This window comes from Nocardia brasiliensis IFM 10847 (assembly GCF_000710915.1).
Taxonomy (GTDB): Bacteria; Actinomycetota; Actinomycetes; order Mycobacteriales; family Mycobacteriaceae; genus Nocardia; species Nocardia brasiliensis_A.
The window spans coordinates 1-52,085 of the sequence record NZ_BAUA01000206.1 but is presented as its reverse complement, the minus strand read 5'-3'; the positions used below and the strand labels follow the sequence as shown (position 1 = coordinate 52,085).

Annotated in this window: 39 protein-coding genes and 5 pseudogenes; 17 read left to right on the top strand and 27 right to left on the bottom strand. The window is 68.1% G+C overall.

Annotated features, from left to right (window positions below; translation table 11 throughout):
* The coding region (locus tag NBRGI_RS40720; protein ID WP_148311151.1) for an FHA domain-containing protein at positions 1-345 on the bottom strand (345 nt) is incomplete at its 3' end.
* Between the two features lie 107 nt (positions 346-452).
* On the opposite strand from NBRGI_RS40720, the gene NBRGI_RS40715 reads away from it, so the two are divergent.
* On the top strand, positions 453-1,901 hold the full coding sequence (locus tag NBRGI_RS40715) for a metallopeptidase (protein ID WP_029903303.1): 1,449 nt from the start codon (positions 453-455) through the stop codon (positions 1,899-1,901).
* Between the two features lie 18 nt (positions 1,902-1,919).
* Here the strand turns inward: NBRGI_RS40715 and NBRGI_RS40710 are convergent, their stop codons facing one another.
* A complete protein-coding gene (locus NBRGI_RS40710) occupies positions 1,920-3,461 on the bottom strand; it encodes an FHA domain-containing protein (protein WP_029903301.1) in 1,542 nt (513 codons plus the stop codon).
* A gap of 145 nt (positions 3,462-3,606) precedes the next feature.
* Here NBRGI_RS40710 and NBRGI_RS40705 point away from each other — a divergent pair, with 145 nt between their 5' ends.
* The 6 genes from NBRGI_RS40705 (at position 3,607) to NBRGI_RS40680 (ending at position 10,027) form a co-directional block, all read left to right on the top strand.
* A complete protein-coding gene (locus NBRGI_RS40705) occupies positions 3,607-4,812 on the top strand; it encodes a DUF7373 family lipoprotein (protein WP_029903299.1) in 1,206 nt (401 codons plus the stop codon).
* A gap of 107 nt (positions 4,813-4,919) precedes the next feature.
* On the top strand, positions 4,920-6,104 hold the full coding sequence (locus NBRGI_RS40700) for a DUF7373 family lipoprotein (RefSeq protein WP_235211274.1): 1,185 nt from the start codon (positions 4,920-4,922) through the stop codon (positions 6,102-6,104).
* Positions 6,101-7,330: a DUF7373 family lipoprotein gene (locus NBRGI_RS40695; RefSeq protein ID WP_029903295.1), complete on the top strand. Its 1,230-nt coding sequence runs from the start codon at positions 6,101-6,103 to the stop codon at positions 7,328-7,330. Before NBRGI_RS40700 ends, NBRGI_RS40695 begins: the two co-directional genes overlap by 4 nt.
* A gap of 76 nt (positions 7,331-7,406) precedes the next feature.
* A complete protein-coding gene (locus tag NBRGI_RS40690; RefSeq protein ID WP_029903293.1) occupies positions 7,407-8,951 on the top strand; it encodes a serine/threonine-protein kinase in 1,545 nt (514 codons plus the stop codon).
* 419 nt (positions 8,952-9,370) lie between these two features.
* Positions 9,371-9,688, top strand: coding sequence for a WXG100 family type VII secretion target (locus NBRGI_RS40685; RefSeq protein ID WP_014981793.1), 318 nt, complete (start codon positions 9,371-9,373; stop codon positions 9,686-9,688).
* A 36-nt stretch (positions 9,689-9,724) separates the two neighbouring features.
* Complete coding sequence (locus tag NBRGI_RS40680; RefSeq protein ID WP_029903290.1) at positions 9,725-10,027, top strand: WXG100 family type VII secretion target; 303 nt, start codon at positions 9,725-9,727, stop codon at positions 10,025-10,027.
* 602 nt (positions 10,028-10,629) lie between these two features.
* Here NBRGI_RS40680 and NBRGI_RS40670 read toward each other — a convergent pair.
* Both NBRGI_RS40670 and NBRGI_RS40665 read right to left on the bottom strand, forming a co-directional pair.
* Positions 10,630-12,090: a type VII secretion-associated protein gene (locus NBRGI_RS40670; RefSeq protein ID WP_029903286.1), complete on the bottom strand. Its 1,461-nt coding sequence runs from the start codon at positions 12,088-12,090 to the stop codon at positions 10,630-10,632.
* Positions 12,090-16,121 (bottom strand): type VII secretion protein EccC, encoded by a 4,032-nt coding sequence (locus tag NBRGI_RS40665; protein WP_029903285.1) that lies wholly within the window; start codon positions 16,119-16,121, stop codon positions 12,090-12,092. The genes NBRGI_RS40670 and NBRGI_RS40665 overlap by 1 nt, the downstream gene beginning before the upstream one ends.
* Positions 16,122-16,333: 212 nt before the next feature.
* Here NBRGI_RS40665 and eccD point away from each other — a divergent pair, with 212 nt between their 5' ends.
* Both eccD and mycP (NBRGI_RS40655) read left to right on the top strand, forming a co-directional pair.
* Positions 16,334-17,800: a type VII secretion integral membrane protein EccD gene (eccD, locus tag NBRGI_RS40660; RefSeq protein WP_014981789.1), complete on the top strand. Its 1,467-nt coding sequence runs from the start codon at positions 16,334-16,336 to the stop codon at positions 17,798-17,800.
* Complete coding sequence (gene mycP, locus NBRGI_RS40655; RefSeq protein ID WP_235211273.1) at positions 17,797-19,212, top strand: type VII secretion-associated serine protease mycosin; 1,416 nt, start codon at positions 17,797-17,799, stop codon at positions 19,210-19,212. The genes eccD and mycP (NBRGI_RS40655) overlap by 4 nt, the downstream gene beginning before the upstream one ends.
* Before the next feature lie 121 nt (positions 19,213-19,333).
* On the opposite strand, the gene NBRGI_RS40650 is transcribed toward mycP (NBRGI_RS40655), so the two are convergent.
* A complete protein-coding gene (locus NBRGI_RS40650; protein WP_029903281.1) occupies positions 19,334-19,606 on the bottom strand; it encodes a hypothetical protein in 273 nt (90 codons plus the stop codon).
* Between the two features lie 315 nt (positions 19,607-19,921).
* On the opposite strand from NBRGI_RS40650, the gene NBRGI_RS44735 reads away from it, so the two are divergent.
* Complete coding sequence (locus tag NBRGI_RS44735; RefSeq protein ID WP_029903279.1) at positions 19,922-20,764, top strand: potassium channel family protein; 843 nt, start codon at positions 19,922-19,924, stop codon at positions 20,762-20,764.
* Between the two features lie 3 nt (positions 20,765-20,767).
* Here the strand turns inward: NBRGI_RS44735 and eccB are convergent, their stop codons facing one another.
* Entirely contained in the window at positions 20,768-22,255 is a 1,488-nt protein-coding gene (gene eccB, locus NBRGI_RS40635) for a type VII secretion protein EccB (RefSeq protein ID WP_029903277.1), read from the bottom strand.
* A 112-nt stretch (positions 22,256-22,367) separates the two neighbouring features.
* On the opposite strand from eccB, the gene eccE reads away from it, so the two are divergent.
* Positions 22,368-24,011, top strand: a complete 1,644-nt coding sequence (gene eccE, locus NBRGI_RS40630) for a type VII secretion protein EccE (RefSeq protein ID WP_036562635.1) — start codon at positions 22,368-22,370, stop codon at positions 24,009-24,011.
* A gap of 111 nt (positions 24,012-24,122) precedes the next feature.
* Here eccE and NBRGI_RS40625 read toward each other — a convergent pair whose 3' ends face one another.
* Positions 24,123-24,683 carry an NADPH-dependent FMN reductase gene (locus NBRGI_RS40625; RefSeq protein WP_029903273.1) on the bottom strand — a complete coding sequence of 187 codons (561 nt, stop codon included), beginning with the start codon at positions 24,681-24,683 and terminating at the stop codon, positions 24,123-24,125.
* A 126-nt stretch (positions 24,684-24,809) separates the two neighbouring features.
* A pseudogene (locus NBRGI_RS47045) lies at positions 24,810-25,422 on the bottom strand (transposase); the annotation flags it as partial.
* Between the two features lie 327 nt (positions 25,423-25,749).
* Here NBRGI_RS47045 and NBRGI_RS50050 point away from each other — a divergent pair.
* Positions 25,750-25,844 (top strand): annotated as a pseudogene (locus tag NBRGI_RS50050) (IS3 family transposase); the annotation flags it as partial.
* Between the two features lie 84 nt (positions 25,845-25,928).
* On the opposite strand, the pseudogene NBRGI_RS49470 reads toward NBRGI_RS50050, so the two are convergent.
* Positions 25,929-26,057: pseudogene (locus NBRGI_RS49470) on the bottom strand (IS3 family transposase); the annotation flags it as partial.
* A 235-nt stretch (positions 26,058-26,292) separates the two neighbouring features.
* Between NBRGI_RS49470 and NBRGI_RS40620 the strand changes: the two are divergent.
* On the top strand, positions 26,293-27,264 hold the full coding sequence (locus NBRGI_RS40620) for a GAF domain-containing protein (protein WP_235211272.1): 972 nt from the start codon (positions 26,293-26,295) through the stop codon (positions 27,262-27,264).
* Here NBRGI_RS40620 and NBRGI_RS40615 read toward each other — a convergent pair whose 3' ends face one another.
* Positions 27,265-28,278, bottom strand: a complete 1,014-nt coding sequence (locus NBRGI_RS40615; RefSeq protein WP_029903269.1) for an NAD-dependent epimerase/dehydratase family protein — start codon at positions 28,276-28,278, stop codon at positions 27,265-27,267. It abuts the gene before it with no gap.
* 32 nt (positions 28,279-28,310) lie between these two features.
* The gene (locus NBRGI_RS40610) at positions 28,311-29,120 is read right to left on the bottom strand and encodes an S-methyl-5'-thioadenosine phosphorylase (protein WP_029903267.1); all 810 of its coding nucleotides are present in this window, start codon (positions 29,118-29,120) and stop codon (positions 28,311-28,313) included.
* Between the two features lie 212 nt (positions 29,121-29,332).
* On the opposite strand from NBRGI_RS40610, the gene NBRGI_RS40605 reads away from it, so the two are divergent.
* Positions 29,333-29,656: a metal-sensitive transcriptional regulator gene (locus NBRGI_RS40605; RefSeq protein WP_029903264.1), complete on the top strand. Its 324-nt coding sequence runs from the start codon at positions 29,333-29,335 to the stop codon at positions 29,654-29,656.
* A gap of 227 nt (positions 29,657-29,883) precedes the next feature.
* Here NBRGI_RS40605 and NBRGI_RS44730 read toward each other — a convergent pair.
* The 13 genes and pseudogenes from NBRGI_RS44730 to infA all read right to left on the bottom strand — a co-directional run.
* A pseudogene (locus tag NBRGI_RS44730) lies at positions 29,884-30,654 on the bottom strand (TAXI family TRAP transporter solute-binding subunit); the annotation flags it as partial.
* Between the two features lie 406 nt (positions 30,655-31,060).
* Positions 31,061-32,491 carry a sensor histidine kinase gene (locus tag NBRGI_RS40595; RefSeq protein WP_029903262.1) on the bottom strand — a complete coding sequence of 477 codons (1,431 nt, stop codon included), beginning with the start codon at positions 32,489-32,491 and terminating at the stop codon, positions 31,061-31,063.
* A 13-nt stretch (positions 32,492-32,504) separates the two neighbouring features.
* Complete coding sequence (locus NBRGI_RS40590) at positions 32,505-33,164, bottom strand: response regulator transcription factor (RefSeq protein WP_014981775.1); 660 nt, start codon at positions 33,162-33,164, stop codon at positions 32,505-32,507.
* Positions 33,165-33,210: 46 nt separating this feature from the next.
* Positions 33,211-34,686, bottom strand: coding sequence for an MFS transporter (locus NBRGI_RS40585; RefSeq protein WP_029903259.1), 1,476 nt, complete (start codon positions 34,684-34,686; stop codon positions 33,211-33,213).
* A gap of 112 nt (positions 34,687-34,798) precedes the next feature.
* Complete coding sequence (locus NBRGI_RS40580; RefSeq protein ID WP_029903258.1) at positions 34,799-35,620, bottom strand: LLM class F420-dependent oxidoreductase; 822 nt, start codon at positions 35,618-35,620, stop codon at positions 34,799-34,801.
* 51 nt (positions 35,621-35,671) lie between these two features.
* Complete coding sequence (truA, locus tag NBRGI_RS40575; RefSeq protein ID WP_370627926.1) at positions 35,672-36,541, bottom strand: tRNA pseudouridine(38-40) synthase TruA; 870 nt, start codon at positions 36,539-36,541, stop codon at positions 35,672-35,674.
* 111 nt (positions 36,542-36,652) lie between these two features.
* Positions 36,653-37,180, bottom strand: a complete 528-nt coding sequence (gene rplQ, locus NBRGI_RS40570) for a 50S ribosomal protein L17 (RefSeq protein WP_014981771.1) — start codon at positions 37,178-37,180, stop codon at positions 36,653-36,655.
* 49 nt (positions 37,181-37,229) lie between these two features.
* The gene (locus tag NBRGI_RS40565) at positions 37,230-38,288 is read right to left on the bottom strand and encodes a DNA-directed RNA polymerase subunit alpha (protein ID WP_014981770.1); all 1,059 of its coding nucleotides are present in this window, start codon (positions 38,286-38,288) and stop codon (positions 37,230-37,232) included.
* A 112-nt stretch (positions 38,289-38,400) separates the two neighbouring features.
* A pseudogene (gene rpsD, locus NBRGI_RS40560) lies at positions 38,401-39,007 on the bottom strand (30S ribosomal protein S4).
* 18 nt (positions 39,008-39,025) lie between these two features.
* Complete coding sequence (gene rpsK, locus NBRGI_RS40555; protein ID WP_014981768.1) at positions 39,026-39,439, bottom strand: 30S ribosomal protein S11; 414 nt, start codon at positions 39,437-39,439, stop codon at positions 39,026-39,028.
* 9 nt (positions 39,440-39,448) lie between these two features.
* Positions 39,449-39,823, bottom strand: a complete 375-nt coding sequence (gene rpsM / locus NBRGI_RS40550) for a 30S ribosomal protein S13 (protein ID WP_014981767.1) — start codon at positions 39,821-39,823, stop codon at positions 39,449-39,451.
* 215 nt (positions 39,824-40,038) lie between these two features.
* Positions 40,039-40,152, bottom strand: coding sequence for a 50S ribosomal protein L36 (gene rpmJ / locus NBRGI_RS40545; protein WP_011207363.1), 114 nt, complete (start codon positions 40,150-40,152; stop codon positions 40,039-40,041).
* Positions 40,153-40,577: 425 nt separating this feature from the next.
* The gene (gene infA / locus NBRGI_RS40540) at positions 40,578-40,799 is read right to left on the bottom strand and encodes a translation initiation factor IF-1 (protein ID WP_003418601.1); all 222 of its coding nucleotides are present in this window, start codon (positions 40,797-40,799) and stop codon (positions 40,578-40,580) included.
* 518 nt (positions 40,800-41,317) lie between these two features.
* Here infA and NBRGI_RS50045 point away from each other — a divergent pair.
* Positions 41,318-44,689 carry a MinD/ParA family ATP-binding protein gene (locus tag NBRGI_RS50045; RefSeq protein WP_370627925.1) on the top strand — a complete coding sequence of 1,124 codons (3,372 nt, stop codon included), beginning with the start codon at positions 41,318-41,320 and terminating at the stop codon, positions 44,687-44,689.
* A 157-nt stretch (positions 44,690-44,846) separates the two neighbouring features.
* Here the strand turns inward: NBRGI_RS50045 and NBRGI_RS40520 are convergent, their stop codons facing one another.
* The gene (locus NBRGI_RS40520) at positions 44,847-45,347 is read right to left on the bottom strand and encodes a DUF4254 domain-containing protein (protein ID WP_014981765.1); all 501 of its coding nucleotides are present in this window, start codon (positions 45,345-45,347) and stop codon (positions 44,847-44,849) included.
* Positions 45,348-45,517: 170 nt separating this feature from the next.
* Here NBRGI_RS40520 and NBRGI_RS40515 point away from each other — a divergent pair, with 170 nt between their 5' ends.
* Both NBRGI_RS40515 and NBRGI_RS40510 read left to right on the top strand, forming a co-directional pair.
* Positions 45,518-46,327, top strand: a complete 810-nt coding sequence (locus NBRGI_RS40515) for a GntR family transcriptional regulator (protein WP_029903246.1) — start codon at positions 45,518-45,520, stop codon at positions 46,325-46,327.
* The gene (locus NBRGI_RS40510; RefSeq protein ID WP_029903244.1) at positions 46,324-46,890 is read left to right on the top strand and encodes a GNAT family N-acetyltransferase; all 567 of its coding nucleotides are present in this window, start codon (positions 46,324-46,326) and stop codon (positions 46,888-46,890) included. The genes NBRGI_RS40515 and NBRGI_RS40510 overlap by 4 nt, the downstream gene beginning before the upstream one ends.
* A gap of 69 nt (positions 46,891-46,959) precedes the next feature.
* Here NBRGI_RS40510 and NBRGI_RS40505 read toward each other — a convergent pair whose 3' ends face one another.
* Together NBRGI_RS40505 and mycP (NBRGI_RS40500) are read right to left on the bottom strand one after the other, a co-directional pair.
* Entirely contained in the window at positions 46,960-51,045 is a 4,086-nt protein-coding gene (locus NBRGI_RS40505) for a type VII secretion protein EccC (RefSeq protein WP_029903242.1), read from the bottom strand.
* 48 nt (positions 51,046-51,093) lie between these two features.
* A partial coding sequence (gene mycP, locus NBRGI_RS40500) for a type VII secretion-associated serine protease mycosin (RefSeq protein ID WP_036562630.1) occupies positions 51,094-52,085 on the bottom strand: 992 nt, incomplete at its 5' end.

The window sequence follows — 52,085 nt, the reverse complement described above, 5'->3', positions numbered from 1 at the left end:
CGGGCGCACCGACGGACGCTGCGGGGGTTGTGGATTGGCGGGCAGCAGATGTAGCAGCGGACCGCTGATCGCGTCACCGAGGCGCACCTGCGTCGGCCGATCGATCGACACCGGCTGAGTCAGTCGCCGCGCGTCCACGAAGACACCGTTGGTGCTTCCGTTGTCCGCGAGCACCCAGGCGCTACCCTGCCAGGTGAGCGTCGCGTGGACCCGCGAAACCAGCGGGCTGTCGACGAATAGCGTCACCTCCGGCGCGCGGCCCATGGTGACCGGCTGACTCGAATCGAATACTCGTTCGTTTCCATCATGGCGCACGGTGATGGTCTGCGCCCCCGGTGAAGACATGCAGCGGATACTATTCCATCACCCGGACATCGGCGGTGCCCCCGACGCGCCTCTTGCCCCGATCCGGCGACCGATGTGAACGTGATACCGGCCGACAAGGGGGAGCTTTGCCGAAAGCCCGTGCGACGGCGCTCATTACCGCCGCGCTGATCGTTGTGGTGCTGGTCGCGGGCTGCACCAGACTGGTCGACGGCCGCGCCGTCTCGATCTACGACGACCCGTTCAAGGTCGCCGGGCTGCCCACCACCAGCGGTCCCAACGGCCCGCGCGCCGGTGTCCCGGACAGCACGCTGACCGCCACCAACGGGGACGGCAGCGCCGAGGACAAACTCGCCCTCAACGCCGTCGAGGACATCCAGACCTACTGGCGCACGGAGTTCGGCAACGAGTTCGAGGGCAATGATTTCAAGCCGGTCGACAAGTTGATCTCGTGGAGCGCGAAGGCGCCGCGCGGCGACTCGCTCGAGTTCTGCAAGGAGACCACCTATCGCCTGGTGAACGCCGCCTACTGCAGGCTGGACAACTCGATCGGCTGGGACCGGTCGGTGCTGTTGCCCGCCATGGAGGAGACCTTCGGCAAGATGGCGGTGGTCATGGTGCTCGCGCACGAATACGGGCACGCGGTGCAGACCATGGCCAAGCTGGTCGGCGCCAAGGACCCGGTGATCGTCAAGGAGCAGCAGGCCGACTGCTTCGCGGGCGCGTTCATGCGCTCGGTCGCCGAGGGCAAGTCGAAGCACTTCACCATCAACACCTCCGACGGGCTCAACTCCGTGCTCGCCGCCACCGTGGCCATCCGCGATTCCGACCCCGACGACCCGGAGAGCGTGCACGGCTCGGCGTTCGAGCGGGTCACCGCCGTGCAGGTCGGTTTCACCGACGGGCCCAAGGGCTGCAAGCGCATCGACATCGACGAGATCAACGAGCGGCGGGGCAACCTGCCCAAGGATTTCAAGGGCGATACCGGCCGCGGCGAATACGCGATCACCAAGGAAAACCTGATCGAGCTCAGCAAGGCCCTCGGCGCACTGCTGCCGACCAAGCCGAGCCCGACCTACGACTACCACGGCGCCAAACTCGACTGCCGCAACGGCGGCACCACCGAACCGGTCAGCTACTGCCCGGAGAAGAACACCATCGGCACCGATATCCCCGCGCTCGCCCAGCGCGGCACCTCCAACTGGGACGTGGACGATCCGCTGCCGCTGAAGGTCACCGGCGACTACAACGGCTACATCGTCTTCATCTCCCGCTACACCCTTGCGGTGCAGCAGAACCACGGCCAGCAGCTGGTCGGCGCGAAGACCGGCCTGCGGGCCGCCTGCCTGTCCGGCGTGGTCACCGGCAAGCTCGCGATGCCGAACCGGCCCAGCTCGCAGGGCGATATCGGCCTTGCCGCAGGCGATCTCGACGAAGCGGTGTCCGGCCTGCTCACCGACGGTCTGGCGGCCAGCGATGTCCAAGGCCAAACGGTGCCCAGCGGCTTCGCGCGGGTGGACGCCTTCCGCGCCGGGGTGCTGAACGGCGAGAACACCTGCATGTCGCGGTACTCCTGAGCGCCTGCGCGCGCGGAGTCAGCGGCCGAACGGCGGTGGCGCCAGATGTTCGAAGCGCAGCACCCGGTTCCCGAGCATGACCTCGGCCCCGGCCACCAGCACCATGGATTGGTTGGGCGCCAAGCGGATCCAGTCGCGGTAGCCGGGCAGCCGGGTGCGAGTGCCGTTGGTCGAGCCCCGATCCACCACCGTCACATCCCAATTCAGCAGGTGGATCTCCGCGTGTGCCCGGGACATGCCGCCGGAGGAATCGTCGACCCGCAGCGGGACCAGGCCCCGCTGAGCGGCATCGGAATGCTCCGGATCGCGGCCGAGCACCGCGTCGGCGGCCAGGGTGTAGGTCATGCCGTCATCGAGGACGAGCATGCCGAGCGGCGGCCGGACCACCTCGATCAGCGCCTGGGTCTGGTCCACCGGCATCCCGCACACCGTGCAGAACGCCGAGCGCGGATCGCTGGGATGCGCGCGGGCGCACTTGAACCCCATCACCTTGACCGTGAGCGCGGTGGCCTTCGCCGTCGCCTCGAGTCTGCGCTGTAGATCCGGATCCGGGGGCGGCGTGGGCGTCGTGCCGCGCATCTGGGTCACCGCGTGCTGCAGGTCGGTATCGGCGGCGGGCGACTGCGCCGCGGTGCGCGACTCGGTCGCCCGCTGCGGCGATGGCACATCGCGCTGCGCCGCCGAGACGTCGGATTGCGGGGCCGAGCCATCGCGCTGCAATGACGAGGCATCGGATTGCGGCACGGCGACATCGGGTTGCGGCGTGGAGACACTGTGCTGCGGCGTGGCGAGGCCGGGTTGCGGCGACGCGGCAGCCTGCTGTGGCCGCTCGGCATCGCGCTGTGACGGGGAACCGGCACGCTGTCGCGGCGACGCGTCGTCGGGCGGTGCCGAGCCGAGTCGCTGCGGCGTGGCAGGACGTTGCGGCGGCTCGTGGTCGATCCGTGCGGTCGGCAGCGGCGCTTCGTCTTCGCGCCTGCGCCTGGCCGCGCGGGCCGCCGCACCCGGTCGGCTCGCGGCGCGCGCGCCGTCGGTCCAGACGATCGCCCCGCCCGCCTGCGCGAGACCCTCTACCAGCCAACCGATTCCGCGTTCCGCGGGTACCTCGGGAATCCGCCCCTTGGCATCGTCTACGAACAGGGCGGCGGCCCGCGCCGGGGCACTCGCCACCCGGTCCACGGTGAACGCCGCGTCGCTGCCGCGGTGCCGCTCGACCGTGCCGTCACCCACCAGTACCGCGGTGACGGCACCGTGCAGGAATATCGCCACCCCGCCGGCCTCGGCGGGCGAGAGGATGCCGAAGTCGATCGGCTCCCCCGGGCTGATCTGCTCGGCGGACTTCATCAGCCAGCGGGTGGCCTGCCTGGCGATCAACGCACCGGGTGCGATCCGGTCCTGTTCGGTCGCCTCCCGAACCAGTTCGGCCAGCGATTCCGCGGCCAGCGCGGCGGGCGAATCCGGCGTCGGCCGACCGGGTCCGCGGTGCCCGACAACCACCAGCGCACCCGCGACCCGCGCCACCGCATGACTGCCGACAACGACCTCGACCTGCCGATCCATCAAAGGAATCGGCCTCTGTCGAGGGTGCGCTGCACGGTCGTCGCCACGAGAACCAGGGTATTGCAATCCCACAACTATCGACCCCCCTCCCAGGCGTCCGTCCGGTAACTTCGGTGTGAGCAAGTGAACGAAACGAGGACCCGTCATGGTTCGGACATCACGTATCGCACTCGCCGCGTCGTGTATCGCTTTGACTGGTCTGCTGACCGGCTGCGGCGGCGTGCGGGGCACTGCCACGGCGGGCGAGCTCGACGTGCGCCAGCTGGAAGTCGGCACCTATGCCGTCGATCGGCACCGGTACAACCAGGATCCCGGCGACAAGGCCGCACTACTCGAGGGCATGCGGATGTCCGACGCCGTGGTGCCGACCGTGCAGATCGATTCCTCGCTGAAGGTGGGCCGGGGCAGCACCGTGATCGCCGACGCCGAGCAGGCGCTCGATTTCGTCGCCAAGGTCTCCAAACCGGTCTTCGACAACCGCAAGCTGATCGTCGGCTACGCGGCCAGCGGGGCCGACAGGCCGGATCCGGACGGGCAGACCAACCCCGCGCCCGAAGCCACCGCGGTGACCAACGCGCTGTTCCGTTTCCCCGATCCGGCGATCGCGAAACTCGCCGCCCGCGAGCTCGAAGATGTCGATATCTCGGTCTCACCGGAGAACCAGAAGCTCCCGTCGACGAAATATCCGGACGCCTACATCCATTGGCGCCCAGGCGTTCCCACCATCGGCACCTTCGTCGCCTACAAGGAGTTCGTCATCTCGCTGTTCATCCAGCGCCCGCGCGCCGACAGCGCGGACCTGGTGAGCTGGGTCGACAAAACGCTCGCCGCCCAGCTCGCGCAGCTCGACAAATTCCAGGCCACCCCGCAGGAGAAGATCAAAGACCTGAAGGTCGATCCGGAGGGCCTGCTCGCCCGGGTGGCGGTGAGCGACCGCAAGGGCCGCACCCCCGATACCGCCACCTTCGCCGTGTTCGGCGCCGATCACATGGTGCACCGCTCCGACGACGAGGCCGCGCATCTGCGCCTGGTCCAGGACGCGGGCGTGGACCGCACCGCCGTGGCCGACGACAGTTATGTCGCCCGCGCCCGGGATGCGGCGGGCGCGCAGAAACTCGCCGCCGGATTGATGGAAAGCGAAGGCGCGCACTACGACACCCTCGGTGCGCCGAAGGACGTGCCGGGCGCCAAATGCCTGCAGCTGAACAGCAAAGGCAATCCCGACCGGGAATACAAGTTCCGCTGCTACGTCACCTACAAACGTTATGTGGGCGTCGTGACCAGCGACAAAGAACCCGACGTCCGGCAGAAGGTGGCGGCCGAATACGCGTTGCTCGCGAACAGCCTCTGAGCGAGGCCCCGAACCTTGTGGTCCTGTGCCCGCCGACGCGGTGAGTTAGTATCCCGCGAGACGACCACAGTACGGGGAGGGCCGGTTTGCAGTTCGGCGTGACATCGATGCCTGCGCGCACCGCGGGTGCCTTGGTCATTGCGGGCACGCTGGCGCTCGGCAGCGCGTGCGGCACATCGCCGCAGGTGACTGCGGATCCCGTGATCGATATCGCGCGTCTGGACGTCGGCAGCTATCCCACGACGCCGCGCGAATTGGGGCCGGTGAAGAACGCCGATCAGGCCCGCTTCATCGAGGCCGAACGGCTCGGGAACTTCGTGCCCGTCGCGTCGGATATCGATCCCGCGTTCCGCGAGGGCAATCCGTCGGTCTCCACGGTTTTCATCGATCCGCGCAATTCCCTCGGCAAGATCATGAGCATCGATCGTTTCGCCGAGGCGGCGCCGGATTTCGTCGCCGGATTTCTCAGCAATGGCAGCACCGACGTGCGCAACCAGGGCCGGGACCTGTTCAACGCGGTCATGATCTTCCCGGATGAACAGCGCGCGGCGGCCGCCGCCGAGGCCCTGGAGCGGGTCGATTTCGAGGCCGCACCGCAGAACGAACGGGTGCAGATTCCGAAATACCCTGCCGCGCGGGCACATTGGCAACCGACGCAGCAATCGATCGGCTCCTGGTTCGCCACCGGAAAATTCGTCGTCTACACCTGGATCTATGACTATCTGAAGATCTTCCTGGAGAAGGTGGACCTGCCCGCGCTGGTCGCGCTGGTCGAAAAGAGTCTCGACACAGTCGTCCCGGCGATCAGCAAATTCACGCCGACACCGGCCGACCAGCTGTTGAACCAGCCGATCGACTACGACGGCATGCTGAGCCGCACCCTCCCGCGGCCCCGCGAGGATTCCTGGATCGATCCTCCTGGTGCGTACAACGGCCATGCCGCACTGCATTTCACCACCGATCCGGCCGAGGATCGCAGGCTGATCGAGGAGGCCGGAGTGGATCGGTTCGCCGTCGACGCCACCAACGTCTACCGGGCTCGCGACGCCGCCGCGGCCGCGAAGTTCCGGGCCGACCGCGGCGGGCTCACCAAACGCTTCAAGAGTGCCGAGTCGCCGCAGCAGCTGCCGGTGGCCAAATGCAAGGAATACATCGGCACCCAGGCGATGGCGGTCCGCTTCTACTGTTCGGTGTCCCAGGGCCGGTATGCCGCATTCTCTTGGTCACATCAACTGCTGGACGCGCAGCAGCGGATATCCGCGCAATACGCAATTCTGGTGAATGCCCGATGAACTATTTGCGCGCCGGCCGCATCGCCGCCCTCGCCTGCTGCGCGATGACGCTGCTCGCCGCGTGCGGGTCGACGGTGTCCGGCACGGCCGAACCCGGCGAAATCGATATCCGCAAACTCGATGTCGGCAATTACCCGACCGTACCGTTGAACGCGCACGACGACGACTACCGGCCGACCTTCTACGAAATGCGCGAGGTCGCCGCGATGCGGATGGCCGACTACGTCGCCTCCGCCTATGACATCGATCCCAGGATGAAATACGGCTCACTGTCCTGGAGCATCTCCAGTGGCGTGATGCCCGACGAGCTCGGCCGCCCCACCGATCTGGAGCCGATCGCCAAGCGGCACAAGATGATCTACGGGTTCAAGTCCAACGGATCGGACAACAACAGCAGCAACTTCACCTCGTCGTGGCCGACCAAGCGGCAGCCGAACTCGACGACGGTCAGCACCATCGTCATGCAGTTCCCGGACGCCGAGCGCGCGAAGATCGCGGCAACGGAGTTCTACGATGCCGACTTCGGCGCCTACCGGGAGCAGAACCAGTCGGTGCCGCTACCGAAATACGCTGACGCGCATGCGCATTGGCGGCCCGACTCGCCGTTCCTGCGCACCACCATGGCACACGGCCCCTACGTGATCGGCTTTCTCGTCTCGACCCCGGCACCCGTGCTCAACGACCTGGTCGGCTTGGCGGAGAAGGCCTACAGCACCCAACTCGCGCTGCTGGACCAGCTTCCGGCGCTGTCGGAGGAGCAGTTGCTCCAGTTGCCTTGGGATCCGGACCATCTGCTCAGCCGCGCGCTGAACCCGGACAAGGCCAAGCGGCCGAGCTTCGACGACAGCTACGCCCTGTTGGGCGGGCGTGGCGTGCTGCACTACACCCGCGATCGCGACTACGCGAAACAGCGCTTCGCCGAAATGCGGGCAGACCGGTTCGCGCTGTCCGCGGGCACGCTGGTGGTGCACACCGCGGGACCCGACGCGGCTCGAAAGGTGGTCGTGGACCGGATCACTCCGACCCAGGCCGGCGCCAATGCGGACGCACCGCCCAATCTGCCCGACTCGGCGTGTGTGGAAAACAAAACCGGCTTCAGTGGCAGCAAACGATTCACCTGCATTGTCGCGTATCGGGAATATGTGGGATTCGTATCGGCCAATCAGCTCGCCGACGCCCAGCAACGCGCGGCCGCGCAATACTCGCTTTTCGCGAATAGCCGGTAATGCGCGGCGCCGCGGCGGGTTCGGGCAGTCCAGTATGCTGCTGCGTGGGAAAGACCGAGTCAGGAGATTGTGGACTATGGCGATGAGCCCCGGCACCATCGTGGGCGGGTACCGCATCGATCGAGTACTCGGAGCCGGCGGTATGGGCACGGTCTACCTCGCCAAACACCCCAGCCTCCCGCGCATGGACGCGCTCAAGGTGCTCAGTCCCGAACTCAGCAGCGACCATGAGTTCCGCGCCCGCTTCGAGCGCGAGGCCAATCTCGCGGCCGGCCTCGACCATCCGAATATCGTCTCGGTGTACAACCGCGGCGAAGAGCACGGCCAGCTGTGGATCGCCATGCAGTACGTCGACGGTATCGACGCCTCCGCCGAGATCGCCCGCGATCCGCACGCGATGAATCCGCTACGGGCGCTGCGGATCATCACCGAAGTCGGCAAGGGCCTGGACTACGCGCACCGTAAAGGCCTGCTGCACCGCGACATCAAACCCGCCAACTTCCTGCTCTCCGCCACCGACGGCGACGAAGAGCGGGTGCTGCTCACCGACTTCGGCGTGGCCAAGTCCAACGACGACACCACCGAGCTCACCCAGACCGGCAGTTTCGTCGCCACCATCGCCTACGCCCCGCCCGAGCAGCTCACCGGCGAGCGGCTCGACCACCACGCCGACATCTACAGCCTGGCCTGCTCCTTCTTCAAACTGCTCACCGGCCGCAACCCTTATCCCGCAACGCAACCCGCGCTGGTCATGATGGGCCACCTGCACGAGCCGCCGCCCGCGGCGACCGCCGTGCACCCCGGTTTGCCGCCGGCCATCGACCAGGTCTTCGCCAGGGCCATGGCGAAAAACCCCGCCGACCGGTTCAATTCCTGCCGAGAGCTCACCGACGCGGCGGCCGATGCCCTGATCCCCGGCTACAACCCCGGCGCGACCAACACCTCCCCGACCTATCCCGTCCAGGTCGTCGACCCGCGACCGCCCACCGATCCGCGGGCCGCGCACTCCGGCCCGCACAGCCAGGCACCCGCGTCGCCGAAGCGGCGCAAGCGCAGGCTCATCGCTGTGGAGATCGGCGCGGTCGTCGTCACGCTGGCCGCGGGATTCGGTATCTGGGCGGTCAGCGGCGGCAGCAGCAGTACACCCGATGCGCCGGCCACGCCCTCGACGGTCATCGCGAGCGGGGCGAGCTCGATCGAGCAGGCGCGAGCCGACAATCCGGTGTTTCGCGGCAAGGTCATCACCATGGTGGATGTACCGCGAACCAAGCAGATCGCGGCCTTCCTCGGCGGTACCGCGCCGGCCAAGTTCCTCGAGGATCTGGGCTTCGTCTACAACTTCAATTACGCGAAACAGGGCGAGGAGACCTCGCCGCGCGCGTTGGCCACCAGCGGCGCGCTCGAGGTGGCGCCGGACAGTTATGTCCTCGCGGTGCGCAGCGACGAGGAGGCCGGCAACGGTGGCCTGCGCGGACTGCCGTATCAGGTGGCGGGCACCCGGGCCACGGTCATCGTGCTGGACGATCCCGCCGCCGTCGCCGCGCTGCGAAGCTGGACGGCTGGTTCGGAGCGAACCCTGCTCGACAAGCTGGTGCCCTTACTCCGGAATCGGGTGAAGTAAACAACCGTCGCGTAATTCCGCGACACCGCGCCGCGGGCGAATTTTGCGATCCGTGGATAACCGCAGTATATGGTGCCGATTTTGCTTTCGAAGCGGTTCACTCTGCTGGTAGCGGTACTCATAGGCGTTCGGTAAGGTGTACCGCAGCCAGCCCACTCGCCGATCAACACACAGCGAGCAGGGGGAAGGAGGGGAGCCGAGCGCTGGCGGCATGTGATCGGCCGTGTCTGTAGAGCGACCCCTATGGGGCTTGAACACACGAAAGTACTGGTCGACGACGCAGGAACTGATCATGTGAGCCATCTCGAAACTTTCTCGGGTCGAGATGGAACCGATCAGGACCGAACAGCGTCCAATCAGATGTACAGGCCAACCAGGGCGTCCGCCGTTGGCCGAGACGGGAACCGAAAGGAGCCGAAATGGCAGGACAGCTCGAAGCGAGCGAGGAAGCGATCCGGAAGTTCACGGAGAACTGCCGTCAGCGGCACAGCGATCTGCAGGCCTCGATCACGGCGCTGAATGCAAAGTCGGATGCCACCACGGCTACGTGGAGTGGCGCGGCGCGCGGCGCGTTCGACACGCTGATGGACAATTACTTCGCGCAGGCGAAGAAGCTGAACGATCAGCTGGACCAGACCTCCGACAAGCTGGCCCACGCGGGCACCAAGTTTGCCGATCAGGACCAGCAGTTCGCCCAGCAGGTTGCGGCGCAGGCTTCCAGCCTGGACCTTCCCTGATCGACAACCAGACCATCAGACGATAAGGAGCTCCAGATGGCTGTAAACAACCCAGGAACCATTGCCTCCAATTTCGGTGAGGTCTCGGCCGGCGCACAGTCGATCGTCACCGAAGCACGGAACGTCATGTCCATGCTCGAGGACTTCCACAAGCAGGTCACCGACTTCGTGACCAACTACTGGAAGGGTGACGCGAACGACGCGTTCGCCTCCCTCCAGGCGCAGTGGAACACCAACGTCACCCAGCTGAACACCACGCTGGAGACCGCGGGCAAGCTCGTCGACCAGGGCAACACGGACCTGCAGTCCACCGACACCACCCTCGCGGGACTCTTCTGAGTAACCCGTCTCGGCGATTCGGGCCCCCGGCATGCTGCATGCCGGGGGCCCGAATTTGTTCGGGATCCCCGAATTTGTTGGAGATCAAGGCAATCCGCTGCACTCCGCGATGACGCTTTGTCAGGCCGCCTCGTCACTGTGGAATAAGTGGTAGACGTACGACTTTTCTCCTTTGCGACTCACCCACGCTCCGGTCGGCGGTTGCGCGCCTCGGCCCGCGTCATCGAAGGGCCGACTCAGCACCACGCCGGACTCGGCCGAAACCGCCCAGCCGTAATCGGGAAGTCGCCGGCACCAAATGTCACTGTCCCCTCGCCGGTACGCCGGATATCCGTAAGCCGCACCGGCGCGGACGAACTCGTAAGCCAACCCGTCCCCGCAGCGAACAAACCGAAACTGCTGCATGTTGTGCTCCTTGCTCGTGCACAGATTCTGGTGCCGCATACAAGCTTTCGATAGCGCGTCAAACGATCGATTCCGCGAGTAGTGCTCGCGAACCGCACTCCGAAAAGGTTGCACCGGACAGCCAAACGTACGCAGGACAGCCAAACGTGCGCAGGGTGACGAAGCGTGCGCAGAACAGTGCCAGACCGCACGGCACTCTACGGAACTACGCGGACCGAGCCGCCGAAACGATCACATGTGGTGGACAGGGCGCTCCAACCGTCGCCGACGTATTGGCAGCCGATACTCAGTTGAATTCCGTACTCCAGCAATACATGCCAGTTGACGGTGGAACCGTCGCCTGGCCGCTCGCGATAGGCGAGACCGGAGCGGCCGCCGAACACGACATCGCGTTTCAGGTCGGTGAGCACACCCGGCGGGCGCTGCCCGATCTGTGCTTCCAGGTTCGACGCGACCTGCTCGTAGCCGGCACCGAATGCCACCTGCGTTTGCGTCACGATGATGCGCATGCGGGCGCCGTCGTCGGGCGACAGTTCGACGCGCGCCCGGCCGGTGGCGTCGGGCGGCGCGGCGAGATGCCAGCCGTCGGGCACCTGGAACCGGACGCGGCCGAACACTTCCGGCTCGCCACCGGGTGGTGGCGGTGCACCGAACGGCGGCGGCGGTCCCACGGTCGGACCACTCGGCGGCAGCATGGTCGTCGGTGCTGCCGTCGTCGTGTCCGCCGACCGGTTCAGCAGCAGCACACCGCCGACCACCGCGGCCGCCACCACGACCACCGCCGCCACCGCGACTCCCACGTACGCGGTGCCGCGACGTCGCGGCTGCTGAGCGGCCGCGCGCTCGCGTAGCGGTTGCATCCAATCCGGTGGCGGCCCAACAGGTGCCGACTCGGGCACCGGGATCGGCTCGGTCTGTTTGCCGCGGATGAGCTCGGGTCCGGCGATCGACCGCAGGTCCACCCCCGGCCCACAGCTCTGCTGCACGGCCGCGCGGAGCACCTCGATCTTCGTCTGATCGGCGAGGCCGACAACCTGCGCCAACTCGACCTGCTGGCCGTCCAGCAGCCGGCTGATCACCGTGACCAGCTCGTCGAACCCCCGTGATGCGGGCAGCACCTCGGCCAGCGCGAGATTCGGCTCGTGCGCACAGGATTCGAGGCGCACACCCTCATGACTGCGCAGCACCGTCGCGGCCGTGGTGGTGAGCGTGCCGAATTCCAGCACCAGCGTGCGTCGACTGTGACTGGTCCCGTCGTCCGCGGCGACCGCTCGCACCGCCAGCTCCTCGAACCGCACCTCGCCGGTCCAGCGGCGAGCGGCCTGCTCGAGGACCGCGCGCCGCGCCGAACCCCACTCGGTCGGGCAGATGACGGTGACCCGCTCGCACGGAGCAGCGACGCGCAAGTTCTCCATCGCCGTGCTGAGGACCGCGGCCATCCCGTCGGCCACCGACGGGATGCGGGGCAGCAGCGCGACCGCCTCGGCCGAGACATGCTGCACCACGGAACTCACCTGGGTCGGCGGGGTCAGGGACTCCCCGACCACGAGGTCGAAACCGTTGCTGCCCAGCACGATCGAGGGGGGCCCGTCCCAGTGCGTGACCGCGCTGCGCGCCCAGACACGGGTCTCGGTGACCACCAGCTCGACGGTGGACATCAGGGCTGCGGCATCCAGGCCGTCTGGATCAGACCCTCACCGGCGCGCGTGACGTACGTGCCCCGCCCCGGCGGCATCGCGCTCGGCCGGGTGGTGCCCATCAGCACACCCTCGTCGCGACTACAGCTCATGATCAGACCGGCCGACCCGAGATCCTTCATCCTGGCCAGCGTGGCCTCGTACATGGCGCGGCTCGCGCCGCCCGAGCGCCGGGCGATGATCAGGTGGAAACCGAGGTCGCGCGCGTGCGGCAGGTGTTCGACCAGCGCCTGCACCGGGTTGCCCGCGGACGTGGCCACCAGGTCGTAGTCGTCGACGATCACGTACAGCTCGGGCCCGCTCCACCAGGACCGGTCCCGCAGTTGCTGCGGCGTCACGTCCGATCCCGGCGTCCGCTTGTCGACGTAGGCCGCGAGGTCGGTCATGTTCTGGGTGAACTGCGGTGCAGTGGAACCGTATCCCGCGAGGTAGCCCTCCGGCACCATGCCGAGCATCGAGCGCCGGTAGTCGCCCATGATGATCCGGGCCTGGCTCGGCGTGTTCGAGGCACAGATGCCCTCCACGATCGAGCGCAGCAGCGTGGTCTTTCCCGACTCGGTGTCACCGATGATCAGCAGGTGCGGGCTCTCGGCGAAGTCGGCGTAGACCGGCGCGAGCTCGGACTCGTTGATACCGATCGGGATTCGCATGCACTTCGCGGACTGATCCACCTGCGCGGGCCAGCCGCCCGCCAGGTAGAGCAGCTGCTCGCGCGCCAGCTGCTCGGGCAGCATCCGCACCGGCGGCGCGGGACGGCCCGGGGTGAGCCGGGCGATGGTGGCCACCGCGTCGCCGACCGCCTGGCCGAGGTTGTTCGGGTCCGAGCTGCCGTCGATGCGCGGCAGGGCGGTCAGCATGTGCAGGCAGTCCGGGGTCATACCGCGACCGGGGCGGCCCTGCGGGACCATGGCGGCGAACTTGCGGCCGAGGTCGGAGTCCATCGGATCACCCAGGCGCAGTTCGATTCTGGTGCCGATCTGGTCCTTCAGCGCGGGCCGCGCCTCCGCCCACCGGTTCAGCGCGATGACGACGTGCACGCCGTAGGACAGACCCTGCACCGCGAGGTTCATGATGGTCTGCTCGAGCAGTTCGAAGTCCTGGCGGATCGAGCTGAAGCCGTCGACCACCAGGAACACGTCACCGAACGGGTCCTCGTGCGCGCCGGTCGCGGCCGGGCTGCTGGACGGATCCATCGCGCGCAGGCGCCGGAACTCGACCATCGACTCGATGCCGAGCTGCCGGAACCGGGCCTCCCGCTGCCGGACGATGGTGGTCATCTCGGCGATCGTGCGCCGCACCTGATCCTCGTCCAGCCGACTGGCCACCGAACCGACATGCGGCAGGCCCTGCAGGCTCATCAACGTGCCGCCACCGAAGTCGAGGCAGTAGAACTGCACCTGCTCGGCGGTGTGCGTCAACGACATCGCCATGATCATCGTGCGCAGCGCCGTCGACTTACCGGACTGCGGGCCGCCGACGATGGCGACGTTGCCGCGCGAGCCGGACAGGTCGACGAGCATCGGATCGCGACGCTGATCGTACGGGCGGTCGACGATGCCGATCGGCGCGCGCAGCGTCGCGACCGCGGAGTACTCGCCGGTGAGGATGGATCGCGGGATGAGCTGATCGAGCGTGGACGCCTCGTCCAGCGGCGGCAACCAGATCTCGTGGGCCGGACGGCCGTGGTTGCGGATCCGGGAGACGAGCATGTTCAGGTTCGAGATCTCCTCGCCGTCCTCGCCCTCCTGCGGCTCGAGGCTCGGCTCGGCGGGCAGCGGAACCCGGTCCGCCGCACGGAATCCGACGTGGGTCGCGGTGAACGGCCGGGCCTTGATGTCGATCTCGCCGGACTGGTTGGCGACGCTCATGTCCCGCTGCGAGCCGCCGCCCACGTAGGCGCCGGAGACGTAGGACGCCTGGAACCGGACGATCTCGCCGGAGTCCGATTTCAGGTAGCCGCCACCGGGATTGTTCGGCAGGTTGTAGGCGTCGGGCACACCGAGCACCTGGCGGGATTCGTTGGCGGAGAAAGTCTTCAGGCCGATCCGGTAGGACAGGTGACTTTCCAGGCCCTTGAGCTTGCCCTCTTCGAGTCGCTGCGAGGCGAGCAGCAGATGCACGTGCAGCGAGCGACCGAGCCGGCCGATCATCACGAACAGTTCCGCGAAATCCGGGTGCTGGGTGAGCAGTTCGGAGAACTCGTCGAGCACCACGAACAGCGCGGGCAGCGGGTCGAGGTCGGCGCCGGCCGCGCGGGCCTTCTCGTACTCGGAGACGTTGGCGAAGTTGCCCGCGGAGCGCAGCACCTCCTGGCGGCGGTTCATCTCACCGGCCAGCGCGTCCTTCATACGGTCTACGAGGTCGGCCTCTTCCTCCAGGTTGGTGATGACGGCCGCGACATGCGGCACGCCGTCGAGCCCGAGGAAGGTCGCGCCGCCCTTGAAGTCGACGAGCACCAGGTTGAGCTGGTCCGGTGAATGCGTGGCGAGCAGGCTGAGCACCAGCGTGCGCAGGAACTCCGACTTACCGGAACCGGTCGCGCCGATGCACAGGCCGTGCGGGCCCATGCCGTTCTCGGCGGCTTCCTTGATATCGAGTTCGACCGGCAGGCCGTCCGCGCCGACACCGAAGGCCACCCGCAGCCGCTCCCGGCCGTAGCGCGGTCGCCAGGCGTGCTCCGGGTTGAACGTGCCGATATCGCCGAGGCCCATCAGCTGGCTCCAGGTCGAGATCACCTCGGAGTCATCGGATTCCACGTCGCTGCTGCGCTGGGTCGCGGCGCGATACGGCGCGAGCCGGCGGGCCACCTGCTGGGCCTGCTGCGGCGAGATCCGGTCGATCAGCGCAAAGCGCTCCTGATTGCCGGTCGCGCCGCGGCCGACGCATTCGCCGTTCTCCACGATCATCTTGATGCCGCGCGACACCGCGAGCCGCGGCGCGTAACCGCACAGGTCGATGATGGTGACGCCTTCGTAGCCGGATTCGCGCAGCTGATCTTCCTCGGCCTCCAGCAGACCGCCGTCCACGACGATCACGATGTGCACCATGTTCGCGTTGGCGGGCTGGTTACGGGAGTAGCGCACCCGATTGCCGAGCAGCGGTTGCAGGCCTGCCATCGCCTCGCGGATCGAGCCGTAGAACATGCGCTGGGTGCCGATGCCGTCCTGCGCGTCCGGATGCTGGGTATGCGGGAGCCACTTGGTCCACTCCCACTCCCGGGCGGTGTCCGGCCCGCAGACGATCGCGAACAGCACCTGGTCCGGCGCCTGGAACATGGCCAGCTGCAACAACATCGCGCGGGTCATGTCCCGGGCCTCGCCCCGATCGCCGTCCAGCGCGATCGTCGCGAAGCCCTTCACCGCGATCGCGGTGGGCAGGTCGGGCACCGTCGAGTGCGCCCGCACGAAACGGCGCAGCGAGACCGCCGCGATCGGCTCCAGTTCCTCCACCGGACCGGTCTCCGGCGCGACCAACCGGGTCGCCAGCCGCTGACCGCCGACGCCGATGCGGGCGTGGCAGAAATCCTTGTCGCCGGCGCGGCGCTCCCACATCCGGCTGGTGCCCGCGAGCATCCAGACCAGGCCGGGCTCGGGATGACTCCATTCGACCGAAGCGCGTTGCTGTTTCGCGGTCTCGTCGACATCGCGGCGCACCTGATCCAGGTAGCGCAGGTAGTCCTTGCGGTCCTCGTTCGCCTCGGCGGCCTTGGCCCCCTTGCCGCCGCCCTGACCGGCGAACATGCCGACCATGGAGAACATCATCATGAGCGGGAACATCATGCTCATCGGATTCGACCCGATGCCGCCGCCCTGGGTGAACAGCAGCGCCATCATGCCGACCATGCCGATGATCATCACCACCGGCATCAGCTTCATCAGCAGGTTTCCCGGCGTCACCCGGGGGATCTCGGGCGGCGGCTGCAGCGTCACCTCACCGCCGGGCGAACGCGGCATCTCCCGGCGGGCCCGACGCTGAAACCGGACGGTGCTCATTGCGAAGCCTTCCCCCTCTTCGACAGCTCTACCACGGCCGCCACGCATTCACGGGCTGCCGAGTTTCGGGCTCAGTGTAGAGGCCACCGCTGACATGTCGTACAGTTCGACCAGCATTCTGCTGCCCGAACCGTGGGTTCGCAAGCTCGACGCCAGCTCGTGAGTTTGCGAAAATACGAGGTAGAAGAGGTAGAAGACGAGTTGGGGGAAGCTTGACGCACGCGCGACTTGACCACATCGACGAAGATTCCTCGCGCGGTATCGTCCGCGCACCCGATCTCGCCCGGGTGACCATTCTGGCCAAGCACACCCAGGTCGATATGGCGATCCCGGTGGACGTGCCGGTCGCACTCGTCATTCCCAGCGTCGTCGACATGGTCGCTCAGCACAGCCGCACCAATGATTTCGACAACGAGGGCGAGCGCTTCGAGCCCGCCGAATGGGTGCTGGCGCGGATCGGTCATCCGCCCTTCTCCAATTCGCTCAGCCTGGGCGAGCACGGTGTCCGCGACGGCGAACTGCTCATGTTGGAGAGCGCGTCACATATCGCGCCGACGCCCCTGTTCGACGACATCATGTACAACGTCGCGATCGCCGACACCGACCATTACCGCAGCTGGACCCCGAAGGTCGCGCGGATCACCGGATCGGTGCTGGCCGCGATCACCATGCTCGTCGGCTGTCTCGGCCTGCTGCTCTCGCCCGGCGCGCTGCCGTACTGGGTCAGCGGCTCGGTCGCCCTGGCGGTGACGCTGCTGCTCGTGGTCGCCGCCATGGTGCTCAGCCGGATGTACGGCGACACCGCGACCGCGCTCGTCCTCGGCGGCTGCGCGTTACCCACCGCTTTCACGGCCGGAATGCTTTATGTACCAGACCATTACGGCTGGGCGCACATCCTGCTCGGCGCGGTCCTGGCCGGTGCCACCGCGGTGCTCGCCTGGCGGGTCACCGGTGTCGGCCTGGCCCTGTTCATCGGCACGGCCACCCTCGCGGTGTACGTCGTGCCCGCCGCGCTGGTCGGGCTGCTCACCGGGCAGCCGGAGCGGGCGATCGGCGCGGGCGCCGCGGCACTGGGCCTGGCCGGTCTCGCGCTCTCGCCGCGCATCTCGATGCTGCTCGCGAAACTGCCGCTGCCGCCGGTGCCCTCGCCCGGCACCCCGATCGACCCGACCGAGGACGACCCCGACGACCACCGTGCACTGCCCACCATGGAGGCGCTGCGCGTGAAGTCCGAACGCGCCCGGATGTATCTGGCGGGCCTGGTCGCCGCGACCACCCTCGTCACGGTGCTGGGCGCGCTCGGTGCCACCGACCCGCAAGCCGACGGACCGTACTGGCAGGGCATCGCGTTCGCGCTGGTGTGCGCGGCCGTGCTGATGTTCCGCAGCCGCACCTATGCCGGGGCCGAGCAGGCCGTAGTACTGATCGCGGGCGGCGCGGGCATCGTGCTGATCATGTTGGTGGGCGCGGGTTTCGCGATGGATCAGCCGCTCGCCGTGTTCGGCGCCGCGATGGTGATCCTGATCGCCGCCCTCATCCTCGGCATCATCATTCCGAACCAATCGGCGACCCCGCCGATGCGCCGCGGCGTGGAACTGCTCGAATACGCCTTCGTAGCAGCAGTTCTCCCCCTGGCCTTCTGGGTGGCGAGCCTCTACTCCCTAGTCCGCGGACTGTGAACCGGATCCTGCGCACCGGTGCAGCCGCAGCGGTGCTGTCCCTGAGCGTGTCCCTCGGGATGGGCACAGGTCAGGGCATAGCCCACGCCGACCGCCCACCCCCGGTCAACCCTGCGCTACTGCCCCCGGGTGACCCTGCTCGGCCACCTGCCAAGACCGAGCATCCCGCCAACTCTCCCTGTGCATCCACCCAGCAGGGCGGGGATGGTCCTACCAGCCCACCGCCACAACTGGCCCTCAACCTGAAGCGTGCGTGGGACTTCTCTCGCGGCGAAGGTCAACTCGTCGCAGTCATCGATACGGGTGTTACCCGCCATCCTCGTCTGCCCGAGTTGGAAGCGGGTGGCGACTATGTGTCGGAATCCGGGGATGGCGTCAGTGAGGACTGCGACGGGCACGGGACAGTTGTCGCCGGCATCATCGGCGCGAAACCGATTGATGGACAGGGCTTTCATGGTGTCGCACCCGAGGCACGCATACTGTCGATTCGGCAGACGAGCAAGTTCTACGACGTCGAGGGCCGACCGGATAAGAGGCCAGAAGATCCGGCCAAGGGGTACGGCGACATCAACGCACTCGCCTCTGCTATTCGGCGGGCCGCCGACCGCAACGCGTCGGTGATCAACATCTCGCTGGTCCTTTGTGTCCCCGGCAGTATGCAGCCCGCCGACGACGCGGTCGGCGCCGCTGTGCGCTACGCGACCCTGGAACGCAACTCCGTCGTGGTGGTGGCTGCCGGAAACACCGATGACAAGTGCAAGGCGGGCAATCCGGATGTCATCAACCCCTTGCATCCGGAAAGTGACCCTTGGAAGAACCTGACCACCAACGTCACTCCTGCGCGGTTCGACGACTACGTACTGACAGTCGGATCGATCGATCAGAACGGCGCGCCTTCGAAGTTCAGCGTGCCTGGTCCGTGGATGGGAGTCGCCGCACCCGGTGAAGACATCGTCTCGCTCGACGCACGCGGCACCGGCACAATCACCGGCATTTACGACCAACAGCAGATGGTCCCGCTGAAGGGCACCAGTTTTGCCGCACCTTACGTGTCGGGCGTGGTCGCGCTGGTCCGTGCTCGCTTCCCTGAACTGAGCGCACTCGAAGTGATCAAACGGATCGAGGCCACGGCGCACGCGCCGGGCGAGGGCTGGAATCCCTATATCGGCTACGGCGCGATCGATCCGGTCGCAGCACTCACCGCCGAAACCACGAAGCCACTACCGCCGAAACGCCCCGCTGCCGCGCAGCAGGTCCAACTGGCAGTTCCCGCTCCACCGCCGCCCCCGGATAATCGCGCCCGCAATATCGCGCTTATCGGAAGCGGTTCCGTCGCAGTCCTGCTGATCCTCGGCATGCTCGCGTCCTTCCCGATCCGCCGCCGCTTCGGCGTAACCGGGGACGACATGTAGCGTCCGCTCCTCGAAATCGAAGAGGGCTCTGGTGCTTCACACCAGAGCCCTATTTCGCGTCGTTCAATGTGTGCGCCGGTTAGACGCCCGGAGATCGCGCCGATCCATACGCGAAGCTCAGCTAGATATCTTGGTGGTAGTACGAAACTTCGTAGACCTTGTTGCCGTCGGTGTTGACACCGGCATCGCGGCAGTAGAACTTCACATGAGAAGCTCTGGTTTGGTTCGGATCCGAATCAGCATCCCAGGCTGCCTGCCGCTTCGCGACCTCGGACATGCACTGGTCATACGACATACCCGCGGCGTTGGCAGTTCCCGAGCCGACCACGGCAACACCGCCCACGGCGGCAACGATCATCGAGAAATTGGCGACCGTCTTAAGGGTCTTCTTCATTTGTCCCCTTCCATATAGTCACCCGGGCAATCTCCGACCGAGCCCCCGGGCTGTACAACGCAGCGAGTTCACGTTTCGACCCATCGCCCGTCGCCGGTCTTCAAGAGCCCGGCGACGGGCGGAGGTACTCAGATGGCGCTTGCGGCCCGAAATTCGTTCTGACACAAGGTTCGACGCAGCAAGATCGGAATCGGTTCCACCGAATCGAAATCTTTTCCCGGAACCTGCCGATGCGCGCCTCGGCCCACGCTGTAGCGTCTGCGCAGCACATTGCGTTAAACAAGGTGCCGGAACCGATCGATGCAGGTAGTTACCATGGCGCAACTCAATCAAGTATCCGAATCCGCCGCCCTGGCGCGGCCGAGTCGTCGTCAGGCCTGGGAGCGGGCGACCGGCCTGCCGATGGTGGCGCTCGCCGTCGTCTTCCTCGGCACCTATGCCTGGTTTGTGCTCGACACCGGCGCCTCACCGCAGCTGGACACCTGGCTGGCTCGGGTCGACGTGGCGATCTGGGTGCTCTTCGGGGCCGACTTCCTGATCCGGCTCTGGCTTTCCACCCGCCGCTGGGCGTTTGTGCGCTCGCATCCGCTGGAACTGCTGATCGTGCTCATTCCACCGTTCCGCCCGCTGCGGCTGTTGCGCGCGGCGGTGCTGGTGCTCGGCACGCTCAACCGGCACACGCTGAGCCACCGGACGCGGCTGTCGGTGTTCGTCGGCAGCAGTTCGATCCTGATCCTGTTCCTGTGCAGCCTGGCCTTTTTCGACGCCGAGCGGGGTGTGGAGGGCAGCAAGGTGGTGCACTTCGGCGACGCCCTGTGGTGGTCGGCGGTCTCGGTCACTACCGTCGGATACGGCGACGTCTACCCGGTGACCGCCGAGGGCAGGCTGATCTCGCTGGTCCTGATGACCTTCGGCATCGGCCTGATCTCCTTCGCCATCGGCACCACCACCAGCTGGGTGATCGACCAGCTCAAAACCGTCGAGGAGACTGCGGCGAGCACCGACCGCGAGATCGTCGCGCTGGTCGACGAGGTCAAGGCCTTACGCGCGGAGATCGCGGGCCTGCACCGGTCGACAATCCCGAACGCCGCGGACGGCGACACGACTCCCGCCGCATCGCCGATGCGCACGAATTCCGTTGGCGCGGAAGGAACCTGACGCCTACTTCGCGGCGACGGGCTGTTTGGCCGGGTTGGCGTCGGGCGCCACGCCGTCGTGGGCGACCATGGCTTCTTCGCGGCCGAGGGTGGGGCCGTTGGCGAGCAGTCCGACGATCGGCCACGGGGCGGACTCCGGTGTCACGCCGGATTCTTTGTCCAGGCCGAGCGCCTTCGCCGCGTCGTCGTTCTTGATGCCGTACCGGACACCCGTGTCGGCCACGTAGAACATGCTGTCCTTGCGGCGGCTGTCGACCTCGATGCCGGTGGTCTGTACGAACGCACCGGACCCGGGTTTGAAGTACACGGAGTCGACGTTGTCGCCCTTGCCGTCGGCCTGGGCCAGCGGCACGAGCCGGGCACTGTCCGGCAGCGGCAGATCGCTCGCGTCGATCACGTCCAGCTTGGCGCGCACCGCGACGTCGGCGTTGCCCGCCGCACCCGCGATCGGCTGCCACGACATGCAGCTGACCGGACGGGCCTTGGGCTGCACGATCGTCGGCGCGACCTCGGGGTAGGTGTCCACCTGCAGCGCTTTCGACGGCTGCGGGATCGCCACCTCGGCATCGCTGACCGAGGTGCCGTGGTCGGGGTTGCGCTGGTCGATGCGGATGATCTCGGCGGTCAGCGGGCTGATCGCCTGGAGTCCGTTGCGCAGCAGCACATAGTTCTTGTCGGCCTTGCCCGCCTGCTGGACCACGGTGCCGATCTTCAAGTTCCGGATCGAGTAGCCCTCGGGCGTCCCGCCCGGGTCGGCGATCTTCGGCGGCACGATCGGGCTCACCTCGGGGATCGCGTTGAGCAGTCCTTCGCTGATCGGCCGCGGTGTCGCGCCGCGGATATTCAGCGGCACGGTGACCGTCGGATCGTTCATGTCGACCCGGGCACGCGTGTTGTTCCACACCAGATAGGTGGCGTCCTTGCCCTTTACCAGCAAGCCTTTGTCGCGCCCAAGCGCCGACGCCTTCTCTCCCATGTCGAGGTCGCCGATCAGCACGGACGTGGTGCGGTCGTCGCTGCCGTCGGTCTTGAGCGAATCGCAGACGGTCCAGGTGCGTCCCTTGCCCGCCTTGTCGAAGCTGAACGCGCTCGGCGCACCCGGAATGCCGATCAGCTGCCCGCGCGGCTTCTTGCCGATCTCGGATTCCTTCACCATCGCCGGCTTGGCCGCGTCCCCCACCGCCAGGCGGGCCGAGGCCAGGTTCAGCGCCGGATGCACGACATCGTCGATCACCGCGTAGATCGCGCCGGATTCCTTGCCGACCAGAATCTTGCTGTTGTCGACCTTGCCCTGCGGGCGCAGCAGGGCAAGGATGCCGCAACCCGCCAAGACCACCAGCGCGAGCACGAGTCCGGCTGCGTAGGCCCGCGACTGTGAGCGCATCGGGTCGTGCAGCATCCGCACGTCCCTGCGGACCAGGGCGTGTTCCATCCGACGAACCAGGAAGCGGTAGCCGCTCACCTGCCACCGAGTGGTGGGTTTTGAAGGCATTATTCCTCCCCCGAACAGTGCTCGCGTTCGCGCAACACAGTACAGTTCCCGAGGACTCTTGTTCAGCTCGGCTACTCCGATTGGGCCGACACCGGGTACTTGGGGGACGACGATGGCGGAACCTGCCGGGGCGGGACCACGGCCGCTCCTTGGCCGCATCTCGCTACAGAATTTGCTGATCGCGCAGGTCATGGGGTTTGTCGCGGGGGTGGTCGCGCTACTGCTCGGCCTGCAGGCGCTGCCCGCGCTGGCCGTGGGTGTGGTCGTCGCGCTGATTCCGCTGATTCCGGTCGCCAAGCGCACCCTGCTGGACTGGATCGCCACCTGGTGGCGCTATCTCACCAAGCGGGACTACCGCATAGGTGACACCGTCGACTTCCGCGGTGCGGACGGACGCTCGCTCGGCCTCTACTGGGACGGCAGCAGGGTGGTCACCGTGGTCGAGGTGCTCGCCCCGCCCGGCGGACTCACCCGCATCGCCCGCAACACCGTGCACGCCTCGCACCTGCTGCCGCTGCCGGAGCTGGCGAAATGCCTGAACCAGCACGACATTCTGCTCAGCGGCATCGACATCATCAGCCACGGCCACCGTTCCCGGTCCGGCACGCCCGCGGGCAAGATCTACGAATCGCTGCTCGGGCCGCTGCCCGCGACCGCGCACCGAACCGTCTGGCTGGCAATCGGTTTCGACGCGGTCGCCTGCCCGGACGCGGCGGCCCGGCGCGGCGGCGGCGCGGACGGCGCCTCGCGCGCGGTCACCATCGCCACCCAGCGCATCATGCGCGCGCTGGAGGACGCGGACTGCAACGCGCGCATCCTGACCGCCCCGGAGATCAAGAAGGCGGTCCTGCAGATCACCGGCGGTTTCGACCCGCGCACCCTCGAACATCGTTGGCGCTACGCCGAAATCGGCAACAGCGTGAACATCGGCATGGCGGTGGATCCGAAGAAGCTCGGCTCCGACCTGCTCGCGCAGCTGTGGGTGGCGCCTTCGCGCGGCACCACGGTGGCCGTGCGACTGCGGCCGGGTAGTTCGGCCGAGGCGGTGAGCATCGGCGCGGCCTGGCGACTGACGGCGCGTGAGCTGCCCGAACGCAGCAAGCTCGCCGGCATGGTCTCGATGAACGGACGGCACCGCGACGGCCTGCTCGCCCATCTGCCGCTCGCCGTGCCCGGCGTCGACGACACCGTGCCGATGAGCGAGTACCCGATCGAGGTGATCGACGCGCTGCACCTGCCCTCCTCGGGCTGTGGCCAGCTGATCGGCTCGGACGACGAAGGCAACGGCGTCGCGGTGCGCATCGTCGGCACCGGCATCTCGACGGTGTATGTGGCGGGCGAACTCTATCTCGCCCAGCAGCTGGTGTTCCGTGCGCTCGCGGTCGGCGAACGGGTGCTGATCCGCACCGACCGGGCACACGCCTGGGAGAACCTGGTCACCACCATCGGCAATCCGGAACGGCTGACCCTCGCGGTCGAAACCCACCAATCCGACGCGGGTTTCACCGCGACCGTGGTGGACGGCGTGCTCGCGCCCGCCCCGCACGCCGGTGTCACCACGATCTACGTCACCGGCGATCCGATGGGCTGGCCCGCCACCCGGCCGGACCTGTCCATCCACCAGCCCGCGGCGATCGGCAACCACGTCATCCTGCGCACCGGCACCGCCCAAGTGGACCTGACGCTGGTCTCCATCCCGCGCGAGGCGACCTATATCGGCCACCCACGCGGTCGCCGCGGCGCACCCGTCGGCTGACGCCGCGCACGTTCCAGCACGCCGCGCACGTTCCAGCACGCCGCGCGCGTTCCAGCACGGCGCGCGCACATTCGTCGGCAAAATCGTGCGCGGCGAGCTGAGATGTGCGCGTCAGGCCGGGTAGGGGTCGGTCGCCCGCGCCGCGCGCAGAGTTCTTGCCCACCAGGACAATTGGCGAAGCATGCGAGCGGCGGCGTCGATCGCGGCACCGTCCGCGGTCTCCCCCGCCGCGTCGAACCGCTTCTTGGCCTGGTGGAAGCTGACCGTCTCGCGGATCGACACCATGTGGATCTCCGCGACCACCTGACGGAGTTGCTCGACCGCGCGCAGACCCCCGGACAAGCCGCCGTAGGAGACGAATCCGATGGGCTTGGCTCGCCATTCGTGTTTGGCGGTGTCGAACGCGGTCTTCAGTGCGGCCGGATAACCGTGGTTGTACTCGGAAGTCACGGCGATGAACGCGTCCGCTGCGGCCAACCTGGCGCGATATCGGACCACTTCCGGGGTTTCAATCAATTCGGTCGGCAACAAAGTGTCCGCCAGATCGATGACACCCGTATCGAACTCGTCGTGCGCGCGTAGTGTGCGCAACAGCCAGTCGGCGACCACCGGAGCGAACCGCTCCGGACGCACACTGGCCACAATGACCTCGAGCCGCAAAGGAGTGTCCACCGCGCGAGCTTAATACTGCAACGCCACTCAGGTGAGTGTCCGCGGCGTCGGTAGGGACTGCGGTTGCCCCGGTCTTCTGGACACCGTGATCTTGCCCCGGTTTCCGCAGTGCTGAGGTGATGTGAGCTGCGGGGTGAACGTTCTCTCGAATTCTATGGGTGTCTGCCAGCCGATGGCGGAGTGCCGTCGGCGGCGATTGTGGAAGCCCTCGATGCACTCGAAGATGGCGTTGGCCAACTCGACGCGGGTGTTCTAGCGTTGCCGGTTGAGAAGCTCGACTTGCATTCTGGCCCAGAATGATTCGATCAGGTCGGTGAGCCAGGCGTGGCGGATGGCCCGTTGCGACGGCGCCCGGTCACGCCACTCGTAATAGCCCGATGTCGACACTCCCAGGTCGTGGCAGGCACGACGAACTCGGACACCGTCATCGTGGAGCTCGGCCACGAGACGGTATCGGTCTTTTTGGGGGCACCACCTGCTCGACAGCCGCCGCGGCTTTGCGCAGGATCTCGACCTCTTCTTCCAGGTCCCGAATCCGCCGGCGAGCGGCCGCCAACTCGGCGGACCCCGAACGACTGGGGCCGTCCTTCAGTCCCCGGTCGACCAGATCGCGGCGTCGCCAGTTGTGTAGACAGGACTCGGCGATCCCCAACGAGGCGGCGACATCGCGAACGGTGCGCCCAGACTCGACCAACGCCAGGGCGTGACGGCGGAACTCGGCCGGATACGGCTTCGGCACCGACTGTTCCTTCAAACATGTTGACAGTCAGCATCTCTCGAGAAACCGTTCCGGAAAACCGGGGCAAGATCACGCCCGATCGGCCAGGTAGCTTCGAGCCCGGGCAGTTCTCAATCCTGCTTACAGAACTGGCTCGAACGCGCCGAGATCGACGACGGCGTCCGTGAAGGCCCGACCAGCGCCGACGCAGCGAGCTGGTCGAGTTGTGGCGCAAAGCCCCGGGCGCTGGGCGTGTCGACCTCCGGGTACTACGAATGGCGCGGCCCCTAGGCGCGGGCTGATACCGAGCCGGCCGGGGCGATCACCGCGATCCACATCGCCTCACGCGGCACCTACGGCGCGCCGAGAGTGCATGCCGAGCTGCGTATCGGCACGGGAATCCGGTTGGGTGCAAGCGTGTTGCCCGTTTGATGCGATCGGCGCACGGTGCAGGGCGCGTTCCGAAGACGGCACGGCTGCGCGCGCCGTGACCCAGCGGCAAGCCCGAACCCCGATCTGGCGAACCGCGCGGCGTTGTCGCCGCATGCCCTGACGTGGCCCATCGACCCCCGTAATTCGTTGGCGGACAGGGCATCGGCGAACGTTCTCGACCGAAACTGGCTGCCTCCGTTGGTATGGACCGTGGTGGCGGGCGGCGGTCAGCCGTTCGTCGAGGGAGTAGCCGACTATCCGGACTGAGCTTTCCCTCTCCGCGCAGACACATGATCACGCGCCCGAGCCCTCGGCTCGGACCGCGCGCACCTGGAACCAACGCGCCGGACCCATCGGCCGCGCGCACGACCGGATCAGGCACGATATGCACTGGATAGCCGCCCGACCGTGGCATAGTGTTCGACTTCGGGGAGGGGGATTGTGATAATCGGACGCTGGTTGCTGATCGAGACACTCGGCCATGTCGACACCTGGTCGCTGCTCGCGGTCGGCACCGCACCGCGGGAGTGGAAGTCGTTCCAGCGTGCAGTATCCACCCGGTTGCAGCCGTTCGTCGCGGCCGCCTACACCGGTGGCACGGTCATCGATCAGGAACTGCCGCAGTCGCGCCACGACTGGTCCGGGCAGCATCTGCGCGTGGTACCGCTGCGCGGGCCCGACGGTCGCGTGCACGCCGTGCGGCTGTGGGTCGGCAGCGCGGAACCACCGGAGCCGGTCGGCGTGGCGGCGTTCAGCGTCGACGCGCGCACCCGCCGCATCGAGGCGCTCTCCTACGATCTCGGCGCGAACTTCGACAACGAGCACAACATCTGGATCGGTGCGGAATCCTTCGAGATCATCGAACGTTTCGACGGCGCACTCGAACTCGTCGCGACGCTGGCCCGGTCCACACCGGGCGCTCGCTGGCTCGACACCGCGACGGTGCGAGCCCGCACCGGCCCGCGCACTCTGCTGCTCGCCGCGCACAATCCGGACGAGAACCGCTACCACTGGCTCGGTTTGGCCGTCGACGTCACCGAAAGCGTTGCTCCGCAGCGTAAATCATTCGAAGCGGCGACCTTGGACCTGCTGCGCGGCGCACAACCGAACCTCTACCTGGCCATCGTCGATTTGGCCCAGGTCCGGCTCATCCGCTGGGTCACCGAGCCCGTCCCCGAGTTGCGCTGGGGACGGGGCATCGACGAACGCACCGTGCCGCATCCCGCCGACCGGGCGCGCATCGTCGCGGCGCGTGACGATATCCGCTCCGGCGTCGAACGGGTGACGCTCACCGGGGTCCGCCTGGCCACCGACAGCGGTGACTGGCTCGTCGCCGATCTCGAGGCCTCGCCGCTGCCCGGCGGGACCGCGGGCGCAACCGTGCCCGAGTTCGCGCTGGTGCAGCTGGACCTCCCCGCGCGCCCGGCGTGATCAGCCACCGGTAGCGGCGGTTGCCTGCGCAGTGGCGAACTCGGCCAGCCCCTTGGCAGGCGGTGTCGTAGGCGCGAATCCCAGCGTACGCTTTGCTCTTTCGATATCGGCCACGAAATGGCGGACGTCGGCGATGCGGTACTGACCGGTGACCACGGGCGGCTGCCCGCCGCGGGCCTTGGCCATGATCGAGGCGAGCTCCCACAGCGTGATCGGCCAGCCGGACGCGATATTCAGCGGCACGAACCCGGGCAGCGCACGCTCGATCGCGGCGAGCACGGCCGCGGTCGCATCGCGGACGTGCACGAAATCCCGGACCTGGCCACCGTCCTCGAATACGTGCGGCGCGCGGCCCTCGTCCAGCGCGGCACGCAACTGCCCGACCAACCCGGTCCGCGCGCCGTCACCGTAGATCTGATGCAGGCGCAGCGCCGTCACCGCGCCGCCGACGCCCAAACCCCAAGCGAACGCGTAGTTTTCCTGCGCCGCCTTGCTCGCGCCGTAGCTGCCGCGTGGCCGCAGCGGCGCGTCCTCGCCGACCGGCTCCCAGGTGAGCACCTCGCCCGTGCGCGGGGCACGATGGTCGAACAGGCCTCGATCCAGGTCGGCCCGCCTGCGCAGGCCGGGGAAGAACGGCCCGCCGCGCACACTGCGGTAGCGACCCTCGCCGTAGACCGTGATCGAGGAGGCGAGCACCAGGCGGCGCACCTTAGCCTGCTCCATCGCACCCAGCAGCGCCGCGGTACCGAGATCGTTGTGCGTCGCCATGTCGGCGGGGCTGCCCGCACTGACCGCCGCGAGATGACAGACCACGTCGATCCCGGCGAGCAGCGGCGCCAGCGCCGCGCCATCACGCACATCGACCTGCGAAACACCTTCCGGTGGTTCGGCGTTCGGGCCGTGCACGGCATCGAGCATCAGGTCGATGCCGATCACCTCGTGCCCCGCGGCGGCCGCGGCCGCGCGCACCTGTGTACCCAGGAACCCGGCCGCGCCGGTGACCAGAACTCTCATTCACCGCACCTCTGTTCGGCACCCCCGCATGGTCACGGTAGCGCGAATGGCAGCGACACCCCGGTATGAACACGGCAACGGTCACAGGTGTCGGTCTCGGTGACCGCGGCGACCGAGCGGCGGATCAGGTCCTTGAACGGGGCCAGATTGCGCTTGAACTCGGCGAAGACGTCGACCGCGTGCACGCCCGCGCCCTCCTCCAGCCCGGCGTCGAGGTCGGTCACCAAAGCCACTGCGGAGTAGCACATTTCGAGTTCACGAGCGAGCACCGCTTCCGGATGTCCGGTCATGTTGACCAGATCCCAGCCCTGTCCGGCGAACCAGCGGCTCTCGGCCCGGGTGGAGAATCGCGGGCCCTGCACGACGACCATCGTGCCCGCGCCCTTCATCGGCAGCGTGTCGTCCGCGGATTTGATGGTGGCGGTGCGGAGTTCGTCGCAGTACGGATCAGCGAACGACACGTGCACGCCGCCGCCGTCGAAGTAGGTCTGCGGGCGGCCCGAGGTGCGATCGACCAGCTGATCCGGCACCACCACGGTGCCCGGACCCCAGTCCCCGCGCAGGCTGCCCACCGCGCACGGCGCGAACACCCGGCGCACGCCGAGCGAGCGCAGCGCCCACATATTGGCCTGGTAGGGCAGCGTGTGCGGCGCGAACTCGTGGTTCTTGCCGTGCCGGGGCACGAAGGCCACCGGACGACCCTCGACCTCGCCGATCGCGATCGGCGCGCTCGGCGCTCCGTACGGCGTCTCGACCTCGACCTGGGTCGCCTCATCGTCGAAGAAATCGTAGAACCCGCTTCCGCCGACAACGGCGAGCGCGGGCCTGGCATGCGAACTCATGGCCGCAATTCTCCCGTCCCGGCCCGCGGGCCGAGCAACGGCCCCCGCGCCGGCCGTGCGCGCGGTTGTCGGTGCCGTCGGCGATGATGGACGGCATCGGGGCGCAACACGGCGCCACCGGCGCTGACCTGACAAGCCGTTCCGGAAACTGTACCCTAGGGGGGTATTAGTCCGGTCCGGTCACGGACCGGCAATCGACGAGGAGAGCACCGGTGGCACCCACCCCGCAGGAGCACGACGCGCACGATCACGCGGCACACGGCTACATCACCGCCAAGGACGACTACCTCAAGCGGCTGCGCCGGATCGAGGGGCAGGCGCGCGGGTTGCAGCGGATGGTCGAGGAAGAGAAGTACTGCATCGACATCCTCACCCAGGTCTCCGCCATGACCAAGGCGCTGCAGGCGGTGGCGATGGGCCTGCTCGAGGACCACATCAGCCACTGCGTCGTCGACGCCGCCGTCGCGGGCGGTCCCGAAGCCGAGGCGAAGATCAAGGAGGCGACCGACGCCATCGCGCGCCTGGTCCGCTCCTGATCGGTGGCCTTCCGACGCATCGCGCTCGGCCGGACGCGTGGTGCGTTAACGCGCTCCCTGACTTCCCGCACCCCTGTGGCCTGCGGAAACGGGTGCGCGCGAGCAGAACGGGTGCCCGAAGTCAGCCGTGCCACTTGCGGTAGACCGCTGCGGCGCCGGGGTGCAGGGGGGATCGGGGCGGTGCTGATCAGGGAACGGCCGTCCAGGAACTGGGTGCCCGCCGCCTCGGTCGGCACCAGCGAATCCGCTCGATACACCAGTAGTTCCACGATCGACGCGGCGGTGTCGGCCGGCAGCCCCGCCGCGACCAGCAGCAGGTTCGCCACACCGATGGTGTGCACCGCCGAACCACCGGGGTAGGCATCGGCGGGGATCTCCACCCGGTCGTATACCGGACCGAACCGCTCCCGCATGGGGGCCGCCAAGTCACCCATGTCCACCAGGCGCATACGCGCGGGCACCTGAAGCACCATCGTCGGGACGCCGCCCGCCCACAGCAGCGCGTCCGACTCGTCGGCGGCCAGTGCCGTCACCGCTTCGCGCAGCGGCCGATGCGAAACCGCCACATCCGTCGCGGGATCCAGCCCGGCGACCCGCAGGATCCGCTCGCCGGTCAGCGCCGCGCCCGACCCGTCCGCGCCCAGGTTGATCCGCGCGCCGCGCAGGTCGGCCACGCTGCCGATCCGACTGTCCGACCGCACCACCAGCTGCAGATAGTTCTCGTACACCCGGCCGAGCGCGAGCATCCGGTCCGCGCTGTCCCCCACCGAATCCGACAGTGCCAGGGCCGCATCCACCTGCCCCTGCCTCAGCAACGTCAGGTTTTCCTGCGACCCCGACGTGGTGACCCGCTCGATCCGCACGGTCCCCGACCGCGCCGCCGCCGCCGAAAGCAGTCCCGCGAACGCGTGATAAAAACCGCCGACCTCCCCCGACGCCAACCGCACCAGCGGACCACCACCACTCGGCCCACACCCGGCCACACCCGCCGCCGTCATACCGGCCAGCGCCAGGAAACCCCGTCGCCGCATAGTCATCGCACCCTCCTCGCACCGTGCGCGGCAGGGCCCCAGGTCCGGCCCGGACTCGCGTCGGGCGGCCGAAACGATTCGGCGACAGCGCTTTCAGCCGATCCGCGGACCCACCCATGCGTGACGATTCGGCCGCACAGAACTGCTCGGGGCCCGTGCACCCGTAGCCTGCGATTCCCGCCGTTCAGCGGCGCGCACGAATCCCACCGACGCATCGCCCCCCGCGCGGTCCACGTCCGAGCCCGCGCCGCTACACCGGATTCGATCACCCGCGCGGGCCACACCCGAACCGGCACCGCGACACCCGACTCGACCACCCCTGCGGTCCACACCCGAACCTGCACCGCGAAAACGGATTCGGCCACCCACGCGCTCATTCCGGCACCGCTGCAGGTAGGCGCACTTGAACCGACAGGCCGTGGGGTCGCACGGGTTCGACGGTGAGCGTCCCGCCACGCGCCTGGACCAAGGCCGCGGCGATGGGCAGGCCGAGACCGGAGCCGCCGCGCACCGCCGTCGACCCGCGGTAGAAACGCGTGGTGAGCTTGGCGATTTCGGCGGACGGTACACCTGCGCCGTCGTCCTGCACGGTTACCGTGACCCAGCCGGGTTCGACGGCGACGAGGATCTCGGTGCGCGCACCCGCCCCGGCATAGCGCGACGAATTGCTCAGCGGCACATCGAGGATCTGGGCCAGCACGTCCGCGGACACCGCGACGTCGGCATGCGCGACAGCCGGTGCGACACTCAACTCCTGACCGGACAATTCGTAGGCCGAACACCACGCGTCGAACCGGTCGGCGACCACTTGCACGGCATCGCAATGGTTCTCGGCCTCGGCGAGGCGCGCGGCATCGAACGCGGCGGGCGTCTCGGCCACGGCGAGGGTGAGCAGGCCGTCCAGCAGCGCGGCCAGCCGCTCCACCTCGGCACTGGCACCACGGAAGGTGGCCGCCGCGTCGCCCGGTATCGCAGGCTCCAGCGAGTCGAGTCGAATCATCAAGGCCGCCAGCGGGTTCCGCATGGCGTGCGCGGTGTCGGCGACGAGCTGGCGCTGCGCCTGCACCGAATCGGCGACGGCCAACGCCATCGCGTCGAAAGATTCAGCGACAGCCCGCATTTCGGGCGGTCCACCGTGATGGCCGGCGATCGACGCCGGCGGCCCGGCCGTGACCTGCCCCGCGGGCGGCTTCGGCAGCGTCGCGGTGAGGTCCGCGACCGCACCGGAGAGCGCCGCGAGCGGCCGCAGCACCCAGCGGCTCAGGGTCAGCGCCAGCAGGGTGAACAGCGCCATCGCACCCGCGCCGCCGAGCAGGATGAACCCCCACGTCCGCGCGATATCGGCCCGCGCCCGCGCGGTGGACGCCTGGATCACCACGGCCCCGCCGACCTGCACCCCGGTGCCGACCGGACGGGCGATGAGCACCGTCCGCGCGCCCCACGGCGTCAGCTGGTCGGGCACGTGCGGACGCTGGTTGCGCCGCGCCGCCGCCACTGCCGCCCCGATCCCCGGATCATTTAGGCTCGCACCGCCATTGGCGGTCGTCGCGCCTTTGGCGTCCACGATCAGCACGTTCTCGCCGTACAACTCGTGATAGCGGCCCACCTCATCCGAGAGCGCACGGGTGTCCCCGGTGGTCGCGGCGGCGGCCGCGAGATTCGCGAAGCGATCGGCGTCGCCGGAACGAGCGAGCACCAGCGTCTGGGTCCGGCTGGTCGCGACCGTCAGCGACAGCGGAACGGCGAACGCCAGCACCGCGATCGCGGCGAAGACGGTCAGCGCGATGAGTAGGCGGCGCCGCACGGCCTGCCCCTGATCACTGCCCCCACCGATACCCGTAGCCGCGAATGGTGGTGATCAGTCCCGGCCGATTCAGCTTGGCGCGCAACCCCGTCATGTGCACGTCCAGCGACCGCGACACGGCGACGAACGCGTCGCCCCAGATCCGGTCCATCAGCTGCTGGCGGCTCACCGCGGCCCCCGGCCGCTCCACCAGCGCCTCGACCAGTTCGAATTCCTTCTGCGTCAACGTGATCGGCGTCCCCGCCACCTCGACCAGCCGCGCCTGCAGATCGACCCGCACGTCACCGGTGACCACCACCGCCTGGGTGGGCTGGGCCGCCGCGGCCGCCCTCCTGGTGACGGTCTCGAGGCGGGCCATCAACTCCGCGATTCGCGGCGGCTTCACCAGATAGTCGTCGGCGCCACCGCGCAGTCCGCGCACGATCGAACGTTCGTCGCTGCGCGCGGTCAGGATGAGCACCGGCACCTGACTGACTTCGCGCAGCTGCCGCAGGATCTGCAAGCCGTCGGCGTCGGGCAGGCCGAGATCGAGAATGACCGCGTCGTAACCGCGGTGCGCGGTCAGCAGATCCGCGCCGCGCCGCTTGCGTTCCGCGCGGTAGCCACGGGCGTTGAGCGCTTCTACCAGCGCGTCACCGACGCCGTCGTCATCTTCGACCACCGCAAGCCGCACGCGCCGATCCTCCCATAACGGGTGGATCGGCGCGTGTGCCGGGCGGTCAGTCACGCACAGCGGCCAACTGACGATCCGGCTCGGCCACCCCGGTACCGACCCCGGTGTCGGCGGTGATGGTGGCGCCCTCGGCGTCGATAGTCGACGACGTCGAGGTCTCCCGCATGAAGAAGTACGTGACCAGCGAGATCAGGATGCACCCTGCGACGTACCAGAAGTACACCGACTCGTGGTTCGCCTTCTTCAGCGCGAGGGCGATGGTTTCCGCGGTGCCGCCGAAGATGGCGACGGTCAGGGCGTAGGGCAGGCCGACGCCGAGGGCGCGGATCTTGGTCGGGAACAGCTCGGCCTTCACGATCGCGTTGATCGAGGTGTAGCCGGTGATGATGACCAGAGCCAGCATCATCAAGGCGAACGCGGCAATCACATTGGTGGTGTGCGCCAGCACCGTCATGATCGGCACGGTCAGCAGTGTGCCCGCGACGCCGAAGAAGATGAGCAGCTTGCGCCGGCCGATCCGGTCCGACAGCGCGCCTGCCAACGGCTGCAACACCACGAACACCAGCAGCGCGATGAAGTTGATCCACGCGACGGTGCCCTTGGAGATGCCCGAGGTGTTGATCATGAACTTCTGCATGTAGGTGGTGTAGGTGTAGAACGCCACCGTCCCGCCGAGTGTCAGGCCCATCACCAGCAGGCATTCGCGCGGGTACTGCAACAGCATCCGCAACGAACCGCGCGCGGCCTCCGGTTTCGGCGTGCCCCGCTGCGCGGCGGCAGCGGCCGCAGCCTGGTCCCTACCGTGCTGGTAGGCGTGCTCCGTGATGCCGTCCGTGACGAATACCCGGTTGTCGGCGTCCGCGGCGGCGGCCCGGAACTGCTCGGACTCGTCCATGCCGCGGCGCAGCCACATCACGATGAGCGCGCCCGCCGCACCGATGACGAACGGAATACGCCAGCCCCAGTTGTTCATTTCGGCGCTGGTGAGGAACTGCTGCAGGACGATCTGCACGCCGAGCGCGACGAGCTGACCCGCGACCAGGGTGACGTACTGGAAGCTCGAGTAGAAACCGCGCCGGCCGGAGGAGGCCACCTCGGACAGATACGTCGCGCTGGTGGCGTATTCGCCGCCGACCGAAAGTCCTTGCAGCAGGCGGGCGATCAACAGGATCGCCGGTGCGGCGATACCGATGGTCTGGTACCCGGGAGTCACCGCGATCAGCAGCGAGCCCGCGGCCATCACCGTCACCGAGAGGGTGAGCGCCGACCGGCGGCCGAACCTGTCGGCGTAGCGGCCGAGCAACCAGCCGCCGATCGGGCGCATCAGGAAGCCGACGGCGAACACCGCTGCCGTGGAGAGCAACTGCGCCGTCGGATCGTCCTTGGGGAAGAACGTTTTCGCGAAGTACACGCTGAACGCCGCGTAGACATACCAGTCGTACCATTCGACCAGGTTGCCGATCGAGCCGCGCAGCACATTCGCGACGACCCGGCGCTCACCCGCGGGCTGTGTCGTAGTCACAAGATCTCCTTCTTCGACGCCTCAGCGCGTCAGCAAGAACGAGTGTGTGGCCAGTCACAGGCCCGGGGGAACCGTCCGGGTCGCTTTCTAACGTTCCCTTAGGGATGTCGCATCAGGAACGCAACAGTGGGGCGAGGGTACGCAGGGTGGCGAGGTAGTCGTCGTCCAGGGCTTGCACCGCCACGTGATCGGCGCCGGCATCCAGGTGCGCGATCAGCTGCGCGGCGACCGCTTCCGGCGTGCCGTGGGCGACGACGGCGTCGAAGACGCGACCGCTCGGGTCGGCGACCTCCTCCTCGGTGAAGCCGAGCCTGCGCAGGTTGGAGACGTAGTTCGTCAGGCCCAGGTAGAAGTTGACCGTCTGCTCGGCGGCGGCTCGCGCTTGCGGATCATCGGACAGCAGAACCTTGTGCTCGGTCGCGAGCAGCGCGTCCGAACCGATCACCGGGCGAGCCTGCGCCGTATGCGCGGCGGGCACGAAGTAGGGCAGCGCGCCGGCGGAACGTTCCGCGGCCAGCTTCAGCACCCGCGGGCCGAGCGCGGCGACGGCCCGACGCTGCACCGGGACGTCGGCGGCGTCGAGCTCGTCCAGGTAGTCCACGAGAGCGTCGTAGGGCTTGCGGTAGTCACCTGCGTGCTCCGGGTGGCCGACACCCACGCCGAGCAGGAACCGGCCGGGGTACTTCGCTTCGATCCGATGGAACGAGGCGGCGGCTTCCTTCGCGGGCGTCGCCCAGACGTTCACGATGCTGGTGCCCACCGAGATCGTCTCGGTGGCCGCCAGCAGCGGCTCGACCGTGTCCAGCTCGCCGGGTGGCGACGCACCCAGCCACAGCGTCCCGTAGCCGAGCTGTTCCAGCTCCCGTGCGTCCTCCGGGCTGAACCCGTTGTACGCCCGCCATACACCGAACCGTCCGAATTGATCAAAGGTCATGCTTGCGGAACGATCCGGCCGCGCAGCCTATTCCGCGCACGATGCCGTTCGTCAGTCGCCGCAGCAGCCGTGCGCCGCGGGCACGGTGCGCACCTCTCTGGTCTGCGCGTTACGCGCGGCCAGGTCGGCGTCGGCGGGATAGTCCACCGCGATCAGGCTCAAGCCGTGCGCGGGCGCGACGGTGACCGAGCTGGAGCGTTCGGTCTCCTGGAGCAGCCCGGCCACCCAGTCCGGCGTGCGCCGCCCCTCCCCCACCGCGAGCACCGCGCCGACCAGGCTGCGCACCATCGACCAGCAGAACGCGTCCGCGCTGACGTAGGCGGTCAGCAGTTCGCCCTGCTGTTCCCAGTCGAAGCGCTGTAGCTCACGCACCGTGGTCGCGCCCTCGCGCCGGCGGCAGAAGGCAGCGAAGTTGTGCAGGCCCAGTAGTTTTCGCGACGCCGCGCGCATGGCATCGAGATCGACGTCGTGACGGCAGGCGACCACGCTGCGGGCTTGCAAAGGCTCCGCACCGTAGCGGGCGGTGGTCAGCCGGTACGCGTAGTGCCGGCGAATCGCCGAGAAACGAGCGTCGAATTCGGCCGGGACGAGCTGAACATCCTTGATTCGCACGTCTTTCGGCAGGAACCGGGCCATCCGGTGCACCAGTTTGGCCGGGTCCACCTCGGTGGCCGTATCGAAGTGTGCGACTTGGCCTTCGGCGTGCACGCCGGCATCGGTGCGGCCCGCGACGGTCAACTGCACCGGCTCGCGGAACACCTTCGTCAGCGATTCCTCCAGCACGCCCTGCACGGTGCGTAGTCCCGGCTGACGCGCCCAACCGGTGAAATCGGTACCGTCGTAACCGATGTCGAGCCGAACCCGAGCCGGGTCGGGTGACTGCGCGGCGGGGCCCGCCGAATCCTGCACCGTCACAACGATCTCCTGTCATAACGAATGAACCCGCCGACCCGCAGAGCGGGCGGCGGGTTCATTCGAGAACTCCGGACGTCAGGCGTCTGGATCATCCCCGCAGATGCGGGGAACACGATCTCAGGCGTCCTTCTTGTCCTCAGCAGCCTCGTCGGCAGCCGGGGCCTCGGCCTCGGCGGTCTCGGCGACGGCCTCGTCGGCGGTCTCCTCGACGACCTCGGCGGCCGGAGCCTCTTCGGTCTTCTTGGACGCCGCGACCCGGCGGGCCCGGTCGGCCTCGTTGGTCACGGTCTTCTCGCGAACCAGCTCGATGATCGCCATCGGCGCGTTGTCACCCTTGCGGGGCAGCGTCTTCGTGATGCGGGTGTAGCCACCCTCGCGACCCTCGAACGAGGGACCGATCGTGGCGAAGAGCTCGTGCACGACGTCCTTGTTACGGATCACCTTGAGCACCTCGCGACGGTCGGCCAGGGTGCCGCCCTTCGCCTTGGTGACCAGCTTCTCCGCGTAGGGGCGCAGCGCCTTGGCCTTGGCCTCGGTGGTCGAAATTCGACCGTGCTCGAAGAGCGCCGTCGCCAGATTGGCGAAGATCGCCTTCTGGTGCGACGCCGACCCGCCGAAGCGGGCACCCTTCTTGGGCTTGGGCATGGTTTGTTCTCCTTGTGTGAGGCCGGGCCGGGGTGCCTACCCCAGCGGCCTAGAGCTGTTCGGTCTCGGCGTAGTCCTGCTCGCCACCGTCGGTGTCACTGAACGTGCCGCTGTCGCTCCACGTCCCGGTGCTCGCGTCGTAACCGACCACGCTGGACGGGTCGAACGACGCCGGGCTGTCCTTCAGCGAGAGGCCGAGCGCGTGCAGCTTGACCTTGACCTCGTCGATGGACTTCTGGCCGAAGTTGCGGATGTCCAGCAGGTCCGACTCGGTACGGGCGACGAGCTCGCCCACCGTGTGCACACCCTCGCGCTTGAGGCAGTTGTAGGACCGGACGGTGAGGTCCAGGTCCTCGATCGGCAGACCGAACGAGGCGATGTGATCCGCCTCGGCCGGCGAGGGGCCGATCTCGATGCCTTCGGCTTCGACGTTCAGCTCGCGGGCCAGGCCGAAGAGCTCGACCAGGGTCTTGCCCGCCGAGGCGAGCGCGTCCCGCGCGCTGATGGAGTTCTTGGTCTCCACGTCCAGGATGAGCCGGTCGAAGTCGGTGCGCTGCTCGACACGGGTGGCCTCGACCTTGTAGGTCACCTTGAGCACCGGCGAGTAGATCGAATCCACCGGGATCCGGCCGATTTCCGCACCCGACGCCTTGTTCTGCACGGCCGGGACGTAGCCGCGACCGCGCTCGACCACGAGCTCGATCTCCAGCTTGCCCTTGTCGTTCAGGGTGGCGATGTGCATATCCGGGTTGTGTACGACGACGCCGGTCGGCGGCACGATGTCACCGGCGGTGACGGTGCCGGGACCCTGCTTGCGCACGTACATCGTGACCGGCTCGTCCTCCTCCGAGGACACGACCAGACCCTTGAGGTTCAGGATGATGTCGGTGACATCCTCCTTCACTCCGGGAACGGTGGTGAACTCGTGCAGCACGCCGTCGATACGAATGCTCGTGACCGCGGCCCCCGGGATCGAGGACAGCAGGGTACGCCGGAGCGAATTGCCCAGGGTGTAACCGAAACCCGGCTCGAGCGGTTCGATGGTGAACTTCGAGCGGTTCTCGGCGACGACCTCTTCGGTCAGTGTCGGACGCTGTGAAATCAGCATTTAGGATCATCCTCCTGTTTGGGCGCCCGCTATTTGACGCCTCGTTCTGGGGGTTTCCCTTCCGTCCTCCGGCTTTCGCGAGGACGACGGAAGGGAACAGCGGCAGAGCCGATTACTTCGAGTAGTACTCGACGATCAGCTGTTCCTGCAGCGGCACATCGATCTGAGCGCGTTCCGGCTGCTGGTGCACCAGGATCCGGAGCCGGCCCGGAAGGACCTGCAGCCAGCCGGGAACCGGACGGTCACCGACGGTCTCGCGCGCCACCTGGAACGGCAGCGTGCCCAGCGACTTCTCCTTGACATCGATGATGTCGTACTGGGTCACCTGGAAGCTGGGGACGTTCACGGCCCGGTTGTTCACCAGGAAGTGGCCGTGGCTGACCAGCTGACGCGCCTGACGACGGGTGCGCGCCAGACCGGCGCGGTACACGACGTTGTCGAGACGGCACTCCAGCAGGCGAAGCAGGTTGTCACCGGTCTTGCCCTTGAGGCGGTTGGCCTCTTCGTAGTACCGGCGGAACTGCTTCTCCATGACGCCGTAGGAGAAGCGAGCCTTCTGCTTCTCCTGCAGCTGGAGCAGGTACTCGCTCTCCTTGATCCGCGCGCGGCCGTGCTGGCCGGGCGGGTAGGGGCGACGCTCGAACGCCTGGTCGCCTCCGACGAGGTCGACACGCAGACGACGCGACTTGCGGGTGATGGGGGCCTGTATAACGAGCCATGTGTTATCTACCTTTCCGCTAGACGCGACGCCGCTTGGGCGGACGGCAGCCGTTGTGCGGCTGCGGGGTGACATCGGAGATCGTGCCGACTTCCAGACCGGCGGCCTGCAGCGAGCGGATCGCGGTCTCGCGACCCGAACCCGGGCCCTTCACGAAGACGTCGACCTTCTTGACGCCGTTCTCCTGCGCCTTGCGGGCAGCGTTCTCGGCGGCGAGCTGCGCGGCGAACGGGGTCGACTTGCGCGAACCCTTGAAGCCGACGTGACCCGAGGACGCCCAGGAGATGACGTTGCCGTTCGGGTCGGTGATGGACACGATCGTGTTGTTGAACGTGCTCTTGATGTGCGCGTGGCCGTGCGGGACGTTCTTCTTTTCCCGGCGACGCGACTTCTGGGTCTTCTTGGGGCCGGAGGCCCGTGACTTCGGAGGCATCGGTTATCCCTACTTCTTCTTGCCGGCGACGGTGCGCTTCGGGCCCTTGCGGGTGCGCGCGTTGGTCTTGGTGCGCTGGCCACGCACGGGCAGGCCACGACGGTGACGCAGGCCCTGGTAGCAGCCGATCTCGATCTTGCGACGGATATCGGCCTGCACCTCGCGGCGCAGGTCACCTTCGACCTTGAGCTCGGGCGAGCTCTCGATGTAGTCACGCAGCTGCGTCACCTGGTCGTCGCTGAGGTCCTTGCTGCGCAGGTCCGGGCTGACGCCGGTGGCCGCGAGGATCTCCTTGGAGCGGGTACGGCCGATGCCGTAGATGTAGGTCAGCGCAATCTCCATGCGCTTTTCACGCGGGAGATCGACGCCCATGAGACGTGCCATGTGGCAGGTTCCTTCACTGTGTCGGAGGTCTGCTCCCTGTCCGTCCCCGCGTCTTGGTGGGGCACCGGCCTCCGTACCGGTGGTAGGCACGCACGCCTTCCGAGCGAACCCGGAATACCGCAGCGTGCGGCTGGAGCTGGGAGTTCTTCTTCTTGTGGCCAAGCCGATCAGTGATCGGTGCCCGGCTGGTGATCGTCGGGGCGAACCCCGCTTGATCAGCCCTGACGCTGCTTGTGGCGCAGGTTGTCGCAGATCACCATGACCCGACCGTGGCGGCGGATCACCTTGCACTTCTCGCAGATCTTCTTGACGCTCGGCTGAACCTTCACGTCCGTCCAATCTTGTTGTGGTTCACAGGTGTGAACACAGTTTTTCCCCGGCCAACCCGGCCGGGGAAGTCTGTTGTATCGCCACGAGGGCGACGCTCCACCCTACCGGGTGGCGATTTCGCCCTTTCGGGCGAGGTCCGGGTCGTGCTACTCCGCACCGCTACGGTTCAACGCCCGGGGATGCACGCTCTGCTGAACGTGACCCCCGCGTGCGGTCACACCCAACCCGGGCACGCACCCCGAGTGCGATGCCTACCCGTGCCGGGTAGGCATCGGAGTGCGGTACACACCCGCGCCGGGTACGCATCCCGGGGTCCGGGGGCGAAGCCCGCCGGGCGGGGCGTGGGGGTTGCACCCCCCACAAAAAACACGAAGTGAATCGACCCGGGCGAGCGTTCTCCGCGAGCAGAGTTCGCCCAGTCGAATCACTTATAGCGGTATACGATCCGGCCGCGCGACAGGTCGTAGGGAGAAAGCTCGACGACCACGCGGTCCTCAGGGAGGATACGAATGTAGTGCTGCCGCATCTTCCCGCTGATGTGCGCGAGAACCTTGTGCCCGTTCTCGAGCTCGATCCGGAACATCGCATTGGGCAGCGGCTCGACAACTCGACCCTCGACCTCGATGGCCCCGTCTTTCTTCGCCATGTCCTCCGCGATCCCGGTTACGCTCAACCTGGTTTGTTTGGCTTGTTTCTGCTTACATGTACCCGTCGGTCGACCTGACCGGTGACATGCAAACAGTCGGCGCATAGGTGCACCGCCGCTCCAGCTTACCGGTACCGATTGGTTCCGGCAAAAATGCCTCGCCCCGAGCACCCTTTCGGGGTTGAACCGAGCTGGGTCCGGGTAGCCTTTTCGCCCCGATCAGAACCGGGAAACCAGTCCCGCGACCCCCTGGCCTCCTGCGCCGCGGAGGTGTCCGGGCTTCGCGTAAACTGACCGCTGTCCAGGTATTAAGGGTCGAGCAGATCGAGGGGGATCCGTGAGCGAGCGCAGCGAACGAACCCCATGCGCAGCGCCGACGAGGAACACCGAGCCCACCGCGTCCATGGGAGCGACCGCACCGAGCGTCAGCGAGGTGGAGTCGTGAGTGAGCGCAGCGAGCGAACCATTGGCACAGCGCCTTTGCGAACGACGGAACCGAGCGTCAGCGAGGTGGAGTCGTGAGCAGGAATAATGATGGCCTGCCCATGTTGCCGCCGTGGCTGTCCGAGAGTGATGTCACCCAGGTCGGTTATGAGGCCCCGGTACAGAATCTGCCTGCCGACGATCTGATCGAAGAGGCGCCGAGCCGCGGCCGCGGCCGCTTCAAGCGCGCTCCCGAGGGCGATCGCCCCGACGCCGCGCCCGGTAAGCGCCGTAAGGGCTGGCGTCGCGACAAGCACGAAGAGCAGCCTGCCGCACAGCAGCTACCGAACGAGGTCGCGCCGCACCGACCGGACGCACCGCACCCCGATGCCCCGCGTGAAGACCCGTGGCGGCAGCAGGGTCTGGACGCCTATGTCCCGCCACGGGAGGAACCGGCCCCACCCGCGCAGCAGCGCACCGAGGCGCCTCCGCAGGGTCTGCCCACCCGTAACCCCGGCCCGCCGCCCGCGGGTTTCCAGCCGCTCGGCCGGCGCTCGGGTACCGACGCACCGCAGTCGAGCGAGTTGCCGGCGCGCCCGCAGTCCGGTCGCCCCGACCTGCCGCCGCCCCCGTCCCTCCCGGATGCCCCGCAGTCGTCGACGCAGGCACCCGAACGTCCCGCGCTCCCCGATGCACCGCAGCAGGCGGGCCCCCCGCATGCTCCCGCCGAATGGTCCGCGATCCCCGACGCCGCACAGCAGGCGTCGACTCGCGCCCCGCAAGCACCGGCCGAATGGACCGCGGCCCCCGACGCCGCGCAACAGGGTCCGAGCCGCGGCCCGCAGGCCCCGACCCAATGGACGGCGGTTCCAGACGCTGCGCAACAGGGTTCGCCTCGCCCACCGCAAGCACCAGCCGAATGGTCCGCGGGCCCCGACGCCGCGCAGCAGGGTTCGACTCGGCCTCCGCAGGCTCCGGCAGAGTGGAGTGCGAACCCCGAGGCCGCGCTGCAAACCCCGCAGGCTCCCGTCGAGCGCCCGCCGCTCCCGGATGCCCCGGCGCGCACTCCGCAAGGTTCAGCAGAGCGGCCCCCACTTCCGGACGCGCCGCCGCAAGCTGCCACACAGGCTCCACCCGAGCGACCTCCGCTCCCGGACGCACCGTCACGGACTTCTCAAGGCCCGACCGGGCGACCCCCGCTTCCGGACGCACCGCCGCAGGCTTCGGCCGAGCGGCCGCCTCTTCCTGACGCGCCGACGCACGCTCCGCAAGGCTCGGCCGAGCGACCCGCGCTCCCCGACGCACCGCCGCAGGCTTCGACACGTGGCCCGCAGTCCGCCGCGGATCGACTCTCGCCCGAAAGCCCTGCGCGGCCGCCTCTTCCGGAGGCGCCCACCTCCTCCGGTGGCGCACCGGGACATTTCGACCGGCACGCGCCGACGGAGCCCGACGGTCCGCCGCCGTGGCTGGCCGGCCCACGGTCCGAACAAGGAAACGCAGAGCAGCCGCAGCGCCCGCCGCTGCCCGAACCTCCTGCACCGCAGGGCGCCCCCGCGCCGGTCGAGCAGGTTCCACCCGTTCGTTTCGAAGCACCGCTGGGGGCCGACGGCCCGCCGCCGTGGCTGGCCTCGACAGTCGCCGATGAGCAGGCCGCGGCCGCGAAGCAGGCCGAACAGCCCAGCAGGCGGCCCGAACTTCCGCCGCCCCCTGGGGAATTCGCCGAAGGCGCTGACCACGGAGCCGCTGACCCGGCACGCACCGGACCGATCGACACCGGGTCTGTGGCCGAGCGCCGACCGGGCCAGGCCACGTCACCGGATCGTCCTGCGCCACTGGACCAGAGCCGGGCGCCCGGTCCGGTCCCCGCGCAGAGCGGCCCGCTCGGTGTGCCCATGCCGCACCACAGCGCACCGCAGGCACCGGCCGCCGAAGTGCCGGGCCCGAACGGCCTGCCCGGAACCAACTGGGTGACCGGTTCGCCGCCCGGTGTCACCGAACGCCCGGAATCCGGTCAACCGCAACGCGATAGCGGCCGCCAAACACCCGGCTGGGTACCGTCGTCCGGGGCCGAGACCGCTCGCCCGAGCACCAGCGGGCGGCACCGCCTGCCCGCTGAAGCGATGTCGACCGACGAGGCCAATCAGCCGCCGGCTCCGCCGCAAACCGGTCCCCACCAGACCGGCCCATCCGGTTACGCGGCCCCCGCGACCGGCGGCCAGGCACCGAGCAGCGACGAACTGGGCGCACCGGCGCCGAACGAGCCGTGGCGCAATGCCGCGGCGCCGACCTGGGCCGACGAAACCGTCGGGCGCCCCGCGCCTTTGGCCGGTGGCCAGACACCGGGACCGCAACAGGGTCCACCGCAAAGCCGGCAGCCCGCGCCCCCTCCGGTCGAGGGACCGCCGGGCGGCTACACCGGCCCGCACATGGGCGGTCCGCCTCCGGGCGGTATCGCGCCCGCCCCGCCACCGGCCCTGCCCGGACAGTGGGGACGGCAACCCGGCCCGGTCGTGCCGGGCGGACCGTATCAGCCGGGCCCGCCGCCCTCGCTCGACGATGTGCCGTTGCGGCGCGCCAAGAAGTCGCCGGGCAGCGGCTGGCGTAAGGCCGTGCATCACGTGTCCGGCGGTGCGATCAATCCGGGGCTGTCCGCCGAGGAACTGCGGTTGCAGGAGCTCGTCGCGCGGATCCGGCAGCCGGTCCGCGGTGACTACCGGATCGCGACGCTGTCGTTGAAGGGCGGCGTCGGAAAGACCACCACGACAATGGGTATCGGCTCGATCTTCGCCTCGATTCGCGGCGATCGGGTGATCGCGGTGGACGCCAACCCCGACTTCGGCACGCTGTCGCAGCGGGTGCCGCTGCAGACCAGGTCTACCGTGCGTGACCTGCTGCTCGACCCGTCGATCCAGCGCTACTCGGATGTGCGCAGGCACACTTCACAGGCCACCAGCCGGTTGGAAGTGCTTGCCAGTGAACGCGATCCGGCGGCGTCGGAGGCATTCAGCGAGGAGGAATACCGGGCGGTCGCACGGATCCTGCAGCGCTTCTACAACATCATCCTGACCGACTGCGGCACCGGGCTCATGCACTCGGCGATGTCGGGCGTGCTCGATCTGGCGCACTCGCTGGTGCTGATCTCCTCCCCCGCCATCGACGGGGCCCGCAGCGCCGCAGCGACTTTGGACTGGCTGTCGCTGCACGGGCACGACCATCTGGTGCGCAACGCCGTAGTGGTGATCAACTCACCCCGCGCGGGCTCGCCGAATGTCGGTGTGCAGCAACTGCGCGAGTACTTCCTGTCGCGCTGCCGCGCGGTGCACATCATCCCGTTCGACCCGCACATGTCCGAGGGCGCCGAGATCGACCTGCACCGCCTGCACAAGCACACCAAACGCGCCTACGTCGAACTCGCCGCCACCATCGCCGACGACTTCGCCACCGACCACCGCCGCTACCACTCCTGAAACCGTCAGCCCAGGGTTTGCGCGCACCGCACAGCAACGACATTCGCTGTGCGCGCAAGCCGGTGGTTGCGCGGAAACCCTTCAGCCCACAGAGTTTCCGAGCGCAGCACAGCGGTTACAGGTGCTGTGGAGCGTCCGCACACTCTGTGGACCCGGTCTACCACTCGGGGAGTCGGCGCCTGCCCGCGCTGATGTCGCGCACCAGATCGTCGTAGGCGTCGGCGAGCTCGGCGAGGTGATGCCAAGCGCCGTGCAGTCTTTCGTCGTGCGCGTCCAGAGTCATCAGCGCGTGGTGGGCCCGCACCGAAGATTCGGCGAGTCGGTCGATGACCGCGCCGACGGTTTCGGTGTGCAGGGTGGCGCCGAGTCGATGCTGAGGCACGCTGCGCGCGACCCAATCGTCGATCGCCATCACCAATTCGACTCTGCGGCGCTCGATTTCGAGGACCACCACGGGATCGGTGTCCACCGAACCGCCTCGGCCGACCAGCCGCCGCTCGTGCAGCACCGCGAGATCGCGGGCGAACCAGAGCAGCGGGCCGCCGACGACGCGATGGCCGCGACACGCCCGAACGAGTAGATCAGAGGTGGGAAGTAGCCCGGAAGCCGGGGACTGCACCACCGAATCGGCGCACCGCAGTGTGCCGGGAAGAGCCATTACGACCGTTGTATCCGAACCTGCCACGTTGCCTCGCCGTCATCGCCGCACAACACCGGATCAGGACGTTCATTACAATAAACCTCTGAAGGCACCTGTCAAGCGTTACCGGGCCGTAGGAAGTCACGAAGAGTACACTTCGTTACCTGCACGACCAACCGAGGAGCAAGATGGCGGACGGTCCGACGTATCACCGGATCGCAGACCTCCTCCGCGAGGAGATCCGCGCAGGCAAGTGGAAACCGGGTGATCGGTTGCCCAGCCACACGGAGCTGGCCGAACACATGCAGGTCTCGCTCACGACCGCTCGCAACGCGATTCAGGTGCTTGTCACCGAAAATCTGGTCTATACAGCGACTTCCCGCGGGACCATCGTGCGAAACCAGGAAGTTCTGGAATCAGTTGTCACCGACCATATCCGACAGGATCGGCCGCGGGCTGGCCACGACATCTTCGAGGAGATCGCGCGGGCCGCCAACCGCGTGCCGTCCAAGGAGTTCAGCGCGAAGATGGAACCCGCGGGCCCCGAGGTCGCGTTGTGGCTCGGCGTGCCGGAGGACTCCTGGGTGTTGGCCAGGACGGTCGTCCAGTACCTTGACAACGAGCCGTGGTCCTGGGAGGTCAGCTTCTATCCGCGAGATCTGGCCGAGGCCACGGGAATCGACTCCCCGCACGACATCCCGGAGGGCACCACCCGCCGGCTCGCCGACCGCGGTCAGGCCGAGACGGCCCACCGCGACACCTTGACGGCGCGGCCGGCCAGCGCGGAGGAGGCGACCGTGCTCGGCGTGGCGACCGGCACGATCCTGCTGGACCACTTGCGGATCGGCGCCAATCACGAGCGGGTCACCCGAGCCACCCGGCACCGTTCCATCGCGTCGAGCAACCGGCTGGCCTATCAGCTGGGCGACGCCGAGGGCCTGGCAGTCATCGGACGCACCCTCGGTGTGCCGTACGGGCCGGGTATCGCATTGCCATGAGTACCGTTCTACGCCGCGCGACCATCGGAGACCTGGGCCTGATCTGCCGACTACGCGTGCAACGCACGGCGTGGTTGACTGCGCAGGGTTCCGACCAGTGGACGGTGGCCGGTCGCGGGCTGCCGATCGAGATCTTCGCACGGGCGGTGGGGCGTTCGCTCGACGCGGGCGAGACCTGGATCGCCGAGGTCGCGGGTGAGCCCGCGGCGACCATCACCATCAACCATCGTGCCGACCCGGGGTTGTGGTCGCCGTGGGAACTAGCCGACGCGGTCGTGGTCCACTTCATGATCGTGGATCTGCGATTCGCGGGCCAGCGCCTCGGCCATCGACTGCTGGCGCACGCGGGAGCCATTGCGCGCCAACAGGAACGCGAATGGGTCCGGCTCGACGCCTGGACCACCAACACCGAACTGCACGACTACTACCGCCGCGCGGGCTTCCGCTTGGCCCGCATCGCCGGACCGATCGCCACCGGACCGTCCCGGGCGCTGTTCGAACGACGAACGGACAGCTGGGATTTCGACCCGGCACAACCCGAGATCTCCTGGGCGCGCGGCTGATCGACCGCGCCGCCCGACTCCTGACCGGGTGCGGCAACCGCACACCCAGCCGAGGAGCACCGGGAGTGCTTACACCGGTGGCAGATACGCGATCTGCACCATCTCCTGCCCCTTGCTGCGCGAGGCCAGCGTGCCGCGACCCGGCGGCAGTTTGCTCGGGCGGATCTCACCGATGATCTTGCCCTCGTCCCGGGAGCCGCTCATGATCAGCGTGTCCACCGACATGTTCTTCAGTCCGCCGATGATCGGGTCGTACAGCGCGCGGGAGACGCCGCCCATGCGCCGGGTGACCACGAAGTGCATGCCGATATCGCGGGCCTGCGGCAGGTATTCGATCAGCGGCGCAAAGGGATTGATGCCACCGGTCGCCACCATGTCGTAGTCGTCGACCACGATGTAGATCTCCGGACCCTCCCACCAGCTGCGATCACGCAGCTGCTGGGGGGTGATGTCGGAGCCCGGGATGCGCTTGGACAGGAACTCCGCGACCTCCTGGATCATCGGACCGCAGGTCTGCGACGAGGTGGAGTAGCCGGCGAGGTGCTCGCCCTCGACCACGCCGAGCATGGTGCGCCGGTAGTCGATCATGATGATCTTGGCCTGCTCGGGATCCGAGTTCTCCACCACGCCCATCACGATGTTGCGCAGCAGCGTGGTCTTGCCCGATTCCACGTCGGCGAACGCCATGAAATGCGGTTCGGTCTGGAAATCCAGGACCAGCGGCTGCAATTCGGATTCCCCGAGTCCGACGACCACCTTGGTGGGGCTGAGTTCGATCCCCTGTGCGCGCGTGGTGGCGAGCAGCTCGTCGCGGCTGAACTGCATCGGCAGCATGCGCACCTCGGGCGCGTGCCGGCCCGCGTGCAGCTCCGCGAGTTCCTGCCGGGCTCGGGAGACGCCGTCGGCCAGGGTGGACGGATCGGAGTCGGAATCCAAGCGCGGCAGGGCGATGAGCATGTGCAGCTGTTCGGGTGTGAGACCACGGCCGGGGCGTCCGACCGGCACCTGGAAAGCGGTGCGCCGCCCCATCTCCGAGTCGGTCGGGTCGCCGAGGCGCAGCTCCAGCCTGGTGCCGATCTGGTCCTTGACCACCGGCCGGATCTCGGCCCAGCGGGACGCACCGATGATCACGTGGATGCCGTAGGACAGGCCCTGCGCCGCAATGGCATTGATCTGCGATTCCAGCACGTCGAACTCTTCGCGGATCACGGCCCAGCCGTCGATCACCAGGAAGACATCGCCGAATCGGTCGTCCGCCAGCGGATTACCGGACGACGCCGCGCCCTCCGGCACGTGCGCGGCCGCGGCGAACTTGCGCCGCCGGAACTCGGCCATCGACTCGATCCCGAGTTCGGCGAACCGTTCCTCGCGTTGCCGCATCAGGGAGGTGAGTTCGGCGATGGTGCGCCGCACCCGGTCGCTGTCGAGCCGACCGGCCACCGAGCCGACATGCGGCAGTCCGACCAGACCGGCCATACTGCCGCCACCGAAGTCCAGGCAGTAGAACTGGACATGCTGCGGCGTGTGCGTCGCGGCGGCGGCCATGATGATCGCGCGCAGCGTGGTCGACTTGCCCGACTGCGGACCACCGACGACCGCGACATTGCCCTGCGCGCCGGCCAAACTGATGGTCAGCACGTCACGACGCTGCTCGTACGGCTTGTCGATCACGCCGATCGGCATCCACAGCTGGCCGTGCCGGTTGACCGGCGAACGCCAGTCCGGGTCGGGCAGCAGCATGTCGACCGTCGGGGATTCGTCCAGCGGCGGCAGCCACACCTCGTGCGCCGGGCGACCGTGCCCGGTCAGCCGTTTCACGACGACGTCGAGCAGCGAATCCGGAATTCCCTCGTCGCCGCCCGGAGCGCCGGGCAGCCCGAGTGCCGAGGGCGGCGGCGGCAATTCGAGCATCGGATTCGTCGGCGACGGCGGCAGATCCAGCGGCGAGGCTTCTTCCTCGGGCGGCGCGGGCATCTCCACCGGCGCCGCGGTGAACAGCGCGAGTCGCTGGCCGCCGACCGGGGTGCCGTCCTCGCCGGTGACCGTGCCCTGCGGCGCGATGTAGGGGCCGGACACGTAGCTCGCGTTGAACCGCAACGGATCCGACGCGTCGCTCTTCAGATAGCCCGCGCCGGGCACGCTGGGCAGGTGGTAGGCGTCGGTGATGCCGAGCACCGCGCGGGATTCGTTGGCCGAGAAGGTCCGCAGACCGATCCGGTAGGACAGGTGCGACTCCAGGCCGCGCAGCTTGTTCTCCTCCAGCCGCTGCGAGGCCAGCAACAGGTGCACGTGCAGCGAGCGGCCGAGCCGGCCGATCATCACGAACAGTTCCGCGAAGTCCGGCTTCTGCGAGAGCAATTCGGAGAACTCGTCGACCACGACGAACAGCGCGGGTAGCGGGTCGAGCGGAACGCCTGCGGCGCGGGCCTTTTCGTAGTCGGTGACGTTGGCGTAGTTGCCCGCCGACCGCAGCAGCTCCTGGCGCCGGTTCATTTCACCGGCGAGGGCGTCTTTCATACGGTCGACGAGCGAGAGTTCCTCTTCGAGGTTGGTGATCACCGCGGCGACGTGCGGCAGCGAATCCAGGCCGAGGAAGGTCGCGCCGCCCTTGAAGTCGACGAGCACCAGGTTCAGCGCGTCCGGCGAGTGCGTGGTGACCAGCGAAAGCACCAGCGTGCGCAGGAATTCCGACTTTCCGGAGCCGGTGGCGCCGATGCACAGGCCGTGCGGGCCCATGCCGTTCTCGGCCGACTCCTTGATGTCGATCTCCACCGGCGTGCCATCCGGGGTGATGCCGATCGGCACGCGCAGCCGCTCGCGCGCGGTGCGCGGTCGCCACACCCGGGCCGGGTCGATCTGCGCCGCGTCCGGGATCTTCAGCAGGGCCATCAGTCCGGGGTCGGCGGTCGAGCCTTCGCCGAGACTGACGATCTGCGCCGCGGTGGCCAGCCGGTACCGCGACAGGGTGCGGGAAAAGGCTTCGGCCTCTGCCGAACTCACCACGTCGGCGGTGGCGAACTTCTCGACGCCCGCCGCGCTGCGCGCGGACACGTCGCCGTCCGAGGCGATCAATTGCAGCCCGCGCCGGGCCGCGAGCCCGCCCTCCGGCGCGGTGAGGTCGAGCACGGTCACCGAGTCCAGACCGGACTCGCTGATCAGCCGCTCGTTGCCGTTGACGTACCCGTCATCGATGATCACCACCAGGTGCAGGCGCCCCTGGGTCGGTTGCGGATTGCGCATGAAGCGACCGCGCTCCATCAGCTCGGCGGCCAGCGCGGTTTCCAGCTCACCCAGCGAGGTGTACATCATGCGGGCCGAACCCATGCCGTCGCGCTGGGTCGGATGTTGCAGGTGCGGAAGCCATTTCGCCCAGCCCCAGGCCCCGTCCGGATCCGCGCAGACGATGGCGACCGCGAGGTGGTCGGGGCCGTGGAAGGTGACCAGCTCCATCAGCATGGACCGCACCAGCATGCGGGAGTCCTCGGGTGTGCCGCTGATGTTGATCGCCGGGAAGGCGCGCAGCGACACCGCGGTCGGCAGGCCGTGCACCACGGAGTGGGTGCGCACGAACCGGCGCAGCGCGACCGTCGAGACCGGCTCCAGGTCCTCGAGTGGGCCGGTCTCGGGCCGCGCCAACTTGGTGGCCAGCCGGTGGCTGCCCATGCCGACCCGGACGTGACCGAAATCGGGGTCGTTGGGCCTGCGCTCCCACATCCGCCGGGTACCGATCAGCGACGGCAGGTCGGCGGGTTCGGGGTGGCTCCAGACCAGCGTCTCCAGCTGCTTGTTTCCGGTGCGCCGCACATCTTTTCGCACCTGGTCCAGGTACCGGAAGTAGTCCTTGCGCTCCTCGTTGAGCTCGACCGCGCGCTTGCCCGTGCCGCCGCGGAAGCCCGCCATCATGCCGACCATCGACATCAGCATCATCATCGGGAACATCATGGACAACGGGTTGGCCAGCAGGTTGCGACCCATCATCGCCATCATCGCGATCATGCCGATCACCGCGACCACCATGACGACGGGCATCAGCTTCATCATCAGCGGCGCGGGCAGCGCGCGGGTGACTTCCGGTGGCGGGGTGAGCGCCACCTCCCCGCCGGGTGCGCGGGGCGGCGCTATCCTGGGGCGTCGTACGAAACCTTCGGTAGCCATGATTCCTTCGATCGGTCGAGCTGTCGGCGGTCGGCGCGGGGCCTGCCGCTACGGGTCGTATTCGGCTTCGATCTCCTTGCGTCTGCGGCGGAACGGAATCGCCACCGCGATACCGATGCCGAGCGCGGTCAGGCAGACCAGCGAACCGATCACCGCGATCCGGCGCGGGCGCGGGTCCGGCCCCGGCGGGATGACCGGGGCGGCGATCGGCCGGGACACGTCGGCGCCGGCACTCACCGGCCGCTCGGGCAGCTGCGCGGTCAACGCGGCGAGCGGATCGATCAGCCCGGCGCCGATCGCGTCGTCACGACCGGTGCCCGGCGACTGCGCGGTGCGCGTGATCCGGTCCATCACGCCCTGCGCGTCCAGATTCGGGAACCGGGACCGCACCAGGGCGGCCAGCCCGGCGACGTAGGGCGAGGCGAAGCTGGTGCCGTCCACCGGACGGATGCCCTCGCTGGTCTGCACGCCGTTCACCAGCCCCACGCCGCCGGGCTTGCTGTCCAGCGACACGATGTTGCGCCCGATCGCGGCAACGCCGACCCACGGGCCGTGCAGAGACAGATCCGACGGTTTGCCGTCGGCGTCCACCGAACCCACCGCGAGCGCGTACCGGGAGAACCACGCGGGGCTGGCGATGGTGTTGACCGCACCCCAACCCGTGCCTTCGTTCTGGGTCTTGCACGGCCCGTCGGACTCCACGTTGCCCGCGGCGACCACCACCACCACGTTGCGGTCGTAGGCGTACTTCACCGCGGCGCCGAGCGAGGAGTCGGCGGGATCGGAACCGGCTGGGCTGCAAGCCACTTCGGAGATGTTGATGACGGTGGCGCCGAGGTCGACCGCGCGCACCACCGCCGCGGCCAGGGTGAGCACGCTGCCGTATCCGTCGGCGCGGATGGTGCCGGGCGGCCGATCACCGCCACGATCCTTCTTCTCGTAGGCCAGGCTGAGCTGGCGGATGGACAGAATCTCCGCATCCGGTGCGACGCCGGTGAAGGCGTCACCCGGATGCGGCTGTGCCGCAATGATTCCGGCCA

Coding starts and splice junctions, on each gene's coding strand:
- NBRGI_RS40580 (WP_029903258.1), bottom strand. CDS start 35,620: ATGACCTTTGATCAATTCGGACGGTTCGGTGTATGGCGGGCGTACAAC.
- NBRGI_RS40510 (WP_029903244.1), top strand. CDS start 46,324: ATGAGTACCGTTCTACGCCGCGCGACCATCGGAGACCTGGGCCTGATC.
- NBRGI_RS40700 (WP_235211274.1), top strand. CDS start 4,920: ATGCCTGCGCGCACCGCGGGTGCCTTGGTCATTGCGGGCACGCTGGCG.
- eccB (WP_029903277.1), bottom strand. CDS start 22,255: ATGCCTTCAAAACCCACCACTCGGTGGCAGGTGAGCGGCTACCGCTTC.
- NBRGI_RS40650 (WP_029903281.1), bottom strand. CDS start 19,606: ATGAAGAAGACCCTTAAGACGGTCGCCAATTTCTCGATGATCGTTGCC.
- NBRGI_RS40705 (WP_029903299.1), top strand. CDS start 3,607: ATGGTTCGGACATCACGTATCGCACTCGCCGCGTCGTGTATCGCTTTG.
- NBRGI_RS40665 (WP_029903285.1), bottom strand. CDS start 16,121: ATGAGCACCGTCCGGTTTCAGCGTCGGGCCCGCCGGGAGATGCCGCGT.
- rpsK (WP_014981768.1), bottom strand. CDS start 39,439: ATGCCTCCGAAGTCACGGGCCTCCGGCCCCAAGAAGACCCAGAAGTCG.
- NBRGI_RS44735 (WP_029903279.1), top strand. CDS start 19,922: ATGGCGCAACTCAATCAAGTATCCGAATCCGCCGCCCTGGCGCGGCCG.
- NBRGI_RS40670 (WP_029903286.1), bottom strand. CDS start 12,090: ATGTCCACCGTCGAGCTGGTGGTCACCGAGACCCGTGTCTGGGCGCGC.
- NBRGI_RS40710 (WP_029903301.1), bottom strand. CDS start 3,461: ATGGATCGGCAGGTCGAGGTCGTTGTCGGCAGTCATGCGGTGGCGCGG.
- NBRGI_RS40565 (WP_014981770.1), bottom strand. CDS start 38,288: ATGCTGATTTCACAGCGTCCGACACTGACCGAAGAGGTCGTCGCCGAG.
- NBRGI_RS40515 (WP_029903246.1), top strand. CDS start 45,518: ATGGCGGACGGTCCGACGTATCACCGGATCGCAGACCTCCTCCGCGAG.
- eccE (WP_036562635.1), top strand. CDS start 22,368: ATGGCGGAACCTGCCGGGGCGGGACCACGGCCGCTCCTTGGCCGCATC.
- infA (WP_003418601.1), bottom strand. CDS start 40,799: ATGGCGAAGAAAGACGGGGCCATCGAGGTCGAGGGTCGAGTTGTCGAG.
- NBRGI_RS40680 (WP_029903290.1), top strand. CDS start 9,725: ATGGCTGTAAACAACCCAGGAACCATTGCCTCCAATTTCGGTGAGGTC.
- rpsM (WP_014981767.1), bottom strand. CDS start 39,823: ATGGCACGTCTCATGGGCGTCGATCTCCCGCGTGAAAAGCGCATGGAG.
- NBRGI_RS40505 (WP_029903242.1), bottom strand. CDS start 51,045: ATGGCTACCGAAGGTTTCGTACGACGCCCCAGGATAGCGCCGCCCCGC.
- rplQ (WP_014981771.1), bottom strand. CDS start 37,180: ATGCCCAAGCCCAAGAAGGGTGCCCGCTTCGGCGGGTCGGCGTCGCAC.
- NBRGI_RS40610 (WP_029903267.1), bottom strand. CDS start 29,120: ATGAGTTCGCATGCCAGGCCCGCGCTCGCCGTTGTCGGCGGAAGCGGG.
- NBRGI_RS40520 (WP_014981765.1), bottom strand. CDS start 45,347: ATGGCTCTTCCCGGCACACTGCGGTGCGCCGATTCGGTGGTGCAGTCC.
- NBRGI_RS40690 (WP_029903293.1), top strand. CDS start 7,407: ATGGCGATGAGCCCCGGCACCATCGTGGGCGGGTACCGCATCGATCGA.
- NBRGI_RS40695 (WP_029903295.1), top strand. CDS start 6,101: ATGAACTATTTGCGCGCCGGCCGCATCGCCGCCCTCGCCTGCTGCGCG.
- NBRGI_RS40685 (WP_014981793.1), top strand. CDS start 9,371: ATGGCAGGACAGCTCGAAGCGAGCGAGGAAGCGATCCGGAAGTTCACG.
- NBRGI_RS40615 (WP_029903269.1), bottom strand. CDS start 28,278: ATGAGAGTTCTGGTCACCGGCGCGGCCGGGTTCCTGGGTACACAGGTG.